Annotated in this window: 53 protein-coding genes and 2 riboswitches (2 of these 55 only partly in view); of the genes, 39 read left to right on the top strand and 14 right to left on the bottom strand. The window is 36.6% G+C overall.

Annotation, left to right across the window (positions count from 1 at the left end; translation table 11 throughout):
• Positions 1–1155 carry the 3' portion of a restriction endonuclease subunit S gene (locus AC3WSO_RS20220; protein WP_492533233.1) on the top strand. 45 nt of this gene lie to the left of the window's left edge, so the window shows 1155 of its 1200 coding nt (coding positions 46–1200); its start codon lies beyond the left edge, outside the window; it ends in the stop codon at positions 1153–1155.
• A 715-nt stretch (positions 1156–1870) separates the two neighbouring features.
• Here the strand turns inward: AC3WSO_RS20220 and AC3WSO_RS20215 are convergent.
• Positions 1871–3154, bottom strand: a complete 1284-nt coding sequence (locus AC3WSO_RS20215) for a Na+/H+ antiporter NhaC family protein (RefSeq protein WP_492533231.1) — start codon at positions 3152–3154, stop codon at positions 1871–1873.
• A gap of 106 nt (positions 3155–3260) precedes the next feature.
• A riboswitch (SAM riboswitch) is annotated at positions 3261–3368 on the bottom strand.
• Between the two features lie 231 nt (positions 3369–3599).
• Between AC3WSO_RS20215 and AC3WSO_RS20210 the strand changes: the two genes are divergently transcribed.
• Positions 3600–5246 (top strand): DUF2075 domain-containing protein, encoded by a 1647-nt coding sequence (locus AC3WSO_RS20210; RefSeq protein WP_492533230.1) that lies wholly within the window; start codon positions 3600–3602, stop codon positions 5244–5246.
• A gap of 186 nt (positions 5247–5432) precedes the next feature.
• Here the strand turns inward: AC3WSO_RS20210 and AC3WSO_RS20205 are convergent, their stop codons facing one another.
• Positions 5433–5873 carry a cell wall hydrolase gene (locus tag AC3WSO_RS20205; protein WP_492533228.1) on the bottom strand — a complete coding sequence of 147 codons (441 nt, stop codon included), beginning with the start codon at positions 5871–5873 and terminating at the stop codon, positions 5433–5435.
• A gap of 327 nt (positions 5874–6200) precedes the next feature.
• Positions 6201–6752, bottom strand: a complete 552-nt coding sequence (locus AC3WSO_RS20200) for an ECF transporter S component (RefSeq protein ID WP_492533226.1) — start codon at positions 6750–6752, stop codon at positions 6201–6203.
• Positions 6753–6942: 190 nt separating this feature from the next.
• On the opposite strand from AC3WSO_RS20200, the gene AC3WSO_RS20195 reads away from it, so the two are divergent.
• Together AC3WSO_RS20195 and AC3WSO_RS20190 are read left to right on the top strand one after the other, a co-directional pair.
• Positions 6943–7791 carry a pyridoxamine kinase gene (locus AC3WSO_RS20195; RefSeq protein WP_492533224.1) on the top strand — a complete coding sequence of 283 codons (849 nt, stop codon included), beginning with the start codon at positions 6943–6945 and terminating at the stop codon, positions 7789–7791.
• A 367-nt stretch (positions 7792–8158) separates the two neighbouring features.
• Positions 8159–8452, top strand: a complete 294-nt coding sequence (locus AC3WSO_RS20190; RefSeq protein WP_492533223.1) for a hypothetical protein — start codon at positions 8159–8161, stop codon at positions 8450–8452.
• A 206-nt stretch (positions 8453–8658) separates the two neighbouring features.
• On the opposite strand, the gene AC3WSO_RS20185 is transcribed toward AC3WSO_RS20190, so the two are convergent.
• Together AC3WSO_RS20185 and AC3WSO_RS20180 are read right to left on the bottom strand one after the other, a co-directional pair.
• Positions 8659–8994, bottom strand: coding sequence for a CHY zinc finger protein (locus AC3WSO_RS20185; RefSeq protein ID WP_492533222.1), 336 nt, complete (start codon positions 8992–8994; stop codon positions 8659–8661).
• Positions 8995–9035: 41 nt separating this feature from the next.
• Positions 9036–9608, bottom strand: a complete 573-nt coding sequence (locus AC3WSO_RS20180) for a DinB family protein (protein ID WP_492533221.1) — start codon at positions 9606–9608, stop codon at positions 9036–9038.
• A gap of 114 nt (positions 9609–9722) precedes the next feature.
• On the opposite strand from AC3WSO_RS20180, the gene AC3WSO_RS20175 reads away from it, so the two are divergent.
• Positions 9723–10220: a GNAT family N-acetyltransferase gene (locus tag AC3WSO_RS20175; protein ID WP_492533220.1), complete on the top strand. Its 498-nt coding sequence runs from the start codon at positions 9723–9725 to the stop codon at positions 10218–10220.
• A 49-nt stretch (positions 10221–10269) separates the two neighbouring features.
• On the opposite strand, the gene AC3WSO_RS20170 is transcribed toward AC3WSO_RS20175, so the two are convergent.
• The 3 genes from AC3WSO_RS20170 to AC3WSO_RS20160 all read right to left on the bottom strand — a co-directional run bounded on the left by AC3WSO_RS20170 (position 10270) and on the right by AC3WSO_RS20160 (position 11038).
• The gene (locus AC3WSO_RS20170) at positions 10270–10488 is read right to left on the bottom strand and encodes a hypothetical protein (protein WP_492533218.1); all 219 of its coding nucleotides are present in this window, start codon (positions 10486–10488) and stop codon (positions 10270–10272) included.
• Between the two features lie 192 nt (positions 10489–10680).
• Complete coding sequence (locus AC3WSO_RS20165; RefSeq protein ID WP_492534430.1) at positions 10681–10815, bottom strand: S8 family serine peptidase; 135 nt, start codon at positions 10813–10815, stop codon at positions 10681–10683.
• Between the two features lie 49 nt (positions 10816–10864).
• The gene (locus tag AC3WSO_RS20160; protein WP_016993736.1) at positions 10865–11038 is read right to left on the bottom strand and encodes a YvrJ family protein; all 174 of its coding nucleotides are present in this window, start codon (positions 11036–11038) and stop codon (positions 10865–10867) included.
• 284 nt (positions 11039–11322) lie between these two features.
• Here AC3WSO_RS20160 and AC3WSO_RS20155 point away from each other — a divergent pair, with 284 nt between their 5' ends.
• The 3 genes from AC3WSO_RS20155 to AC3WSO_RS20145 all read left to right on the top strand — a co-directional run bounded on the left by AC3WSO_RS20155 (position 11323) and on the right by AC3WSO_RS20145 (position 12444).
• Positions 11323–11511: a thioredoxin domain-containing protein gene (locus AC3WSO_RS20155; RefSeq protein ID WP_492533217.1), complete on the top strand. Its 189-nt coding sequence runs from the start codon at positions 11323–11325 to the stop codon at positions 11509–11511.
• A 144-nt stretch (positions 11512–11655) separates the two neighbouring features.
• Positions 11656–12240: a sigma-70 family RNA polymerase sigma factor gene (locus AC3WSO_RS20150; protein ID WP_492533216.1), complete on the top strand. Its 585-nt coding sequence runs from the start codon at positions 11656–11658 to the stop codon at positions 12238–12240.
• Between the two features lie 3 nt (positions 12241–12243).
• On the top strand, positions 12244–12444 hold the full coding sequence (locus tag AC3WSO_RS20145) for a hypothetical protein (protein ID WP_492533214.1): 201 nt from the start codon (positions 12244–12246) through the stop codon (positions 12442–12444).
• 107 nt (positions 12445–12551) lie between these two features.
• Here the strand turns inward: AC3WSO_RS20145 and AC3WSO_RS20140 are convergent, their stop codons facing one another.
• Positions 12552–13451: a 3-hydroxyacyl-CoA dehydrogenase gene (locus AC3WSO_RS20140; protein ID WP_492533213.1), complete on the bottom strand. Its 900-nt coding sequence runs from the start codon at positions 13449–13451 to the stop codon at positions 12552–12554.
• A gap of 546 nt (positions 13452–13997) precedes the next feature.
• On the opposite strand from AC3WSO_RS20140, the gene AC3WSO_RS20135 reads away from it, so the two are divergent.
• Positions 13998–15026 (top strand): S-layer homology domain-containing protein, encoded by a 1029-nt coding sequence (locus AC3WSO_RS20135; RefSeq protein WP_492533211.1) that lies wholly within the window; start codon positions 13998–14000, stop codon positions 15024–15026.
• Between the two features lie 40 nt (positions 15027–15066).
• On the opposite strand, the gene AC3WSO_RS20130 is transcribed toward AC3WSO_RS20135, so the two are convergent.
• The gene (locus tag AC3WSO_RS20130; RefSeq protein ID WP_492534429.1) at positions 15067–15753 is read right to left on the bottom strand and encodes a ZIP family metal transporter; all 687 of its coding nucleotides are present in this window, start codon (positions 15751–15753) and stop codon (positions 15067–15069) included.
• Between the two features lie 324 nt (positions 15754–16077).
• Here AC3WSO_RS20130 and AC3WSO_RS20125 point away from each other — a divergent pair, with 324 nt between their 5' ends.
• Positions 16078–17766: an FAD-dependent oxidoreductase gene (locus tag AC3WSO_RS20125; RefSeq protein ID WP_492533210.1), complete on the top strand. Its 1689-nt coding sequence runs from the start codon at positions 16078–16080 to the stop codon at positions 17764–17766.
• A gap of 275 nt (positions 17767–18041) precedes the next feature.
• The gene (locus AC3WSO_RS20120) at positions 18042–19745 is read left to right on the top strand and encodes a GNAT family N-acetyltransferase (protein WP_492533208.1); all 1704 of its coding nucleotides are present in this window, start codon (positions 18042–18044) and stop codon (positions 19743–19745) included.
• A gap of 45 nt (positions 19746–19790) precedes the next feature.
• On the opposite strand, the gene AC3WSO_RS20115 is transcribed toward AC3WSO_RS20120, so the two are convergent.
• Complete coding sequence (locus AC3WSO_RS20115) at positions 19791–20468, bottom strand: NUMOD4 domain-containing protein (RefSeq protein ID WP_492533207.1); 678 nt, start codon at positions 20466–20468, stop codon at positions 19791–19793.
• A gap of 388 nt (positions 20469–20856) precedes the next feature.
• Between AC3WSO_RS20115 and AC3WSO_RS20110 the strand changes: the two genes are divergently transcribed.
• The 8 genes from AC3WSO_RS20110 (at position 20857) to AC3WSO_RS20075 (ending at position 29453) form a co-directional block, all read left to right on the top strand.
• Positions 20857–21300 carry an SACOL1771 family peroxiredoxin gene (locus AC3WSO_RS20110; protein ID WP_492533206.1) on the top strand — a complete coding sequence of 148 codons (444 nt, stop codon included), beginning with the start codon at positions 20857–20859 and terminating at the stop codon, positions 21298–21300.
• A gap of 455 nt (positions 21301–21755) precedes the next feature.
• Positions 21756–22391 (top strand): sugar transferase, encoded by a 636-nt coding sequence (locus AC3WSO_RS20105; protein WP_492533204.1) that lies wholly within the window; start codon positions 21756–21758, stop codon positions 22389–22391.
• A gap of 47 nt (positions 22392–22438) precedes the next feature.
• Positions 22439–23533, top strand: coding sequence for a glycosyltransferase family 4 protein (locus AC3WSO_RS20100; RefSeq protein ID WP_492533203.1), 1095 nt, complete (start codon positions 22439–22441; stop codon positions 23531–23533).
• A 1-nt stretch (position 23534) separates the two neighbouring features.
• Positions 23535–25208, top strand: coding sequence for a GNAT family N-acetyltransferase (locus AC3WSO_RS20095; RefSeq protein ID WP_492533201.1), 1674 nt, complete (start codon positions 23535–23537; stop codon positions 25206–25208).
• Positions 25189–25935, top strand: coding sequence for a GNAT family N-acetyltransferase (locus tag AC3WSO_RS20090; RefSeq protein WP_492533200.1), 747 nt, complete (start codon positions 25189–25191; stop codon positions 25933–25935). Before AC3WSO_RS20095 ends, AC3WSO_RS20090 begins: the two co-directional genes overlap by 20 nt.
• Complete coding sequence (locus AC3WSO_RS20085; RefSeq protein ID WP_492533198.1) at positions 25923–26948, top strand: polysaccharide deacetylase family protein; 1026 nt, start codon at positions 25923–25925, stop codon at positions 26946–26948. The genes AC3WSO_RS20090 and AC3WSO_RS20085 overlap by 13 nt, the downstream gene beginning before the upstream one ends.
• 495 nt (positions 26949–27443) lie before the next feature.
• A complete protein-coding gene (locus tag AC3WSO_RS20080; RefSeq protein ID WP_492533197.1) occupies positions 27444–28433 on the top strand; it encodes an agmatinase family protein in 990 nt (329 codons plus the stop codon).
• A gap of 132 nt (positions 28434–28565) precedes the next feature.
• Positions 28566–29453 (top strand): 5'-3' exonuclease, encoded by an 888-nt coding sequence (locus AC3WSO_RS20075; protein WP_492533195.1) that lies wholly within the window; start codon positions 28566–28568, stop codon positions 29451–29453.
• Positions 29454–29513: 60 nt separating this feature from the next.
• Here AC3WSO_RS20075 and AC3WSO_RS20070 read toward each other — a convergent pair whose 3' ends face one another.
• The 3 genes from AC3WSO_RS20070 to AC3WSO_RS20060 form a co-directional block, all read right to left on the bottom strand.
• Positions 29514–29639 (bottom strand): hypothetical protein, encoded by a 126-nt coding sequence (locus AC3WSO_RS20070; protein ID WP_492533193.1) that lies wholly within the window; start codon positions 29637–29639, stop codon positions 29514–29516.
• 239 nt (positions 29640–29878) lie between these two features.
• On the bottom strand, positions 29879–30382 hold the full coding sequence (locus tag AC3WSO_RS20065; protein ID WP_492533192.1) for a C39 family peptidase: 504 nt from the start codon (positions 30380–30382) through the stop codon (positions 29879–29881).
• A gap of 150 nt (positions 30383–30532) precedes the next feature.
• On the bottom strand, positions 30533–30862 hold the full coding sequence (locus AC3WSO_RS20060) for a thioredoxin family protein (protein WP_492533190.1): 330 nt from the start codon (positions 30860–30862) through the stop codon (positions 30533–30535).
• 398 nt (positions 30863–31260) lie between these two features.
• Between AC3WSO_RS20060 and AC3WSO_RS20055 the strand changes: the two genes are divergently transcribed.
• The 20 genes from AC3WSO_RS20055 to AC3WSO_RS19960 form a co-directional block, all read left to right on the top strand.
• Positions 31261–33645 carry a 3-hydroxyacyl-CoA dehydrogenase/enoyl-CoA hydratase family protein gene (locus AC3WSO_RS20055; protein ID WP_492533189.1) on the top strand — a complete coding sequence of 795 codons (2385 nt, stop codon included), beginning with the start codon at positions 31261–31263 and terminating at the stop codon, positions 33643–33645.
• A gap of 53 nt (positions 33646–33698) precedes the next feature.
• On the top strand, positions 33699–34871 hold the full coding sequence (locus tag AC3WSO_RS20050) for an acetyl-CoA C-acetyltransferase (protein ID WP_197143298.1): 1173 nt from the start codon (positions 33699–33701) through the stop codon (positions 34869–34871).
• A gap of 120 nt (positions 34872–34991) precedes the next feature.
• On the top strand, positions 34992–36776 hold the full coding sequence (locus tag AC3WSO_RS20045; RefSeq protein ID WP_492533187.1) for an acyl-CoA dehydrogenase FadE: 1785 nt from the start codon (positions 34992–34994) through the stop codon (positions 36774–36776).
• A gap of 751 nt (positions 36777–37527) precedes the next feature.
• On the top strand, positions 37528–37884 hold the full coding sequence (locus AC3WSO_RS20040) for an arsenate reductase family protein (RefSeq protein ID WP_492533186.1): 357 nt from the start codon (positions 37528–37530) through the stop codon (positions 37882–37884).
• Positions 37885–38045: 161 nt separating this feature from the next.
• Positions 38046–38426, top strand: a complete 381-nt coding sequence (gene gcvH, locus AC3WSO_RS20035; protein ID WP_079561463.1) for a glycine cleavage system protein GcvH — start codon at positions 38046–38048, stop codon at positions 38424–38426.
• Between the two features lie 199 nt (positions 38427–38625).
• The gene (locus AC3WSO_RS20030; RefSeq protein WP_079561464.1) at positions 38626–38967 is read left to right on the top strand and encodes a toprim domain-containing protein; all 342 of its coding nucleotides are present in this window, start codon (positions 38626–38628) and stop codon (positions 38965–38967) included.
• Between the two features lie 16 nt (positions 38968–38983).
• Positions 38984–39286, top strand: a complete 303-nt coding sequence (locus tag AC3WSO_RS20025; RefSeq protein ID WP_492533184.1) for a thioredoxin family protein — start codon at positions 38984–38986, stop codon at positions 39284–39286.
• A gap of 62 nt (positions 39287–39348) precedes the next feature.
• Positions 39349–39453: riboswitch (SAM riboswitch) on the top strand.
• 482 nt (positions 39454–39935) lie between these two features.
• Positions 39936–40964 carry a methionine ABC transporter ATP-binding protein gene (locus AC3WSO_RS20020; RefSeq protein ID WP_492533183.1) on the top strand — a complete coding sequence of 343 codons (1029 nt, stop codon included), beginning with the start codon at positions 39936–39938 and terminating at the stop codon, positions 40962–40964.
• The gene (locus AC3WSO_RS20015) at positions 40954–41622 is read left to right on the top strand and encodes a methionine ABC transporter permease (protein ID WP_197143304.1); all 669 of its coding nucleotides are present in this window, start codon (positions 40954–40956) and stop codon (positions 41620–41622) included. The genes AC3WSO_RS20020 and AC3WSO_RS20015 overlap by 11 nt, the downstream gene beginning before the upstream one ends.
• A 107-nt stretch (positions 41623–41729) precedes the next feature.
• Complete coding sequence (locus tag AC3WSO_RS20010; RefSeq protein ID WP_492533181.1) at positions 41730–42584, top strand: MetQ/NlpA family ABC transporter substrate-binding protein; 855 nt, start codon at positions 41730–41732, stop codon at positions 42582–42584.
• A 287-nt stretch (positions 42585–42871) separates the two neighbouring features.
• Entirely contained in the window at positions 42872–43756 is an 885-nt protein-coding gene (locus AC3WSO_RS20005) for a response regulator (RefSeq protein ID WP_492533180.1), read from the top strand.
• Positions 43753–44799: a HEAT repeat domain-containing protein gene (locus AC3WSO_RS20000; RefSeq protein WP_492533178.1), complete on the top strand. Its 1047-nt coding sequence runs from the start codon at positions 43753–43755 to the stop codon at positions 44797–44799. The genes AC3WSO_RS20005 and AC3WSO_RS20000 overlap by 4 nt, the downstream gene beginning before the upstream one ends.
• The gene (locus AC3WSO_RS19995) at positions 44796–46220 is read left to right on the top strand and encodes a glycosyltransferase family 2 protein (protein WP_492533177.1); all 1425 of its coding nucleotides are present in this window, start codon (positions 44796–44798) and stop codon (positions 46218–46220) included. Before AC3WSO_RS20000 ends, AC3WSO_RS19995 begins: the two co-directional genes overlap by 4 nt.
• Positions 46217–49396, top strand: coding sequence for a hypothetical protein (locus AC3WSO_RS19990; RefSeq protein WP_492533176.1), 3180 nt, complete (start codon positions 46217–46219; stop codon positions 49394–49396). The genes AC3WSO_RS19995 and AC3WSO_RS19990 overlap by 4 nt, the downstream gene beginning before the upstream one ends.
• 179 nt (positions 49397–49575) lie before the next feature.
• On the top strand, positions 49576–50739 hold the full coding sequence (locus AC3WSO_RS19985) for a dicarboxylate/amino acid:cation symporter (protein ID WP_492533174.1): 1164 nt from the start codon (positions 49576–49578) through the stop codon (positions 50737–50739).
• A 427-nt stretch (positions 50740–51166) separates the two neighbouring features.
• Positions 51167–52018 (top strand): amidase, encoded by an 852-nt coding sequence (locus AC3WSO_RS19980; RefSeq protein WP_492533173.1) that lies wholly within the window; start codon positions 51167–51169, stop codon positions 52016–52018.
• A 386-nt stretch (positions 52019–52404) separates the two neighbouring features.
• Positions 52405–53295, top strand: a complete 891-nt coding sequence (locus AC3WSO_RS19975; protein WP_492533171.1) for a response regulator — start codon at positions 52405–52407, stop codon at positions 53293–53295.
• 2 nt (positions 53296–53297) lie between these two features.
• Positions 53298–54341: a HEAT repeat domain-containing protein gene (locus AC3WSO_RS19970; RefSeq protein ID WP_492533170.1), complete on the top strand. Its 1044-nt coding sequence runs from the start codon at positions 53298–53300 to the stop codon at positions 54339–54341.
• Entirely contained in the window at positions 54338–55762 is a 1425-nt protein-coding gene (locus AC3WSO_RS19965; RefSeq protein WP_492533168.1) for a glycosyltransferase family 2 protein, read from the top strand. Before AC3WSO_RS19970 ends, AC3WSO_RS19965 begins: the two co-directional genes overlap by 4 nt.
• A protein-coding gene (locus AC3WSO_RS19960; protein ID WP_492533167.1) for a hypothetical protein crosses the window boundary here: on the top strand, positions 55759–57671 show its 5' portion. Its footprint extends 1279 nt past the window's final position; the window shows 1913 of its 3192 coding nt (coding positions 1–1913); the start codon lies at positions 55759–55761; its stop codon lies off the right edge, out of view. Before AC3WSO_RS19965 ends, AC3WSO_RS19960 begins: the two co-directional genes overlap by 4 nt.

Genomic DNA, 57671 nt, shown 5'->3' with positions numbered 1-57671 from the left:
AATACCCAAGGAATTCTTTTTTCTGAAATCATGGATTTGGAGGGGACTGTTCCTTACGTAACTGCTTCAAAGTTTAACAATGGCGTAAAAGCCCACATCGAACATGATAAACGTAAGATAAATAAGGGCAAGTGTATTTTTATTGGGGGGAAAACTTTTACTGTATCCTATCAAGAATCTGATTTTTTCTCTAATGATAGTCATAATTTAGCTTTATATTTAAAAGAAAGACAGTATATGACTCGAAATATATATTTGTTTTTAGTGAGCATAATTAAGGCAGGTTTAAGGCATAAATATAGTTGGGGAGATAGTGTAAGTAGTACTAAAATAAAAAAAGATTCACTCCAGCTTCCAGTAATTGGTGACAGCGATGAAATCAATTGGGGTTATATGGAGAGTTATATAGAGTCTATTATTCCGAAATATGTTGAAAAGATAAAGGAAGAAAGCCAAGAAAAGAAGACTGTGATTTTAGAAAAAAAACGTGGGATTTTGGATTTACTTGGTTTACAGGAAAAGGATATTTTAATTTCACTGGAAGAGGAGTCACTAATTTCTCAAGTTAAAGAGTATGGAACCTTTAAAGTTTCAGAATTCTTCGAGGTTGAACGTGGGGTAAATGTTAAGCCTGAAAACCGTTCAGTTGAGAAGAATGATATTTATAGTTTGCCAGTCTCCACAGCGACTCTGAAAAATAATGGAATTGGTTATTTTACATCCCCTATTGAAAGAAAAGTTTATGAAAATGAATTAGTAACTGCCGATATGGGTTATGCAGGCTATTTGTTATATCAGAAAGATATGTTTACAGCGGGGCTTCATTCATTAGTCATTAAGAAGAAAGAAAATTTTTCGAAAAATGTTCTACTATATTTCCAGATGGCTATTCAAAAAAATGCACTTTTAAATGTGAAATTTACTAGAGGGGAACAATGGACTTCAATAAGCGGTGACATTATAGAAAGTTTAGATGTTAAGATTCCTATCGACACAACAGGGAAACCTGATTTCCATTTTATCGAGTCATATATTAGTGTGATGTATAAAAAATCTTTCCAAAGATATTCAGAACAGTTAATATCAATTGAAAAAAGTACTAAAAAGCATATTTCCGATATTGAAAAAATCATTGAGAACTTACCCAATACTTAACTTTCTTAAGTTGATCAAATAAAACGTAAATTCAAGTCAATATAATCGATATTCATTAATTTGAATGTCGGTTTTTCTTTTTTATTGCTTTAATAAATTGACAAAAAGGAAAAGGGAGTAATTTGCTGGTTAGCGCTTCATTCAAACCTTTGATCCGAATTAAATACTAAAAAGAGAGAAGGATAAATAATGGTAGGAGTTATGTTAGTAATTTAAAAATTAGCACTCAATCTAATTCACCTTCCACCCTAGTAAGGGGTGTTCGAGAAAATTTTATATCTCTTGTATTTTATTAGTTGAGGGGTCTGTTACAAAAATGTTATTTTGGATTGATTTAGATAAACTTATGTATTTAGAGGGAGAATGAGATTTATATTATAATATGTTAAACATCAAAAATGCCCCCGCAACGTATTTTTTATCAAACGTAGTCAAAAGCGTAGTCAAAAAATTCAATTGCCCCCGCAGCTATTGATATATCAGTACTTTGAGACGGTTGGTTCGACTCCCGCCGTCTCCATACATAGAGTGGTCTTGAAAACCCAGTCATAACAGCGGCTTTAAGTATAGATGAATAATGAGAGTGAAGGAATGGATAAATTCCTTTCGTTTTCTGTTTTAAACGAATAGCCCCAATTAAAAAATCCAATCGTTTTGAGAATCTTTTTGTCAAAACGATTGGATTATTTCAATGTAAGTTCAATGTTGATTAAGTTCAGGCTTTCTTTTTTGCCGGGTATCCAATTAAAATAGCGATAATCCCACAAATTCCTATCAAAATCGGGTAGAAAGAATACTGCAGCATGCTCACTGGCGATATTCCCGCAACGCTTGCGGCTGCTAGGAATTGGGCTCCGTATGGCAGAAGACCTTGGGCCGTACAGGAGAAAATATCTAATATACTTGCGGACTTTCTTGGCTCAATCCCATACTGGTCAGCAATATTTTTTGCAAGGGGACCAGCAATTAAAATAGCAATTGTATTATTGGCCGTAGATAAATTAGTTAGGCCCACAAGACCTGCAATCCCAAATTCAGCACCTTTTTTTGATTTAATTCTTCGTGTCGCAAGGTGAAGTAGGAAGTCAATTCCTCCGTTAAGCTTAATAATTTCCACCATTCCAGCGATTAAGATTGCAAGAAATGCCATTTCATACATGCCTGACATTCCTTCGCCAATCTTTTGGAAAAGGTCCATTAACTGATAGCTGCCATCCGCTAAGCCAACACCCCCGGCCAGAACAATCCCGAATGCAAGAACAAGGAAAACATTCATTCCAATTAGCGCAAAAATAATAACCAAAACATAGGGAACAATTTTTACCCAACTATAGCTTAAATGCTCTACTTGTGCGGTAGTATCACCCATTGTGATAACCCCTAAAATAATGCTCGTTACTATAGCTGCCGGCAACACAATCCAAAAATTCACTTTAAATTTATCTTTCATTTGTGCGCCCTGTGAACGAACTGCAGTAATAGTTGTATCTGAAATAAAGGATAAATTATCGCCAAACATCGAACCTCCAACAATCGCCGCCATTACTAAAGCCATAGAAAAGTCGGTATGCTCGCTTATCCCAACTCCAATTGGCGCCAGAGCAACAATTGTTCCTACCGAAGTCCCCATTGATAGGGAGATAAAGCAGGCTATGATGAACAAGCCTACGACAAGCAGGTTTTGTGGAATGACTGACAAAGCAAAGTTAACAGTGGAGTCTACTGCCCCCATGCCTTTTGCTACCTCTGAAAAGGCTCCAGCCAATAGAAAAATAACAACCATCAGCATGACATTTAAATTACCAGCGCCTTTACAAAAAATATCAACCTTATTCGAAAACGATTCTTTTCGATTCATTGCCAGAGCCACAGCGCCCGAAATGGCAATGGCTACAATGACAGGGAAGGCATAAAAATCACCTGTAATAACCCCTGAACCAATAAATAAAACTAAAAAAACAACAAATGGGATTAGCGCCCATGGATTTTCTTTCTTCATTGTTCTACCTCCAAAAATTAAAAAATGGATACGTCTTTGTCCATTTTTCTCTAAAAAAAGACCTCTTCTTGAAAACAAGAAGAGGTCTTATATCTATAAAACACTCCTCTTATCTATCAAGCCATTGCTTGCTGGATTTGGCACAGTAACTTAAATACAAAGTTCCGCTGCCGAGATTTCATAGGGCCAGTCCCTCCATCTCTCTTGATAAGAAGAAAAACATATTATTTTTTGCACAATAATGAAATAGTATAATAAAACATCTATATTTGCAACATTTTTTAATTAAACTTTATTTCAAAGTAACAGGAAATACAGTCCGCACTGAAATAGGGCTATTCAATCATAATACTAATACGCAGATTCTGATTTAACAGCAAAACAAACTAGTTTCAATAATATGCTAAAATAAGTTTATCTATATCGTAAGTAAGGTGGCATTAAGGTGAATACAGTTGAAATTAATACATGGCCATTTAATGAAAAAAGCTTAAAAAGTATCAATAACACAGAGAGCTATTTAAATTATCCAGTCATTTATCTTTTAAAGGATCAAAAAGAGGCTTATATTGGGGAAACAGTAGCGTTCAAAAATCGAATGCGTGCACATTTAAAAACAAAGGAACGTCAGAAATTAGATGAGATGCATTTAATCTATCATGAGGAGTTTAATCGTTCTGCTACGTTTCATTTAGAGACGAAGCTTATTAATTATTTTCTAGGAGACCAAAAATATAAGCTACAAAATAAGAGCCAAACGGTAAATAATATTTCACATAATTACTACAATAAAAAGTTTTATGACCGTGATATTTTTAAAGGAATTTGGGAACGTCTAGTAGATCAAGGGATTGTTAATAATGAACAGCATGTAATTGAAAACCGTGATGTTTTTAAGCTTTCACCTTTTAAGGAGTTGTCAGTAGAACAATTAGAGTTAAAGGAAAAAGTTATTGAAATTTGCGAGCAAAACATTTCTCGTTCAGAAGAAGATAAATCATTTTTATTCTTGATTCAAGGTGAAGCGGGGACAGGTAAAAGTGTGGTGTTAAGTTCTATATTTAATTCTATACAGGAACTGTCTTCAGATGTTACATCACATTTATGTGGTTCAGAAAATTATTTGGTTGTTAATCATGATGAAATGCTCAAAACATATAAAACTATAGCTTCTAAATTAAAATTTTTAAAAGCTAAAAATTTTGATAGACCTACACCTTTAATTAATCGTCTAAAAAAATCAGGCGAAAAGGCTGACATTATTTTAGTGGATGAAGGACATTTATTGTTAACTAGGCCAGACACATATAATAATTTTACAGACAATAATCAGCTTGAAGAGCTTATGAAGTTGGCGAAAATCGTTGTAGTTGTTTATGATGAAAGCCAAGTATTGAAACTTAAAAGCTTTTGGAAGGAAGCTACTTTGGAAGCTTTATTGCATCAAAGTGATTATGAGAAATACGAACTAAAAAATCAATTCCGTATGAGAGCAAACGAAGAGGTAATTGAATGGATTGACCATTTTAAAAATAAAAAGATTTCTCCTATTCCTAACGATAAAGAGTATGAGCTGACGATATTTGATTCTTTACAAAAAATGCATAAAGCGATTATTGAAAAGAATAATGATGGTGGTTTGAGTCGAGTTGTTTCAACATTTGATTATTTACATAAGAAAGACGGCGGTATTTATTATATAACGGAAGATAAGGGCAATTATAAAATTCCATGGAACATAACAGATGGGAAATACACCTGGGCAGAAAAGGGCTCCACTATAGAAGAAGCAGGCTCCATTTATACAATTCAGGGCTTCGATTTAAACTATGTGGGTGTAATCCTAGGACCATCTATAACATACGACAAGCAATCCGATTGTTTAGTTATAAAACCTGAGAATTACAAAGATGTAGGTGCATTTGCAGGAATTGAAGGTATAGAAAATGTTAAACAAGCAAAAGAAAAGATTATTCTAAATTCCATGAATGTGCTTATGAAACGGGGAATTGAAGGATTATATATTTATGCTAGTGATGAAGTACTAAGAGAAAAATTATTAGAACTTCAATCTGAAAGCATGAAAAAGTAATCATATATTTTACTAAGACAAATTTAAGTAGCTCAATAGGTATGGTAGAGGAACCATACGCTATTGAGCTTTATATAATCAGTTACTATTTTCTAGTTATTAGCCTATCACACAAAATCCCACGGAAAAGGTGTAGCCTTTTCCGTGGGATTTCTTTTTTGATGAAAAAAATATTAAAATGACTCCCTATCCCCGATAAACACTCTCACATGTATCCGGCGCTGGTTCATAGAAGCAATGATTTTTAAATTGACCAGTAAAAGGTTGACCGTACCAGGTTGGAGGACATGGTGCGTATGGATTGAAGTACCAAAGTGCGAATTTCGCTGGATGTTCTCTCCAATAATCCAGTGTCAGTTTGGCTAATCTTTTTTCATTAGGTCGTGCTCTTTGGTAAAACATATTCCCTTTTTGAACCGCTTCAAAAGAATAATTTCCTCCTTGTACCTGATAAATAACATCATTAATGGTTCTTAAATCTTTAAAGTCTGGACATTCTGCTACAAGACGATTCACAATGACATTGCCAACATATAGCATTCCTTGATTTCCTTCGCCTTCCGCTTCCGCTCTCATCATCCTTGCCACCAAGCCAATGTCAGAATCTATATATTTTACTCTTGGCATTTTTTCACCTCCACCATATAGTATGAAAATAAGCCTTCATTATTGTCATTTGAAAATCTAAATGGTACGACAACCAAAAAACACACCATCTGTGCTGTTGATAAAACGGCAAGATGGCGTGTTTACTTTGTAGTAATCAATTATGCCTTGGCATAATTGCGTCCGGAATCGGCTTTGTGCTAGCACAAAGAACTCTTTTCCGATTTCCGTGACATCCCGCCGGAGGCTTTGGGCCAACATGATGTTGGTCACTCAGTCGTTGCCACAGGACGTGGTGTTTTTAGACTGAGTTCCTATATTGCAGCGAATGACCTCCGATGAAAGAAGTTAAAAATTCTTTTTAAAGTACGGTGTTTTTTTCATCACGATACATACTGGAATCGCGATAATTAAACCGACAACGTTTTGGATGATGTCTCCTGGAATGGATGCCATCGGGGCAACCCAGCTTTTGAACATAATCGCTTGCCCGATATAGTAAACTCCAATCATAACGGGCATAGCAACAACTGCTGCTAAAATGTTTAGTCGGATATCGTCGCCTTTATGTCCATTAGACCAAGCGATTTTCCCAACGATGGCGCCTTGTAGTGCGCGGGAGATAATTGTAGTTGGCGCCCAAATTAACCAACCACCTACGATATCGAATAATCCCATTCCGATTGCTCCGGCAAGTGCTCCTTTTTTAGGACCGAATAAAATCGACGTAATTAAGAGCATGGATGTCCCTAAGTGAATAAGGCCACCTTGCCCAAATGGTAGCTTAATATTAATAAACATTGTAGCGACGAAAACAAGTGCTGCTAAAATGGACGTAATCACCAAATCAAATGTTTTTGTGCGTGGTTTTGTATAGGATCGACTTTGTATTGTTTGCATTTGCATGTCCTCACTAGGATGAATTTTTTGATAATTTTAATTTAGCAAAGGGCTGACTATCGTAAAAGTGCCAATTTGATAAAAATATTAAAGGTCAGTTTGAATTTTTATAAATATGCACATTTTCGCATCTTTCTAATTGTGATACGATGGAGAGAGTACAAGCAGGATTAGTTAGGTGGGGAGTATGATGAAAAAAGTCGCTGTAATTCAAGATATGTCATCCTTTGGGAAGTGTTCGTTAACGGCCGCGATGCCTGTGCTGTCAGTGATGGGTGTTCAGGCGGTGCCACTACCAACTGCGATTTTAACTGCTCAAACAGGGTATCCGAGTTTTTACTGCGAGGATTTAACGTCAAAGATGGATTACTTTGTGGATGAGTGGAGCAAGCTTGGCGCGACCTTTGATGGCATTCACACAGGCTTTGTGACAGGGAAGGAGCAAATCGATAATATTTTTCGATTTTTAAATGTGTTCCACGCAAGTGAAACGAAGCTGCTTGTCGATCCGGTCATGGGCGATTTGGGCGAGGTGTATAAAATGTATACGGGCGAGTTGCTTGATCGTATGAAAGCGCTAGCGAAGTGTGCAGACATTATTACGCCTAATGTTACAGAATGTTGCTTGCTTACGGGATTGTCATACGAGAAGTTACAAAGTTATCAAGCTGATGCAGATTATCTTCAGACGTTAGAGGAAGCGGGCAAGCAGCTACAGCAGACGACAGGGGCAAATGTCATTATTACCGGTTTGAATCCGCCGCCAGCAGATACGAACAAGCGCTATGTAGGCAATATGTATGTCGATGCAGAACGTTCATTTTCTAGCATCCGGGAATACAACGGTGAGAGCTATTCAGGCACAGGTGACTTGTTTGCATCAGTCATTATGGGTGGCATGATGCGCGGTCAGGATTTAGTTGAATCGATGAAGCTTGCTGAGACGTTTTTAGCCGCTTCAATTGAAGCTACGTCAAAGGAGCAAATTCCACGCGAAGCAGGCGTGAATTTCGAAAAATTTTTACGAATGCTCCTTTAGATATCTTTTTAATACGTTAATTGGTGGTACAGCTATACTTCACGTCTTCTACTTAACGGGGGATGGATTTTTTGTGAAAAGGAAATAATTCAATTATGCCTCCGCATAATTGCGTCCGGAATCGACTTTGTGCTTAGGCCTGCACGAGGGCCGACACGATGTCGGACATTTCGGTAATGCCACAGGACGTGGCGTTTTTACCGATGCAGGTCAGTTAGCCGTTATCGTGGATGCGATGATCTTAGGCTAACATCCTCTAAGAACTCCATTCTGATTCCGTGACATCCGCCGGAGGCTTTAACTTCTTTCAGCGGGTGTCCAAACACCTGCTGAAAGAAGTTAAAATCATGAATTGGGGAGGTGTATAATGAATTCAATTAGATATTACGTAGTGCAAGTAAATGATCTCTATTACCAGGGCGAAATAGACCTTCAATCATTCACAGATGATGAAGAACAGGCCTTTGCGTTTACGGATATTGTGGCAGCAAACGAACTGGCTCATGAGATAAATGGAATCGTCCTGACAAGAGACGTCAGTTATAAGGAGCTAGAAGATCTTTCAGCACAATATCTGATTGAGTACGAAGCATTGCCAAAAGAAGAGCGTGACTCTATAGAATCATTTTGTAGGGAGCTCAGTATAGGAATGTTTGAATAAAAGTCGAATCGAATCTTTTCGGTTCTTTTTTTATGTAGTTTTCGACTGGACCTCAGCATGCTATCTCTCTAAATCTAGAAAATGGTAAACAGCCCGTAGCCATGATTGATGGTTACGGGCATTCTTCCTCAAAGATAAAAGAAGAAACTAACTTTTTAAAAGGCTTTGCTAAACGCTTTATTTAGACATGTTGAACATACATATTTTTAAAAACTACATGAAGAATTATGATCCGTCCCAAAGTATATATGAAAATGCTTACTACAATTTGGATTAAAAAGAGTATGACAATGTTTACAGTTTGTGCTATTCATATATTCATGAATCGTTAATTCCTTTTTGCAGACGCCACAAAATATTGCCTTTTCATCAAAATCCTCTTTATTCCAAGGCTGAATGTTATGATTTGAATTTTCCTCATGACATTTATAGCAAGGGTAATACTCTCCACAACATTTGAATTTTATTGAAATAGTATCTTGCTTATTAGAATAGTGTTTACATCTTCCTTGATCATCAATAACATTTCCAAGAATAATCATAGTTTTAACCTCTTTTCTTAAATGAACTGGACATAATTTTCTTAAGTTAACACTTCGCTGGACACAATCAATCTACTATATTGCTCCGCCATCATTTTAAAATGATGCTTTTCGTGGATGGCAAGTAGCTGGATTGATTGAATAAGATTAGGGTAGTGGGCTATTGGGTCTGGAAAGACAATATGCCCGGCAATATCCTCCTCTATATTATTTATTAATTTTTGCATTGCGCTCGTTTCATTTATTAGTAATTGCTCTATCTCATCACTGTCCAGCGTAAAACGTATTTTAGAGGGAGGCACTAATATTCCTGGAGCACTCATGCCTCGTCCTTTTTTGCTTTTATACTCGTCGTAAATATCATGTATTTCAGTGGCGAATGGCTTGTTTCTCCGCATTTTCGCGTAAGGGGTAAGTAGTAATGAAAATTTTGTTACTGTTTTCAACATTTTTAGGATGAGATAAAGGTGATAGAAATGTTCACCGATCGACCATTTATCTTCTTTCTCGCGATGCCATAGTTGCTTCTGCGAGAGTGACTGAATACAAGGTAGGTAGTGAGTTCGCTGCTCTTGTAATGTATGAAAATGATGCGCCATATTGTTCGATTTCATCTTTGGAATCTCCTTTATGCTGTTATTCCTATTTTAGGAAACTTTATGATGAAAGTACATGAAACATTATTTATAATTGTCATAAAAATAAGAAATATCGGAGGAGGGGGATGGATGAATAGTAGACGTTTAACAGCTACAGATGCTAAGGCCTATCGGAAATTACGATTAGAGGGATTACAAAATAATCCAGAGGCATTTGGTTCTAGCTTTGAGGAGGAGAAGGATTCTCCAATCGAGCTGATTGCCAGCAGATTAAAATCACAAAGTTCTTATACGATAGGGGTATTTGAGCAAGAAGAATTAGTGGGCGTTGCGACGTTAGTTCAGGAAAGTATGCTTAAGCTAAAGCATAAAGCAGGTATCTATGCTGTTTATGTTGCTCCCGAAAAGCGTGGACTTGGCATTGGCAAGCAATTAATGGTCGAAGTAATTAACAAGGCAAAAGAGTTAGGGGAGGTTGAGCAGCTTAATCTAACGGTTGTGTCAACGAATACTTCAGCGAAGAGACTGTATTCCTCTTTAGGGTTTGAGGTTTTTGGAACGGAGAAGAAGGCATTAAAAATAGATCAGCAATATTTTGATGAGGATTATATGGTTTTGTTTCTTTAATGAAAAACTCCAATAGCTTTTTACCAAGCTATTTGGAGTTTTATATTCTTTATGATAAGCCCCTAATGTTGCCCGTTAGATTTTTCATTAGCTTCAAACTTAGTACTATATTAATTATCGATAATGGAAATGCTAACCAAAACCCTAAATGACCTAATCGTTCAATTTGTATGGGTGATTGATTGTAAAAATAATAATAGGTGATACTTAGAACGAGTAAAATTGACAGCACGATATTGGTCGATGCAATTTTATTGTTGCTAAACATAATTGCCTCCAATCGATCCTCTTATTGATGTATAGTATGCTTAAAAAAATATTGTGATAAAGAATTTCAGCTTCTGGTATTGATTACATTCAAGGGTGCTAACACTGTTTATTTCAATTGAATACCATTTCCAACCTGATTGTTTGAGAAGTTTCCCAATTGGAGACCATGCGACAATAAGTAATCATACGCTTACATAGGAATTAAATGTGGCTCAGAACGATTTATCATCTTTATAATAAGAGCAGCGGTACCAGCAACAAAAGGCGCTGCCATAGAGGGTCCGGTCAACTCTACATAACCACTGTTTAAATGTGTAGATAAAATATTTTCCCCAGGTAGTAACAGGCCATTAATTTTTCAATTTTTATGTGGATCACCCTCCTTTTTTGTAATTAAGAGATTTAATAACTTCAGATAACTCCATGATGACCGCTTCTAATTTATCTATTTTCCTTTCAAAGCGAATGAATAGATAGACTGTAATGGCAATAGGGAATCCAAAATTTCCTATTAGGCTAATCCAAATTGGCACATTTTCTGGTGTCATAATGTAAATCACCCTCCCTCTTACTCCAAATTAGTAATATAAGGTGACCCTCGGATTCGAACCGAGGATCAAGGTTTTGCAGACCCTTGCCTATATCACCAAAATTGAACCTGTACTATGAAAAGAGGATCTTTCAGTAATAAAAACAACCTTTCAGTAAAAACATATTATTTCGCCTTGGTTTCAATTCTTATGTTTTAGTTCTCTTATAGAAAAAGGAAGTCTCTAAGATGAAGTATGATATAACGGTATATTCAAGCGATGGATGTTAATATTGTGTTAGGTTGAAGGAATCGTTAGAGGAAAATAATATTACTTATATTAATAAGGATATTAATGAAGAGCATGTATTAAAGGAGTTTAAGGAATTTAATAGTAGCGCTATCCCATTTACTTTATTAGTAGCTGATAATAAAGTAGAGAGAATAATTGGTTATCAGCCAGAAAAAATAAAAGCTATATTAGATAGTTGAATGAGTTGGATACAATCACCTTTTTTGTATAAAAGGTGGTTTTTTTTATTCTTTTTAAGAACATTTGTTCTTGTTTTGGTTTATAATATAGATACAACATTCACTTTAAATAGAAAGAAGGCAGATATATTGGAGGGATATTAAATGGAGAAACAAAAAATAGAGGAATTCTTCTATAGAAATAATGAGCAGGTTAACAATCCAATCATAAAAAGCTTTTTGTCGGATTCCAATAATCTTTATTTGGTGCAAAAGGCGATCTTATATCCAACCGATCATAATAAGAAACTTGTCGATGAATCTTTCCAATCGCACTATATAAATGTTAGGAAGATCAAATATGTCAGCAATTTAATTTATTTCTTTAGCTTAGATTTTGATAAAAAAAGGAGAAGGCTGCAAAATCGTGCTTTATTAATTTTAGATAAAGGCTTATCAGAAGAAGGTGGCACGGCCGCGAAAGAGCTAATAGAAGATGTAAGCGTTGGAACCAAACTGGATCATATAGTTGATGGAGGATTATTAGACAATATTGAAGATGAACAGCTATTAAAGTCTTTGCAAAAATTAACGGTTAAACAGCTTCAAATATTAGAGATGATTTATGTTAAAGAGCTTTCTATAAAAGAAATAGCTCATACATTACAAACTACACCTCAGAATATATCAAACCTTCATCGGAAGGCTTTAAATAAACTGAAAACTACACTCAACAAAAAGGGGGAATAATAAATGGTGATATTTGAAAATAGATACAATGAAGAGACGCTAACGATTATAGAGAATTTTATACCGAAAATAAAACAATGTTTACACAATACAGACTTTCAGGAAAGAGAAGACTTGGAACAAGAAATTAAATTGAAAATTATAGAAAAGCTTGCAACAGTAGAATTTCAGGAAGCACCTAGTTTTTGGGATTTTTTCTCGTGAACTTTATACTCGGTTGTTTCGAGTGGCGACCCGGCAACCTAAATTCCGACACCTTGAAAAAAACGATGCACATAGCAAAGATACTATGTACATCGTATATTAATGGATTAGCCTTTTAGGAAATCAGGCTTTTCGAAGTTTGGGTTTGGATATTTATAGAAGCCCTCGCCTGATGCTCGGCCTAGTTTGCCTTTTTCGATATACTTTGTTTTTAAAAGGTTCGCTAATTTATTCAAGCTTTCATCATTAGTAGCAGCGGCTTTCGCTTCTACAATGTTGTACGCAGTATTAATACCGATAATGTCAAGGATCGCGAATGGACCTAGTGGTGCTCCTGTTGCAATCATCCATGTTTTGTCGATTGTTTCTGGGTCTGCTATTTCTTTAACTAATAGTGATTCAGCAGCATCTAAAAATGGAACTAGTAATGAATTCAAAATATAGCCTGGTTGTTCTTTATATAACGGTAGTGGAACCATGCCGATTGCAAGCGCAAATTTTACGACTTCATCGAATACGTTCATATCAGTGCCTGGGTGTTTCATAATTTCGGCTGTGTTGTTTTTCCAAATTGTATTTGCAAAGTGAAGCGCTAAAAATTTCTCTGGGCGACCAGTTGCTTCTGCAAATTGGCTTGGTAATAAAGTTGAAGAGTTTGTTGCGAAAATTGTTTTAGCAGGGGCAACTTTACCAAGATTTGTGTAAAACTCTGTTTTGATTTTGATAACTTCTGGAATCGCTTCAATAACAAGATCAGCATTTGCAACGGCTTCCGATAAATCACTTTTAAATGATAAGCGTGCATAAGCAGCATCTACTTCTTCTTGAGTTGCTCCTAGATCTTTTTGGTATAACGGTTTTAATTTTGTAATACGATCTTGTGCATTTTTTAATGCTTCATCATTAATATCGTATACTGTTACATTAAATCCTTTAAAAGCTGTTTGATAAGCAATTTGACTACCTAGAACACCGCTACCTGCAACCATAATATTTTGGTAATTCATCCTAAATTCCTCCTTTGTTATTTTTTTCCTTATTACAACTCCATACTACTCCTTTCAATTTTGAAAAATCAAATAATTGCCTCAGTTAGTATAATGATAAAAAGAATGCTACACTGAATTAATTTTCCCGAAAGTATAAAAAAATGCAGCTCAAGAGAGTTGCATTTTTTCATTTACCTTTTAAATTACAACTAAATGGGACTGAATTTGTAGTAAGCATTTCGAATAGTGTATCTGATGTATGATGCAGGACTTTGTACCTGTGTAATAAAAAATATAGTTGGTACTTTTCTCCGTAAATCAAATAAAAATCTAAACTATATTTATTATAAGATATTTATTGTAAATGAGAGATAATGATACTTTTCGTTGGGTTTATTGAAAAAACTACCTATTTTATTTTCTGAGTTTACAGGAAGTATTAGTATTTTTTTATGGTTTGACAAATAGGACTTTCTTATAATTTTGAATAACTTACATATTTTTATAGATTTTCTAACGGTTGTTTTAGTAAACTGAATTTATGAATTGAAAGGGGTAAGAATAATGAAAAAGACACTTTTAGCTGGCGCACTTAGTATTGCATGTTTTACAGGAGGGTTTGGGTTACAAGCAAATGCACAAGAAAATGTAGATATTGCTAGTATTATCCATCCGAAACAGGCAGTCGCAGCGACTAATCAAGTAAAGGTAATGACCTACCAAGATGTTTACAAAACGTTTTTACTTGCTAAGTTAGCATATGAAGATAAAGATATGACATTAGTAACAACAAAAGATAGTCTTACAGTAAAGCTATCCTTACAAGCACTAATGCAATCTTCTGAAATGAGTGCACAGGAACAAAAAGAATTTAAAGAGCTTTTCGGTGATTCTGTTCAAATGAAATTTATTCCATCTGGAAATTCATTCAAAGCAGAAGTTTTTTCTGAAGGAAAATGGCAAGCTTTAGGTAATGAAGATATGAATGATTTTATAGCATCAATTAGCGAAGAAAATTTAGACTTAAAACCAGGTGGTTATTTTACTGATACTATCGGGCATTGGGCTGAGAGCTACATCCAATTACTTTTCCAAGCTGACATTATTAAAGGTACATCTGCTACAACATTTAATCCAAATGGCCAAGTAACACGCGGACAGTTAACTTCTATGATTTTCCGTGCTTCTGGATTAGATGTGAATGAAGATTATGAAGGTCCTGCTACATATAAGGATTTAGCTAAATTCCCAGGCGCAAAAGAAGTAGCGATTTTAGAGGAGTATGGCTTAATCGGTATTTTTGATGGTGTTAATTTTGAACCATATAAACCTGTTACACGTGAGGAAATGGCATATGTAACAGCAAGATACTTAGAATCAATGGAAGTTGATGTAAGTAAAGTAAGCAAAAACAATCCATTTACAGACAAAAACCAAATGCGCAAGGAAACGGTTGAATCAATAGGATTATTAAAGCAATTAGGTATTATTGATGGAGCAAACGGTCAATTTAATCCAAAAGGTAATCTTACACGTGCACAATTCTCGAAAATCTTAACACTAACATTAATGTTAGTTGGTGAAGAAGAGTAATTAAAAAGAAGCAATCCACAATATTAGGTGGATTGCTTTTTTATTCTACCATTATATGAAATAAGTGACTTAATAAATAGCCTAATAAAATAAATGCTACAAAGGATTTTCGTGTGACTGACCGAAAATGGTGCAAAATAAATTCCGAAATACTTGCGGTTGCGATTAATCCAATCGATATGCCCATTAGAACTCCTTGTGCCTTATTAGATAACACCCAATATTGGCCTATCTGTATAAAAATACTAAAGAAAATCGAAAATGCGATAAAATAGATAAGAAGCCTCCATAGCCTTTCTCCTTGTGAAAGTAATGCTGTTGAAAGTGCAAAGCCTTCGGGAAGATGATGTAGAATAATAGAAGCTGTAATTGTAATACTTAATGCGGCGTTTCCTAATAACTGTCCGACAGTAAGACTCATCGGAATAGTGTGGATAATTATAGCGATTGCAAGTAACGATACAGAGGGATTTTGTGTATGAGAATTGTGAAATATACTATTAAGTATTTGAAATATTAAATAGCCTATCAAAATGCCGAGTAAAAGGCCAAATGATTTGTATAGTTGAAAAGAAGAAGGAATGACGTCTAGAACAAGTAAGCCAACTAAAAATCCTCCACATAATAATGATAATCCATGGGTTGTATGTTTGAATAGCTTAGAGAATACCCAAGCAAGGGCTCCTCCGATGCTAGCACTAAAAAATAGAAATCCACCAAGTATCATTGCACCCAACTGCAAAACTCCCCACTCTCTATATACTTTAAGCCGTTTTAAAAAATATATGCTAAGTAGAACTGAATATGATAATCGTACGTTTCTAGAAAAAGGTCCTTTGTATTCATTATTAAAAAGGAAAAGGTTATTTTATCGATAAATCTATTTTTAGGGGTTTTATGATCGAAACCTGCGTCATTGAATCCGAATAGACATTCATCACAAATTATAGCAAGATTAAATTGACTGAATATTGGTTGAATTCTATACTTTTAAGTAGTAATACCTGATTCATTGATTTAGTAACTACTAATGAAGGTGAGGAATGTAAGTATGAAATGGGATGCGAGTTATGACGTGGTAGTTGTAGGCTCAGGAGCAGCAGGGTTAACAGCAGGTCTGACAGCAAAGCTACGGGGCATGAAATCATTAGTCATTGAAAAGACAGAGCGTTATGGTGGGGCATCTGCCTTGTCAGGTGGAGCACTATGGATTCCAAATAATCATGTGATTAAGGGTGAAGGTGTTCCTGATACACATAAACTAGCGCGTTTATACTTAGATTCAACTATAGGTGATCGTGTACCAGAGGCTTTAAAGGAAGCTTATATTACACGAGGACCAGAAATGTTAAGGTATTTCAATAATCATACTCGGCATATGCGTTTCCAATATGCGAAAGGTTATTCGGATTATTATCCTGAAAAACCAGGTGGCTTCCCTCAAGGACGGTCGATTGAGCCACTTATTTTTGATTTGAAGAAAATGGGGGCATTAGCAGATACGATGCGCCGCTCTTCATTGTCCACTAAAGGCTTTACGATGAATAGCTCTGAATTTCATAAGGTAAATATGATTAGACGCACGACAAAAGGGAAAACAACTGCGTTAAAACTAGGTTTACGATTAGTGAAATCGAAAGTAACAGGAAGTCTGCCTGTTGCATTAGGGGAAGCGCTCATTGCTCGGTTACGAATGTCACTTGCAGAAGCGAATGGAGAACTGTGGATCTCGACTGCATTTAAAGATTTTATCGTTGAAAATAATCGAGTGATTGGAATCGTAGTTGTACGTGATGGGCAGGAGATGCGGATTGAGGCGAAGCAAGGGGTAGTCCTTTCTTCAGGTGGTTTTTCTCATAATCAAGCATATCGTGAAAAATATTTGCCGGCACCAACAAACATAAAATGGACTTCTACGCCAGAGGGACAAACGGGCGATATTATTGAGCCAAGTGTGAAAATAGGGGCGACACTAGATTTAATGGATAAAGTATGGGGTGCCCCTTCCGTTATTGATCCACAAGGACAACCTTTCTTCCTTGTCGCAGATCGCGGAGTTCCTAATATGATGGTTGTGGATGGTGTTGGGAAACGATATTTGAATGAAGCGGCACCTTATCATGAATTTGTAGATAATATGCATATTCATCATCAAAAAACAAACCAGGCTATTCCTTCTTGGATAGTCATCGATGCAACAGCAAAGAGCCGTTATATTTTCACAGGATTATTCCCAGGGCAAGCTTTCCCAAAAAGTTGGTTTGATAATGGTATAGTGAAAAGTGCACAAACAATCGAAGAGCTTGCAGAGCAAATGAATGTTCCAGTGAAGAATTTAGTGGAAACAGTAGAGCGTTTCAATACCTTTGCTCGTAATGGTCGAGATGAAGATTTTCTTCGAGGAGATAGTGCTTATGATAATTATTATGGAGATCCTACTTTGAAGAATCCGAACCTAGCAGAGCTTACTAATGCTCCATTCTATGCACTTGCTTTATATCCAGGAGATATTGGGACTAAAGGTGGCTTAGTGGTGGATGAGCATGCGCGCGTTATAAAGGCAGATGGTACGGCAATTGAAGGGTTATATGCATCAGGAAATTGCTCAGCCTCTATAATGGGAGAAACCTATCCAGGGCCAGGTGCGACATTAGGCCCTTGTATGACATTAAGCTATATTGCAACAAGCCATATGGCAAAAGCCGCTAATAAGGAACAATTGACCTTGTTAAAAGTTTAACATTGTCATAATGCCTAAGTTCAGTATTTTACTGGATTTAGGTTTTTCGTGTGATCTTCATTCAATTGATTATTGAATAAAGGGTTCTATAAGTTAATAGATACGAATATAGATTCAATTAAGTGTTAAATTTGTTCATTACCAAAAATAGGGATGACATTTATCGAAATGTATGTCAACTATAAGTTTTGGTGTAGAGACTGAGCGACACTACGTAGGAATGGAGATTCCCACTTTATGGAGATGAACTGTAAAAAACTTAGAAGGGAGAGATTATGCACGTGCTATCTTATAGACTCGTAACAACGATAGAAGAGTTAGAGTTCTATAAAAGTACTTGGTCACAAATACTTGAACGTGAAAAAAATAATAATCCATTCATTGAATTTGAATGGGTTTCGACATGGTGGACGACGTTAGGTGTTCATGACAACGTAGAGATTTACATAGTCGAACATAAAGGTATGGCGATAGCCTTTTTCCCGTTTGTTCGTTGTCAACGATTAGGTGGTATACAGTATTATGTTTTTTTAGGACAAGGGTTTGCATCTTATATGGACATCATTGCAGAGAAGCAATGGAAGGAACCCGCAATAAAGTACTTACTAAAGGAACTTTCTCAGAAAGATGGTCGGTTTATAATAGCGTTAAATGGCTTGTTAGAAAGTGAACATACATCTCAAATATTAGAAAAATATGCAATAGAGCATCAAGTACCTCATACTATTTTTCGTACGGTAACGTCTTATATTGATTTTCAATCTATAAAGCTTGAGGATTTTCTTCATAAGCATAGAAAAAAGTTTAAATCGATTCAACGACGTGAAAAAAAGTTAAAGGCGCTTGGTCAAGTATCTTTTCAAGAGGTACATCCTGAAGGACTAGCTGACATGTTTGACTTGTTTGCAAGAAGATGGCGGAAGAAAATCGATACAAGTGGGTTTACAGAAGCTAAAACACGACTCTTTTTTGAGCGTTTGGCAAAGGAGAAAAGTAACGCGTTCAGAGTAGAGGTAGATAGTCTCCAGTTTGGGGGATATTGGATTGGCTTTACTATCGATATTTGCTGTAGAGATCGAAATTTTTGCCAAGCTATGGGACATGAACCTGATTTTAATATGTTCGGACCTGGTCGTATAATCGAGAGGGAAAACATGCTCAAAGCACACGCTAAGAGCTATCGTTTATATGATTTAGGCAGTGGTTATGAGCCATACAAGTTTGAGTGGTATACAGATGTTGATTTTTCAAGAAAATTTGTAATGAGTACAAACGGCAAAAGAGAGCGTATTTTACGATTGATGATGGTCTTACGAGACAAATTGAAAGGTCAATTAAAAAATAATCACCAGCTTGTGAAATTGAAGCGAAATCGATTAGGGGAGCTGTGCTATTTTTTAAAAAACGCCCGTCTAAAGGATTGGTTCCGATCTTTCGAAAAGGGGATTAATGGCATGATTGCTATTCATATGTTTGATATTTATGTTGCTAACAATGGCCAATGTCAAACTACATCCAGTTTTAATGAAGTGTTTATTCAGGATGTGATGGCATGGGAGGGGCGTGCTAATTATGTATCAAACTATCATAAAGGCTATCGGATCTTTAAAAATAGCGCGGATGAAATAGCTTATGTAAGACATGATCAACTATTTCGTGAAGAAGCGACAGGATTTACACTCAAGCTTCCATCAAATGTTTCCTACATTAAAGAAAAAAATCAACAGCTGTTCGATGTTGTTGCCAATGTGCAGAAGGAAGGAATAGCCGTCTGTACATCCGTTCATTGGTATGAAAGAAAAAGACGTAAAGAGCTAGCGCAATTAGGCTTTCGAAGGATAGAGAGAATAAAAATAATTCAATTATTTAAAAAGAAAAAGGTATACCGCCAAGAAAACAATTGGTTTAAATATCTTCAATTACAAGGGCAAAATTTTGACCATATATGGCAATTAGCAATCTTGCCTTTATTAATCTAAAAAAATCCCTAGCGTCAATGCAACGACGCTAGGGATTTTTTATGATTAAAAGTGTATGCCTGGTTTATCAGATAGCTTGCAGCCTGTACCATATTTCGCTTTTAGAGCACCTTTAAAATTAGTTTGCTCAAGTTCAGGGTATGCTTGTTTCCAAAGTTCAAACACATTGTGACTTGAAGCAGTACCTTCTTTTGTTAGTCGAACAATATGGAAACCATATTCATCGTTGCATCGAGCTAATGGACGATTTACGCGCATATTAATGATTCGACCGCTCGCTGTAACTTCATATAAGCCCTCGTAACCTGAAATGGCGCGTTTTTCTTCATTAATCTCAGCTGCTTGTTCTACTTTTTCTTTTTTTGCTTCTTTGACTTCAATTTTTTCTACAGGCTTAGAAGCTTCTTTAACTTCTTCTTTTTCTACAGACGCTACTTCTTTAACTTCCTCTTTCTCCACAGTCGTAGCCTCTTCGTTATTTTGAGGTGCAAGCTGTTCCATTATGACAAAATCCTTGTTAGAAGCTTTGTCGCTCATTGTAGCCATTATGTTCATAATAGAGCCTACATAACGCACGGGTTTATCTTTACCTTCTTCAAATACGAAAATATTATAATCGGTTTTATTCATTTTTTTCATAATAATATTTCCTGTTTTAGTAGTAAAACCGATAAACTTGTTCTTTTTAAGTGCTTGTATTGCTTGTTGCTTTGTTAAAATCATTTTTTAAAATCTCCTAAAGAATTGTTTTTTCTATTCTACCATAAAATCAGCTTCTCTGTTTTTCTTAAATATTTGATGATTTATTATTGCATTAATAATTCAAAGAAAAGTGATTATCGACAAAGCGTGGGGGTGATTTCCGTTCCGGCTGGGCGCTTTGTTGCTGTCGCTTCGCTTTCGCACAGTTAAAACATTTGTTGCTAACGCTTCGCTTTCGCACAGAGCAGAGCTTCCTGGGGGCGTACGATGAGCCGCTGGGGGCAACCTTGCAAACTGATTCGATTGGTAATAGAATTGGTCGGGTAATCAAGAAAACTGATCCGAGCGTGGAGAACTGCTCGTGTAACCGCTCTAATCATACCCACATAACCAGAAGGAGGATTTTATTATGGTTCAACATTTATTTAATATGAATTTAAAATGGTCGGAGGGTAGAAATGGGACAGGTACGATTGTTGCGGACAATCTCCATGCGAAAATTTCTATTCCTCGAGAAATGAATGGACCAGGGGTTGGGACAAATCCTGATGAAATGCTGCTTGGAGCAGCAGCGACATGCTATTTAATTACACTGGCTGCATTACTTGAAAATGCGAAGGTTGCTCTGGTGGATTTGTCTATGCAAGCTGAAGGTTATGTAGATGTCACGAATGGTGTTTTTACTTATGAGAGAATCGTTCATAAGCCGAAAATTGTTGTACAAAATTTAACGGAGCGAGAACAAAAGAGAATTAATCGATTAGCTGAGAAGGCAGAACAAACATGTATGATTAGTAAGGCATTAAAAGGCAATGTTGACATTGTCTGTGATGTACAAATTATACAGGGGTAACATTTGAACATAGCCATTCAAGGCAGAATATATAATAATTTAGGAGTTTTTCAAAATAATTTTGGAAAACTCCTTTTTTGACTCATTCCCAAAAGTTAGGGACGAATTTGTGTTTGGATATACTGTAAGCTGATTGAAGTGGCGACTCCTCGGGGATCAGCGATAGAGGAACGAAGGCTAAAACCATCACATCCTGTGATAACGCCTTTGTGACCAATATCGTGTTGGTCCGAGACTCTGCAGCGCAGCGGGTGTTTTCTGTGCGAAAGCGAAGCGACAGCAACAACAAAAGCGGCTCATCGGACGGACCCCCAGTAGGAACGGAAATCAGCCCACGTTATGGCGATAAGCCTCTTTTTTATTTTATTATGAAAATGCTTTATCAAAAGTAGTTCTATAAATGTCCCAAATGAATATATAAAGTTAAGTGCTAAAAAAATGCAAAGGATGATGTATTGCACGGGCAGTTAGCTCAGACTAAGACATTTTATAGTAAAACCGGAAAAAGAATTTTTGATATTGTGGGGGCACTCCTATTACTTTTCATAACCACCCCTCTTCTGTTAGTAGTTTTCCTCATTCTACTCATTAGTACAGGACGCCCTGTTTTTTTTAAACAAATCCGTACTGGACAGGAACATCAGCGCTTTGTTATTTGGAAGCTGCGGACAATGACCTTACAGGCAGTTCCAGTAAAAATGCCAAGATTGTGTGCTGACGGAATTCCAGATGATTTTTATTTTAAAACAGAACAGGATGCACGCATCACAAAGGTTGGGGCTGTTCTTCGGAAGTTAAGTATTGATGAAATTCCTCAGCTTATTAATGTCATAAAAGGAGATATGAGTATTGTTGGGCCACGGCCAGAAGTTCCAACCATTACAAATGCTTATAACACTTTACAGGCACGACGTTTAGACGTGAAGCCTGGTTTAACAGGGCTTGCTCAAATTAAAGGCCGTTCTAATATTTCTCACGGACAAAAAATTTCATATGACCTAGAATACGTTGTTAAATATTCGTTTCGGATGGATATAAAAATTATTATCAAAACACTTTTCGTAGTTTTAGCGAGAACAGGTGCTTATTAAATAGTAAGGAGTGTTAGGTACTGAAGATCGTTCAGCTTATTACACGGATGGATAAGATTGGCGGAGCACAAAAGCATGTGGAGGCTCTTGCTATAAAATTGAAGCAAGATGCTCACGAGGTAACGATTGTAACGGGCCATTATGACCCATTATTGTGGCGTTTTCAAGAAGAAAAAATTGATGTTATTAGTATTCCAGCTATGCAGCGGGAGATTCATTTAAAAAAGGATTTACAAACCTTTTGGCAATTAAGAACCGCATTTAAAAAAATAAAGCCAGATATTATTGCAGCCCATTCATCGAAGGCAGGAGCAATTGGACGTGTAGTAGGTAGGCTTTTACGTATTCCTACTGTGTTTACAGCCCATAGCTGGAGTTTTACCGAAGGCGTACCACATAAAAAAAAGATGCTGTATCATCGAATGGAAAAATCAGTTCAGCCGTTAACAGCTAAAATTATTACGGTATCTGAATACGACCGCAAGTTAGCGTTAAGTAAAAAAATTGCTCCTGCTCATAAAATGCTGACAATTCATAATGGCATTGACCAAATAGAGAAGCAAGTAGCACCTAATAGAGAGAAGCAGGAGCATCCATTAATTGTGATGGTTGCTCGTTTTGAAGTGCCAAAAAGACAGGATTTATTGCTAGAGGCTTTAGCGGAGCTTTCTGATATACCTTGGCGCCTTCAATTAATAGGTGATGGCTCATTACGTCCTAATTTAGAACAATTTATTGCTACTAAAGGTTTAACGGATCGTGTCTCATTTTTGGGCAATCAATTAAATGTCACCTCTTTGCTAGAGGAAAGTCATTTATTTGTTTTGCTATCAGATTGGGAGGGCTTGCCGATTTCAATTATTGAAGCGATGCGAGCAGGACTTCCGATTATTGCCACGAATGTAGGTGGCGTCAATGAGTTAGTTTCTGATAATGAGAATGGATTTTTAATTAACCGAGATGATAAAGACCTGTTAAAGAATAGGCTTAAACAACTGTTGATGGATAAGAACAGTCGTCAAAAAATGGGGGACGCGAGTGAGCGTAGATTTTTAAGGGATTTTACGTTTCTACCAATGTATCAGAAAACTCTATTTGTCTACGAACAAGCTGTATCAAAGTCCGTTAAGAAAGGTGATTAATTTGCAATTAATTCGCATTCGAACAGATGATGAGCTTCTATGGTACAAGAATATTTGGGATGGAATTTTAGAAGCGGAGGGCAATGATAATCCATTTATAGAATTTGCTTGGTTTTATAACTGGTGGCAAATTGTTGGGCGTAGAGAGCGCGTTGAACTCTATGCTGTTGAAGAGAATGGTATGATCATTGCCTTTTTCCCCTTTATGGTCCGACTTCGATGGGGAGTACGAATTTATGCCTTTACTGGAGAAAATATTGCAAATTACTCCGGTGTTGTAGCGGAAAAAGAATGGCTGTTTCCTGCTACGACCTTTGTATTTGATCAGCTCATTGAAAAGTATAAACATCTACTATTTTCGTTTCATGGATTATTGGAAAGCAAAGACTCTACAAAGGTTATCGAGCAATATTTTGTTGAAAGGCAGTTACGCCCGAGTATTTTTCGTGTAGTAACACCGTATCTCGCCTTTCGCGATATAGATTTTCATACTTATTTTAATCAACGTAGAAAAATGCACGGTGTGGATAGAAGAGAACGGAAGCTACGGAAATTAGGCTCATTAACGAGAAAAATACCTTCACAGGACGAGCTTTGGCAAATGTTTAAATTATTTAATCGACGATGGGCAAAAAAAATAGACACAAGTGATTTTACGAAGGGCAAGAAAAAGGATTTCTTCGAACAGTTAACGCTTCTTCAAGGGGAAGCGTTGCAAGCCAAGGTAGACGCACTTGTTTTTGAAGACCAATGGATTGCCTTTACCTATGGAATTTGCTGTCGAGGACGTTATGTCACTTATGCACTTGCGCATGAGCCGACATTTAATATATTTGGGCCGGGTAGATTAGTGAATCAGGAAACGATCAAGCGGATCTATTCTGAAAACTATCACTTGTTCGATATGAGTATTGGCTATGAGCCGTATAAGTTCGATTGGCGCTCTAATATAGATTTTACAAGACGTATGCTCGTAAGTAGTGGAACGAAACGAGCAAAGCTATTGGCGGGTCGTTTTACGCTGAAGGAACGACTAAAGGAAATATTAAAAGGCAATCATCGTATTGTTGAATGGAAACGCAATACTCTAGGTCAATTACGTTACTTAGTAAAGTATGGAAAAGTGAAAGGTTGGCTAGAATATGGACAACTATTCGTAGAAAAATTTATTCGTTTTAAGCAAGTGGATTTGTATGAATTATCTCCATCAGATAGCGTGACACCGCATCGGCCTGTAGGTGATTTGTTTGAGGAGTTGTCGATTCAGGAGGCGATGCAACTCGATGATGAGGAGATTATTTCTTTATTTTATAAGGGATACACTATTTATAAAGATTCTTTTGCAGCGACGAATAAGCCTGCGTTTGCGTTACATGCGGTGAACTGGCGTGTAGATGAATTGCAAATTGTTGAAGCATTGCCGAAGCAGACATATTTTTTAACCTATAATGTTTATAAAAATATCGATATTATCACAGCCTTTTTCCAAAAAATGAAACCTGCACAAACACTTTGGGTTACTGCAAGCTTTTGGCACTGGCGAAAGCGTAAACGATTATTGCAGCTAGGCTATAAACGTATTTCTCGAATGAAACATTTTAAATGTGCTCGTTTTGAGCGAAATCATGTAGAAAAATACAAAGAGAGTGGGGGCGATGTTCATTCTGTCCATTAAAAGTAAGCGATGGAATATCGCAATGCAGCATTTTTATTTTGTAGAAAAGCCAGCCAGTGTTAGAAAGTCAATGAAGGTCGTTGGCTATACAAATTCACTTGTACCGAGCCGTAAGCTTGTTAAAAGTGAAACGGTTCATATTCACCTTACAGATAGTGAGTTATCATTGTATCTTGCTCTTTCTGAAAGTAATCGAAAAATACTTCGTCGTGCACAAAAAGAGTCCTATCAAGTTTTTATTTATAAAGAACCATCAGATGAAAATTTACGAGCCTTTCAACAGTTTTATAATAATTTTGCGAAAAGGAAAAAACTCGAGCTCATAAGTAAGTCTCAAATGGAAGCTATTACGCTCTTAAAAGATCAAGGAGCGCTATGGTTGTCTGAGATTCGAAGTATTTGTGGACAAACACTATGCTTTAGACTCGATATTGTATTCGGTAAAAAAGCAATGTCCTATTATGTAGCGACTTGTCATTCGCAATCGGTTCCAGATCATTTAAAAAGACCAGTTCGTTTTGCAAATCGTTTCTTACTATGGCACAATTTATTGCATTTAAAGGAGCAGGGCTTTAGTTTATATGATATGGGGAAGTTAACGGATGACCAAAATGTTCGTGCATTTAAGCAAGGCTTCGGTGGACAAGTCGTCGATGTCTACTCTGGCTACATTACTCAATCAAAAATACGTGCACTGTTATTGGGCGTGCAAAAATGGAGGAAGTAGTAATTGAAGTGAATCATGGAGGACTTGTTATATCATTGGATTTTGAGCTAAATTGGGGTGTCCACGATGTATTTAAGTACGGCCAATACAATAAAAATTTATATGGTGTGCGTGAGGCACTGCCTAAAATACTAGAGTTATTTGAACAATATGGCATTCATGCGACTTGGGCCACGGTTGGTCTATTGTTTGCAGATTCAAAAGCAGAAATGGCTCACTACTTAAGGGGGATCCCTGTAAAATATAAAAACAGGTATTATGCAGCACATACACAATTTGCAAAAGTAGGAGAAGATGAGCAGGATGATCTCTTACATTTCGGCAAATCCTTAATTGAGAAAATTAAACATACACCACATCAAGAAATAGGAAGTCATACATTTTCACATTTTTACTGTTTAGAAAGTGGACAAACTGAAGCAGATTTTCGTGCAGATTTACACGCAACTGCAATGATTTCTGAAGAATATATCGCACCGATGAAATCGATTGTTTTTCCACGAAATCAAGTGAATGAAGCATATTTCCCAGCATGCCAGGAAGTAGGGTTTATATGCTATCGCGGAAATGAAAAACATCCGTTATACGATCCTCAAAAATTCACAAAAAAAGGTCGACTATTAGGGGCGAAAAAATGGCTGGATAGCTATGTGAATATAACAGGAAATCATCTAGTAACACTAGAAGAGATGCAAAAGGATTCCTTTATTAACATTCGTTCAAGTGCATTTTTAAGACCTTATTGTAGCCCATTACGATTTTTTGAAGGCTTCAAGGTTAAACGTATTAAAGAGGGGATGCATGCAGCTGCAATGTCTCAAGCTTTTTATCATTTATGGTGGCACCCTCATAATTTTGGCAAGAACATAGAGAAAAATTTAGCAATACTTGAGGAACTTTTACAGTACTATCAGGAATTGCGTCATCAATATAACTTTCAAAGCTATACGATGCACGAGGTCGCAGAGCTTTGCCAATCTATATCCCGTAAAAGCCCGATCGGTGAAGACTAATAATCAGTGAGGTGAAAAACCCTCACTGTATAGAAAAAGGAGCAAACTAGAAAATTGCCTAGTTTGCTTCTTTCTATGTTCTAGGGGTAAATGGTGTGGGGAATTTTTAAAAATTAAGAGGAAAAATCCTGAACTTTGACGAAATTGTATGTACTAATGGTACTATTAATGTTAAAGGTAATTTTTAGGTATTTTTAAGAAGACAATAAATTAATACAGGGCAATTGACTTTAATTTTGCTCATGCCTAAAAGATGGGGATGACATTTTGTAAAAACATATGTCCTGTGGATAGGTTGATTTTCGTTACGGCTGCTCCACTCCTTGGGGATCATCGAACACCCCTAAGAAGCTCTGTTCTGTGCGAAAGCGAAGCGTCAGCAACAACAAATGTTTTATCTGTGCGAAAGCGAAGCGTCAGCAACAAAGCGCCTAGTCGGAACGGAAATCAATCCCACACTAAGATATAGAAAAATGCATGAAGGTGGTCGAAAAAATGTTTATTCAACCAGAATGGCAGTATAAGCAAGAAAATGGTTCAGCTATGCATCAATGGATTAAACAAAAAGAAAATCCGGTTCCAAGTGATGTAGATATTATTTTGTACGGAGCTTTATTATCGTATAGTAGTAAACCATCCGAAAAAGCACTATATCCAACAGCATTTCGAAAGGCTTGGCCAAGCTTTCAATCTTATAATTTAGATGAGCAAGTAGATTTGCGCTCATTGGCAGTTGTTGATGTAGGCGATGTGGCTATCCACGAGACGGATAGAATGCTTTCAGAGTCAGCTATTGAAGCTGCTGCTGAAAGCTTAAGTACCGCATATTCTAAAAGTTTCACCTGTCTTATAGGTGGGGATCATGCGATTACAGCTTGCTCTTTAAGAGGAATAAAGAATGCTTTTCCAAAGGATCGCATAGGGATTATTCAAATTGATACGCATTTGGATGCCCGGAATCAGGAGGAAATTGGTTTAGCTATGGATTCTCCCATGCAGAAGCTTATTGCAGCAGGGATTGTAGAGGGAAAACATATTTATAATGTCGGACTACACGGCTTTTTTAATTCCCCAGAAATGATTCACTATGCGAAAGAACAAGGAATACATATGATTACGTTAAAGCAAATGCGTCGTGATGGCATTCAATTAACCATTCGCGAAATGCTCCGTCAGCTTATGTATGAGGTAGATCGCATTTATGTATCTGTCGATTTGGATGTACTCGATATTACATTCGCACCAGATGTACCTGCAGCAACACCAGGTGGATTAACGGCCTATGAATTATTCGATATCCTAAAGCTTATTGGAGAAAATGAAGGAGTCCGCCATATTGACTTTGTTTATGCAAATCCAAAAGAGAGTGACCTACGCCCAGAAACCGTAAAGATGGGCGTAACAGCATTTTTACAATGGTTAACAGGTATTCGACTGGATTACCGCAATCGAATTTCAAAAAGAGGCAACACCCTAATTAGATAGTTGGAAAATAAGACGTAGAATGATGGCTTGTATATATTTACAATGAAGTTTGATGATAGTTTGCTATAATAGAACAATGCTTAATAATGAATTACTACAATTATTGTATTGTTATAGAGAGGACTATTTATCATGACAATAAAACCAAAATTATTAATTGTTGATGGCATGGCGCTATTATTCCGTTCATTCTTTGCATCGGCTGCGATGGGGCATTATATTCGCCTGGCGGATGGGACACCTTCTAATGGTGCCCAAGGATTTGTACGTCATGTGTTAACGGCACAATCTATTATGAAGCCGACCCATCTTGCTGTTTGTTGGGATATGGGTGCACATACATTCCGCAATGAATTATTTGATGGCTATAAGGCTAATCGACCATCACCACCAGAGGAAATGCTACCGCAATTTGATATGGCTAAAAATTTATCGCAACAAATTGGCTGGCAAAACTTCGGTGTGAAAGGGATGGAGGCAGATGATTTAATTGGCTCAATGATTACAAAATTTCAGGATGAGGCTGACATTACGGTAATTAGTGGAGACAAGGACTTACTGCAGCTTCTAAGACCATCAACGGAAATTGCTTTTACGAAAAAAGGCTACACAGAGTATGATGTTTATACACATACTCGCTTTCAAGAGGAATATGGCATCGAACCTACTCAATTTGCACAGGTCAAGGCTTTTATGGGGGATACGAGTGACGGTTACCCAGGCGTTAAGGGAATTGGACCTAAGCAGGCACTTACGTTAATTCAAACGTATGGTACTATTGAAAATGTTCTTACATCATTAGATGAATTAAAGCCTGGTCAACGTACGAAAATTAAAGAGAATTTAGACATGCTAAAATTGTCACACGAACTTGCAACGATTCAAACGAACGTACCAATCGAGGCAGAATTAGCGAGCTTAGTATTACCGAACTACGAGCCCCAAACGTTCAAAGAAATAGAACAACGTGGCTATACATTAATCGCTAAGCAGGCACGCTCGCTGTATTCACTTATTTAACTTCTTTTTGCGGACGTCACTGAAATCGAAAAGGAGTTCTTAAGGGATGTTAGCCTAAAATCATCGCATCCATGCGATAACGGCTAACTGACCTGCATCAGTAAAAACGCCACGTCCTGTGGCATTACCGAAATGACCGACATCGTGTCGGCCCTTGTGTTGTTGCTGTCGCTTCGCCTTTCGCACAGACAAAACCCTTTGCTGACGCTACGTTAGCACTGCGCTTTCGCACAAAAAACATCTGCAGTCCTAAGCACAAAGCCGATTCCGGACGCAATTATGCCGAGGTATAATTGATTAATAAACATCATGGTAATCAACGCAGAGTATAGAAATATGCTCTGCTTTTTTATATTTTTTGAGTAAATAAGCCTTAAATTACTAATGAAAAAGGGCGTGTTTAAACATTGTATGCACGCTCTCACTTAATTTGGTGTGATTTTTACGAAGCTCAAAACTTTTTCATTATTTTTAAAAGGAGCCGTTCGAATTTTACTTTCACGATTAGTACCACCATTATCATGGAACATTAACAATAGCTCATCATTTCGTATTTCATAGCCAATGAGAGGTACCCAATGATACGCGAAGGCAGCCTTTTTATCGCACCAATGTAGGCTAAAATAGCGGTCAAAGCGTATGGCGACAGGTCTCCCTGCATCGATTTCCTGCATAGCCTCCTTTAAAGTACAATCACGAATATCCCATGTCGGACGGAGCCGACGAAGATTGCGAATTAGGCGCCACTTAAATAACCCGATTTTCGTACCACCGAGAAGTTTATAAAGCTCATTTACCGAAGGAGCTTGATCTTCCAAGTAGTTTAAGATTACGTGTACCGTTGTAGGTCCACAAGCGGAATTACGATAGTTGGGTGAAATGGCTGCATCATATTGTGACTTTCCAAGTAGCGACAATTGTTGGCGCATCATAATCTCCTTTCTAAAAAAGAGCTGCATTTCAAAAAGAAATGCAGCTCTTCCATTGCAGATAGAATTCTGTAACTTGCGGCTGATGCTTCACTTTCGCCACAGCACAGTAGTTCTTCTATATTAACCTTGCTATTTTAGCCTAGTTAATTATTTCTGTGCAGATAAAAACTCAGTTACTTGCTGAGGTGTTTTAGCATTAGCACTATGTAAGTGTGCTAATTTTTCACCGTTTTGGAAAATTAGTAGGCTTGGAATACCCATTACATCATATTTGTCCGCAATTTCTGGAAGTTCATCACGGTTAAGTTCATACCAGTCAAATTGGTTGTACTCTTCGATAATTGGATCGATGAACATATTCATGCGTGTGCAATCTGGGCACCATCCAGCGTAAAATTTTACTAGCACTTTTTGATCGCCAGAGATCAGTTCATTAAATTGGTCAGCAGTTGTAATTGTTTTCATTTGTTGTTTCACTCTCCTCGCTTTCCATTCTACACATTTTTAACGCAACCTGAAAGTTTTCTGTTTGGAATATTTGCTATCTGCTTATTGTTCTGTTTTCGCTCGTAAAAAACGAAAAAAGTTGTATATTGCAAAAATAATTGGTGAAAAAAGATTGCTAAATGAAACAAAATATTCTACACTGAAAACAGAAAAAGTAGTTTTATCTTCATTCGACGGAAAAAATCACCTCGAAAACTAAAATGGTAGTTGAACGAAGATAAGCCTTAGTTGTATGTCATAGATTAAATTTGAATAGAGCTAGACTGATTCAAATTCTGGACAAAAATACACGAAGGTAAACTTTGATATTTTTTTGGTCAAAAAATGAATGGCTATTCATTCAATGGGAGAATAAGGGGGAATTGCTTGTGACTTACAACATTAAAAAAGCAGCTGTTCTAGGTTCTGGGGTAATGGGCTCTGGAATTGCAGCACATTTAGCAAACATCGGTATTCCAACATTATTATTAGACATTGCGCCGAAGGAACTAACAAAAGAGGAAGAAGCGAAGGGTCTTTCCTTAGAGCATCCTGCTGTAAGAAATCGTATTGTCAACGGAGCTCTGCAAAAGTTATTAAAGCAAAAGCCAGCACCACTTACTTCTAAGAAAAATTTATCACTACTAACGGTTGGTAACTTTGAGGACGATTTAGAAAAATTAAAAGATGTAGATTGGGTTATTGAAGTTGTCGTTGAAAATTTAGCGATTAAACAAAGCCTATATGAAAAAGTTGATGCTGTACGTAAGCCAGGCACAATTATTAGTTCAAACACATCTGGCATAAGTATCGATGCAATGGCAGAAGGGCGTTCAGAAGATTTTAAAAAGCATTTCCTAGGAACTCACTTCTTCAATCCGCCGCGTTATTTAAAATTACTTGAAGTCATCCCAGCAAACACAACAGCGCCAGAGGTTGTCAGCTTTATGAAAACATTTGGCGAAGATGTGCTTGGAAAAGGTGTCGTACTTGCAAAAGATACACCGAACTTCATTGCCAATCGTATCGGAACGTACGGTTTACTAATTACTTTACAAGAAATGATGAAGGGTAGCTATTCAGTTGGCGAGGTGGATTCTGTAACAGGTCCATTAATCGGTCGTCCAAAATCAGCAACTTTCCGAACGTTGGATGTTGTTGGTTTAGATACATTTATTCATGTAGCGAAAAACGTCTATGATCAAACAACTGGTGAAGAGCAGCAAGTATTTGCAGTACCAGATTTCCTACAGAAAATGGTCACAAACGGCTGGCTCGGAGCAAAATCAGGTCAAGGGTTCTTCTTAAAGCAAGGCAAAGAAATACTTGAAATTGATCCAAACACTTTAGAGTATAGTCCAGTTAAAAAGTTAAAAACTCCTTCTATCGAAATGGCAAAACAAACTCGTGGATTAGCAAATAAAGTGAAAGCATTAACTTATGCTAAGGATCGTACCGGAGAGTTATTATGGGGTATCTTCGCCCCGACGCTCATTTACTCTGCACAGCTACACGGTGAAATTGCTGATGATATTGTTGCCATTGACAATGCTATGAAATGGGGCTTCGGCTGGCAGCAAGGGCCATTTGAAATATGGGATGCAATTGGCGTCAAAGAGTCTGTAGCTAAAATGGAGGAAGAAGGTCGTGAGGTACCGGCATTCGTCAAAGATATGTTAGCAAGCGGATTTGAAACTTTCTATTCGGAAATTGACGGCGACCTAGCGTATTATAATGGCTCTGAATATGTAAATGTGCCAGTGAATGAAAAGGAAATTAACTTAAAACGCTATAAGAAAAAGCATGGTGTTATTAAATCAAATACAGGTGCTAGTTTAATAGATATAGGTGATGGAATTGCATTACTTGAATTTCATTCCCAATCAAATGCAATTGGCTTAGACATTATCCAAATGATTAACTTTGCAATCGATGAAGTAGAAGCGAACTATAAAGGCTTAGTCATCGGTAACCAAGGGAAAAACTTCTGTGTTGGTGCAAATCTGGGAATGATTTTAGTAGAAGCACAGGATGATAATATTTTTGAACTAGATTTCGTTATTAAAGCATTCCAAGATGCGATGCAAAAGATTAAATACTCTCGCAAGCCTGTTGTAGCAGCGCCTTTTGCTATGACGCTAGGTGGCGGAGCAGAGGTTTGCTTACCAGCTGCACATATTCAAGCAACAATGGAAACATATATGGGCCTAGTCGAAGTTGGTGTAGGATTAATCCCTGGTGGAGGCGGTAATAAAGCACTTTATCAAAAATTCCTCAAAGGGTTACCAAATGGTGTTGAAGTAGACTATCAACATATTGCTAATAAAGTATTTGAATCGATTGCGATGGCAAAAGTTTCGACATCTGGTGAGGAAGCACGTGAAAATAACTTCTTAAACTTTGCTGATGGGATTTCTGTTAACCCAGATCACCAACTATATGATGCAAAACAAGCTGCACTAGCGCTTTATGAGGCAGGCTATTTACCACCTGTTCCTACGAAAGTTCCTGTAGTCGGTGCATCAGGATACGGTACGCTACTAATCGGTGCGCAAGGAATGCTTGAATCAGGCTATATTAGTGAACATGATTTAAAAATCGCTAAAAAATTAGCGTATGTCATTGCTGGTGGTAAAGTTCCATATGGCACATTAGTAGATGAACAATACCTATTAAACCTTGAGCGTGAGGCGTTCCTAAGCTTAGTGGCAGATCCGTTATCTCAACAAAGAATGCAGCACATGCTTTTAAAGGGAAAACCACTGCGTAACTAACTTTAAGACTGAATTCACTATACTTGCACATGAAACAAAGGGGGATTAATACGATGCGTGAAGCCGTTATTGTAGCAGGAGCACGAACTCCGATTGGAAAAGCGAAGAAGGGTTCTTTAGCAACAGTTAGACCAGATGATTTTGGAGCGGTTGTTGTCAAAGAAACATTAAAAAGAGCGGGCTATGAAGGTCCGATTGACGATTTAATTTTAGGATGTGCAATGCCGGAAGCCGAGCAGGGCATGAACGTAGCACGTAGTATTGGAGCTCTCGCTGGATTACCAGATACAACACCAGCGCTGACAATTAATAGATTCTGTTCGTCAGGTTTACAAGCAATTGCTTTTGCAGCCGAACGTATTATGCTAGGTCATTCGAAAGCAATTCTAGCTGGTGGCGTCGAGTCTATGAGTATGGTGCCGATGGTAGGTAATACACCTCGCTTAAATCCAACATTAGCGGAAACTGCTCCACAATATTATATGGGGATGGGGCATACAGCTGAGGAAGTGGCACGTCAATACAATGTTAGTAGAGAAGATCAGGATGCTTTTGCTGTTCGTTCACATGAGCTTGCAGAAAAGGCGATTAAAGAAGGTAAATTCAATGATGAAATCGTACCAATTGAAGTGGAGCAACATTATGTAGATGACAACAATAAACTACAGGTGAAAAAATTCACGTTTAGCATGGATGAAGGTGTACGTCCGGGTACATCTGTAGAAGGTTTAGCGAAGCTTCGTCCAGCCTTCCATGTTAAAGGTAGTGTTACAGCTGGTAATGCTTCTCAAACTTCAGATGGTGCAGCAGCGGTACTTGTGATGGACCGTGAGGAAGCAGAAAAACAAGGGCTTACTCCGATGGCGAAGTTTTTAGGCTTTGCAGTTGGAGGCGTACCTCCTGAGGTTATGGGTATTGGACCAATCGTGGCAGTACCTAAAGCGCTTGAAATTGCAGGCTTATCAATAGATGACATTGATTTATGGGAAATTAACGAAGCATTTGCGTCACAATCCCTACAAGTCGTACGTCATTTAGGCATCGACCAAAACAAAGTAAACGTTAATGGTGGAGCAATTGCCCTAGGTCACCCACTTGGTGCAACGGGAGCTATTTTAACATTAAAGCTCATTCATGAATTGAAGCGACAAGGTAAGAAATATGGTGTCGTAACAATGTGTATCGGCGGCGGTATGGGTGCCGCGGGAGTATTTGAACTTCTATAATTTTTGCTAGATTAGCTTGGAGTGCAGCGTTTTCGGTTGCCTCCGAATGTAGTACTTCAAGCTTTTCTATATATTCGAGATAAAAACTATTAAAAATAGATATATAGGGAGGAATTTAGAATGACAGAAAAAACAACGGATTTCATTAAAGGCGGCGGATTTATTATTGAAGATGTGGAATTAAATCGTGTGTTTACACCAGAAGATTTCACAGATGAGCATAAAATGATTGCTAAAACTACTGAAGAGTATGTAGCAAATGAAGTATTACCGGTCGTTGAAAATTTAGAAAACCATGAATTTGAGCATTCGGTTCGTCTACTAAAAAGTGCAGGTGAGCTCGGCTTACTAAGCGCGGATGTACCTGAAGAATATGAAGGGTTAGGATTAGACAAAGTTTCTTCTGCATTAATCGCAGAAAAAATGTCAGTTGCTGGCGGCTTCTCTATTACACATGGTGCACACGTAGGTATTGGTTCTTTACCAATCGTCCTGTTCGGAAATGAAGATCAAAAGAAGACGTATTTACCAAAGCTTGCGTCAGGTGAATTAATCGCTGCTTACGCATTGACAGAGCCAGGTTCAGGTTCTGATGCATTAGGTGCAAAAACGACTGCGAAGTTAAACGATGCAGGAACACACTATATTTTAAATGGTGAAAAGCAATGGATTACAAATGCAGGCTTTGCAGATGTATTTGTTGTCTATGCAAAAATCGATGGCGATAAATTCTCAGCATTTATCGTAGAACGTGGTTTCAATGGCGTTTCAGTTGGCGCAGAAGAGAAAAAAATGGGAATCAAATCTTCATCAACACGTACTTTAATCCTTGAAGATGCAGAAGTACCTGTAGAAAATCTTTTAGGTGAAGTAGGACGCGGACACGTTATTGCTTTTAATATTTTAAACATCGGTCGCTATAAATTAGGAGTTGGAACAATCGGTGGCTCGAAGCGTGCATTAGAGCTTGCTATTCAATATACAAATCAACGTCAGCAGTTTAAAACGAAGCTGTCTGATTTCAACTTAACAAAAGAAAAATTATCGACAATGGCATCACAATTGTATGCGTCCGAGTCATTAAACTATCGTACAGTAGGCTTATTTGAGGACCGCTTAAGTCAACTAAGCCCAGATGAGCAAAAGCAAGGGAAAGTGATTGCTAGTGCAATTGCTGAATATGCTATTGAATGTTCTATTGCTAAAGTATTTGGTTCTGAGACTTTAGATTACATTGCGGATGAAGCGGTTCAATTACACGGTGGTTACGGCTTTATGGCTGAATACGAAGTAGAGCGCATTTATCGTGATTCTCGTATTAATCGTATTTTTGAAGGTACAAATGAAATTAACCGCATGATTGTACCAGGTACATTTATGAAAAAGGCAATAAAAGGTGAATTGCCGTTACTACAAGTTGCTCAAAATTTACAACAAGAGCTACTTATGCTAATGCCTGAGGATGTAGGCACAGAGCCGCTAGCACAGGAAAAATATCTTGTGAAAAATGCGAAGAAAATTGCTGTATTAGCATCTGGCTTAGCAGCACAACGCTACGGCGCGAAGCTTGATCAGGAGCAAGAAGTATTAGTGAAGATTGCAAATATCGCAAACCAACTATTTGCTATGGAATCTGCAGTATTGCGTACAGAAAAAGCGATTGCTCGTGACGGTGCTGAAAAAGCTCATCAAAAATTACTGTACACTCAAATCTTCTGCCAAGAAGCATTTGCAGAAATTGAAAAAGAAGCAAAAGATACGATTCTTGCTTCAGCAGACGGCGACGCTGCACGCATGACATTGTCTGCACTACGTAAATTAACTCGCAACAACCCATACAACTTAATCGCGAAGAAACGTGAAGCTTCTGTTAAATTAATTGAAGCAGAAAAATATGTAGTTTAATGTAGCAGACTAACCTAGCTATCCGCATAGATGAGATAGCTAGGTTTTTTGTTGGAAATAAAGTATAGCGCTTGCAAAACGAGGGGGGATTTCCGTTCCAGGCTACTCGCTTTCTGTGGGCGAGCGTCGAGCCGCTTCCTTCGCTAAAGGAACGAAGGCTAAATGCGTCACGTCCTGTGACAATGCCTCCGTGACCAACATCATGTTGGCCTCAGGGTCTCGACTGTCTCGCTTTCCCACGGGAGTCGAGTAGCCTTTCACTCCAATCAACAATACCGAAGAACTTTAATAAATTTTATGTAAGTCAAAAGAGGGCTCTATGACTACTCATCATAATCAATCAGAATAGTGAAGGCGATTGTACATCTGTTCCTGTCACTTCGCTTTCGCGCAGGATACATTTGTTGCTATCGTTACGTTGGCACTCCACTTTCGTACAGAAAAATCCTTTTGCTAAAGTTTGATTTTATTACTCTAAATTAGAGAAACATGTAATACACGCTATATGAATAGGTTGATTGGAGTGGAGGCTGGGCGACTCCTTGGGAATCAGTGTCACAGATGAGACCCTGCAGCGCAGCGAAGCGGCTCATCGGACGCCCCCAGGAAAGCGTCCAGCCGGAACGGAAATCATCCATACACTTTAATACGATGAGTTTCTTTGGTTCGAAACGGTTATGATGGTATACTACAGAAAATGAGGGATACACTGAAAATGTAGTTCCTAAAATGATAGTAGAGGAGCCTTTAAATGACGATTCAATTTATTCAATATCCGAAATGTACTACTTGTAAAAAAGCACAAAAATGGCTAAATGACAATGGAGTTTCATATGAAGATGTACACATTGTCGAACAACCGCCAACAAAGGACGAACTATTAAACTTATGGCAAGTAAGTGGACTACCTTTAAAGAAATTTTTTAATACTTCTGGTATGAAATATCGCGAGCTTGGCTTGAAAGATAAGCTTGCTGAAATGACTGAAGAGGAGCAACTTGAACTGCTTGCTTCAGATGGTATGTTAATTAAACGTCCAATTGTAACTGATGGAAAAAAAGTTACGTTAGGGTTTAAAGAATCAGATTTTGAGCAAGCTTGGAAATAACGCTTTTAAATTGTTTTATGTAACGAAAGCGAAGCGTCAAATCAGAAGTCTTCACCTCTATAGGTGTTGAGATGAACAAGGCATAATTGATTCTTGTTTTTATGGAAGAAGTATGGCACACTGAAAGTGAATATATTACATATTTATGGAGGGGTTTTTGCATGAACACACCTAAAGACTTACGTTACTCTGAAGAGCACGAATGGGTTAAAGTAGAAGATGGAAAAGTACGTATCGGTATTTCTCATTTCGCACAATCTGAACTTGGAGATATCGTTTTCGTTGAACTTCCACAAGTTGGCGACGAAATCAAAACAGATGATCCATTTGGTAGCGTAGAATCTGTAAAAACAGTTTCTGAATTATATGCACCAATCTCAGGTACAGTAGTTGAAGTAAATGCAGATTTAGAAGATAGCCCAGAATTCGTTAATGAATCACCATATGAAAAAGCATGGATGATCGTTGTAGAGCCTGCTGATGCATCAGAAGTTGAAAAGCTTATGACAGCTGAGCAATACGATGAAATGATTGCAGAATAAGACAAGCTTATAAGACAAGCCTGTAATAGAAAAACGTCGGAAACTACCGACGTTTTTTATTATCTTCATCCATTCTGCCATCATAGTGGATGAGGGTGAATGAAAGTATATTCCCTTAACAATAAGTGTCTAACAGTATCAATGACAAGATTTATTGATATAATAATGATAAGGGATATGTCTAAACGGGGGTGGCGTTATGTTCGAGGGGAAATGCTTAATTGTCGAAGGCCGTTCGGATAAGCTTCAAATTGAACCTATTTTAAATGAACATGTTAAAATACTTTGCACGAATGGTACAATTGGTGTGCATCAATTAGAAGAGTTACTTGATCCATATGAAGGCTGTGAGCTTTATACATTTTTTGATGCAGATACATCGGGTGATAAGCTACGAGCATTAATGGACAGACATTATCCAGAGGCTGAGCATTTACGTACAATGCCAACATATAAGGAAGTAGAGACAACTCCGAGAAAGGTGTTAGCGGCGATCTTGCTTCGTGCACATTTCTCAATCCATAATGAATATATTTTGTAAGGTTGCGTGAAAAAAGATGGAAGAATGGTCAAAAGAGCAGTGGGACGTGGCTATCCAGTCTGGTGAAAAGGCTGCTTTTTATTTATATACACCAATGTGTGGAACGTGTGTAGTTGCATCGAAAATGATGTCGGTTGTTGAGCAATTGCTGCCACAGCTACAGGTTGGTAAAGCGAATATTAATTTTATTGAGCAAATCGCTTATCATAATAAAATCGAAAGTGTACCGTGTTTACTTGTATGTGAAGGCGGAAAAGTGACGGAAAAGGTTTATGCCTTTCAATCCGTACCGTATTTATACGAATTGTTAAAAAAATAAATTGACGGAACTTTACTCACGTGGTAAAGTACGAATATACTAAAAAATATAAATATATCGAACTCTTATAAAGAGCGGCGGAGGGAAGTGCCCTATGAAGCCCGGCAACCATCACAAAGTGAAAAGGTGCCAAATCACCCAAAGATTTTATCTTTGAAAGATGAGAGAACGGTTCAGCGTATAAGTTACGTGACCCCTTCTACTTGTCTATAGTTGAAGGGGTTTTTTTACTTCTTTCAGCGGATGTCCGAACACCCGCTGAAATAGAGGAGCTCAGTCTAAGAACGCCACATCCTGTGGCAACGACTGAGTGACCAACGTCATGTTGTTGCTGACGCTTCGCTTTCGCACAGTAAACATTTGTTGGCCTAAAGCCTACGGCGGATGTCATGGAATCGAAAAGGATTTCTTAGGGGATGTTAGCCTAAAACCATCGCATCCATGGGTAACAGCTAACTGACCTGTATCGGTAAAAACGCCACGTCCTGTGGCATTACCGAAATGACCGACATCGTGTCGGCCCCCGTGTTGCTGCCGCTGCGTTAGCACTACGCTTTCGCACAAAAAACATCTGCAGGCCTAAGCACAAAGCCGATTCCAGACACAATTATGCCGTGGCACAATTGATATAAGAAAAGGAGAATTCGCTATGATTCAGCTTCAAAATATTACGAAGAAATACAAAACCTCGAATGGCGAATTAACAGCAGTTAAAGACGTCAACCTTTCTATTGAAAAAGGTGAAATTTATGGCATTATCGGCTATAGTGGCGCTGGTAAAAGTACAATGATTCGCTTGTTAAACGGTTTAGAAAAGCCTACATCAGGAACGGTAACGGTTAACAATCAGGAATTTTCATCCATAAAGGGGCAAAAGCTTAGAAATGCTAGACAAAAGGTCAGTATGATTTTCCAACATTTCAATTTACTTTGGTCTCGAACTGTTGCTGAAAACATTGCTTTCCCACTAGAAATCGCAGGTGTTCCAAAGGCAAAACGTGAGGCACGTGTGAAAGAATTGATCACACTAGTTGGTTTAGACGGACGTGCTAAAGCGTATCCATCACAACTATCAGGGGGACAAAAGCAACGTGTAGGCATTGCTCGTGCACTTGCTAATAATCCAGAAGTATTGTTATGTGATGAGGCAACATCCGCACTCGATCCGGAGACAACAGATGCTATCCTAGATTTACTGGTCGATATTAATGAACGACTAGGTTTAACAATCGTATTAATTACACATGAAATGCACGTAATTCGTAAAATTTGCCACCGTGTAGCGGTTATGGAAGCTGGAGAAATTGTAGAACGTGGTGAAGTATTACAAGTATTCCAAGCGCCACAAGCTGACATTACAAAAAAATTCGTTTCTCAAATTACAAATACGAAGGAAACACAGGAAACTGTGGCACAAATTAAAGCAAATTACCCTAATGGACAACTTGTAAAGCTAATCTTTGTAGGAGAAAAAACAGAGCAGCCTGTCATCTCACATCTTGTGAAAAAGTGTGATGTAGAAGTAAGTATAGTGCATGGTAATATTTCGCAAACGAAAAATGGCGCGTACGGTACACTTATTGTACAAATTGAAGGCACAGAGTCGAATGTTGCAGCTGCACTTAGCTACTTGCATACAGTCGAAGTACAAACGGAGGTGATTGCCAATGCTAACTAGTCTCTTTCCGAATGTTGACTGGGAAAAAATGTGGGAAGCTACGTATGAAACGTTGTACATGACAACAATCTCTACAGTGATCACATTTATACTTGGATTAGTAATTGGGATCTTATTGTTTTTATCAAGTCCAAACCAACTATGGGCCAATAAACTGGTGAACTTTTTAACAGGCTCAATCGTTAATATTTTCCGTTCGATTCCATTTATCGTTTTGATTATTTTATTAATTCCGTTTACAAAATTTTTACTCGGCACAATTCGTGGCGCAGATGCGGCTTTACCGGCACTAATTATCGGAGCTGCACCATTTTATGCGCGTATGGTATTAATTTCATTACGTGAAATCGATAAAGGCGTTATTGAAGCGGCTCGTTCAATGGGTGCTAAAACGTCAACGATTATTTGGAAAGTATTAATTCCCGAATCGTTACCGGCGCTTATTTCTGGTCTTACTGTAACGGCTGTAGCACTTGTGGGCTATACTGCGATGGCAGGTATTATCGGTGCAGGTGGTCTAGGGAACTTAGCATTCTTAGATGGTTTCCAACGCAATCGCCAAGATGTAACTTTAATGGCGACTATATTAATCTTAATAGTAGTATTTATTATTCAATGGATTGGCGACTTAATTACAGCCAAAACAGATAAACGCTAAAAAGGCGCTAATGACAAAAAAGCGTATCTCGCTACGAACATCAAAAAGGTTCTTTCGGTTTTATACCGCTAACATATTTTAAATTAGTTAAAAGGGAGTGCAATAAAATGAAGAAATTATTAGCAGGATTATTTTTATCAGTATTAGTATTAGCCTTAGCTGCTTGTGGTGCTGGTAAAAAAGATGATACTAAAAACACATCATCTGGTGAAAAATCAGACAGTAATGAAAATGTAACATTAACAATAGGTGCTTCTAATACGCCTCATGCGGTTATTTTAGAAAAAGCAAAACCAGCTTTAGCTAAAGAAGGTATCGATCTTGAAATAGAAACTTATCAAGATTATGTATTACCAAACCAACATTTAGAATCAGGTGAACTTGATGCAAACTATTTCCAACACCTACCTTTCTTAGAGCTTAGCATGAAAGAAAATGGCTATGACTTTGAAAATGCTGGTGCCATTCACATTGAACCAATCGGAATTTACTCTAAAAAATATAAATCTCTTGAGGATCTACCAAAAGGTGCAACAATTTTACTTTCTAGCTCAGTTTCAGACCACGGTCGTATGCTTTCATTGTTAGAAGCTAAGGGCTTAATTAAATTAAAAGATGGTGTTGATAAAACAGCAGCAGAAATAAAAGATATCGCAGAAAACCCTAAAAACTTCAAATTTGATGCAAATACAGCTCCAGAAATGCTTGTACAAATGTATGAAAATAATGAAGGCGATGCAGTTTTAATTAACTCGAACTTTGCAATCGATAACGGCATTAATCCATTGAAAGATGCGATTTCTCTTGAAGATAAAGAATCTCCTTATGTAAATATTGTAGCTGTACGTGCTGGTGATGAAACAAAACCAGAAATTAAAAAATTGATAGAAGTATTAAAATCTAAAGAAATCCAAGACTTCATTATTGAAGAATGGAAAGGTTCAGTTGTACCAGTTAAATAATTGTTAAAAAGGGTATGTAAGTATAAAACTTACATACCCTTTTTTCTTATTATAATATGGCATTCTTTTGTCAGAAAAATATAACTTTTTGTCCAAAGAGGTATTATTCTGTAGTTTATAGCAAAAATATAATATTATTTTAAAAGTAATTGATTTACCAAAAATTTTATATAGAAATTGCTTAGTCATATTTATTACTATAGTTGTTGTGTTTATAAATCAAAAGAATGATAGAAAAATAATGAAGAAGTATAAAATGCTTCTTCCATCAACTGGAGTGAACACAAATGAATCAATTAATCGTTGCGGAAGATATCATGCAGGAGCATGAGGTGAAGGGTTATTTTGAAATTTTGCGTGAGAGTGTTATTCGTTCACGTTTAACAATGACTGCAGTCTTTTTTAAAGTAGCGAATTTCCCACAAGGAACTGATATAGAACTTAATCAAGTGAATCATCAAATTTCTGCTTTTCTAAAATCTAAAATACGAAAAACAGATTTACTTTTCCAACTAGCAGATGGTATGCATTGGGGAATCTTTTTTCTGCAAAGTAGTGAAGTAGAGGTAAAAGCTTTTTTAAAACGGATTTTCGCAATTCTAACGCAAGAAAGGGAATATCAAAAAATAGCGTTAAAAGCTTCCATTACTGAAATAAGAAATAATAATGTTGATTTTGACACATTGTTAGAGAAAAATAAGCACAAACTAGCTGATGAAGAACAGCCGACTTGCTCAGTAGAACAGGTTACAGATTATCGTGTACAACCAAGGGAGCAAGTAAAGGTTAGCATTATTGAACAAAATGAAATCTTTAGAAAAGTGCTAGAAACGACTCTCGAAAATTTAGACATTCCTCATTATACGTTTGACGTGTCGACCTATGAAGATGGCTATGATTTTTTACAGTCCGATCACTATAAATCTGGCCATATGCATTTAGTTGTGATGAACGATATTTTACCACGTAAAAATGGCTTAGAAATTTTGCACATTTTGCGAGAAATGCCGAATGAGAAAAAGTTCATCATTTATATGATGTCAGAACGAAACTCAGAGGGTGCAACACTGAATGCTTATGAAGGTGGCGTCGATGAATATATCGTCAAACCATTTAATTTACGTTTGTTAGAAGCGAAAATTAAAAAGACTTTTGCGAGGTTTTGGCTATGATCAAGCTGTCGATTCCTTTTCTTTTAACGGTCAGCGGTGTTTTATTAATAGTTCTATTTTTATTTACGATCTATATACTTGTTCAGCGCAAGCGGGAGATTCGTTTTGCAGAAGTGCGTGATACTTTTTTACAAAACTCTTCACAGCAATGGTACAACTATTTAATCAATGATGAAATTTTCTCTATAGTGCTTGTACCTAGAGGGAGAGCGCAAGTAGCAGCTATAGAAATAATCTTTTCATCTTATTTGAAAAATATAAGCAATGAAAAAGTTCAACACAAAATAAAAGAGTTTTCTAATCTCTATTTAAAAAAGTTTTATGAAAAGGATTTGTCCAGTAAACGATGGAGCATTAGAATGAATGCTTTATATCATATTGCTGATTTACAGATAGAGGACTTATTAGAGACATGTCTTCAATTCGAAAAAACCAAAATTTCGGAGGAGGAATATTTTCAACTGTTAAAAATTTACTCTATCTTCCAACCAAAATTGTTTATCGAAAAAATTAAAGAATCGAACATTCATTATTCTGAAAGCGAGTATAGAAGAGTATTTGTTTTGTTAGAGGATGACGTATTTATTCGATTATTTGAAGACTTTAATAGTTGGACAACAAATATCCAATTTGCTGCAATTGATACTGCAGCTGTCAAAAGAAATATGCAATACATTGATCAGTTAAAACAACTATTAACGCATGAAGTTCCAGAAATACAAATCAGAGCATTAAAAGGTCTTTATGAAATTGGTGTAATTGATGAAATCGATCCTTATGTCTCATTTGTGACATCAGATATGTGGGAAATAAGATTAATGGTTGCGAAAATATTTAAGCATGTACCACTAAACTATAGCTATGCTTATTTAGAACAGCTTCTTCAAGATGAAAATTGGTGGGTTCGCTCACAGGCTGCTAAAACAATTGCAGAAAATAGAGATGGAATTGCAAAATTACAGCAATTTATGGAGTCCTCAAATGACCCATATGCAATTGACATGGCTCGTGAAACAATCGTTAGAAAGCGAGGGAACAAATGAAAGTATTTTTAGATTTTTGTATGTGGTTCTTTGGTGGATTTATTCTATTTTATATGTTGTTTGTTATTGTTTCGTATTGCGCCATGTTTGTTATTGCCATGCTAGTTATGCGAAAACGCTATAAATTAGACCCCTCAGAGTATGATGATGCGCATACAGATGCCTTTTACTCAAAACCAGTATCCTTATTAGTCCCTGCTTACAATGAAGAGATTGGCGTTGTAGACACAGTCTATTCATTGTTGAATTTACGATATCCACAAACTGAAATTATCATTATTAACGACGGGTCAACTGACTCTACACTACAAACCGTAATCGAGCATCTCCGAATGAAGCCCGTTGATAAAATTGTTCGTACACATATCCCTACAAAACAAGTTAAACAAATTTATGAATCTGAAATCTATAAAAATTGTATTTTAGTAGATAAAGAAAATGGTGGTAAGGCAGATGCATTAAATGTTGGTATTAATGTATCTCAATATCCATATTTCTGCTCTATTGATGGTGATTCAATCTTAGATGAAAAATCATTGCTTCGTGTGATGAAGCCGATTGTTTTATCTGATGGTGAAGTGATTGCGGCAGGAGGAAATATCCGAATTGCCAATGGCGCAAAAATGCAGCTTGGTTCCGTTACTGAAACACACTTATCAAATAATTACTTAGTGATCATGCAAATAATAGAATATGCGCGGGCCTTTTTAATGGGGCGAATAGCTTTAAGTAAATACAATCTTGTGCTTATTATTTCGGGAGCATTTAGTGTGTTTTCGAAGGAATGGGCTGTGCAAGCGGGCGGTTATTCAACGAATATTATTGGAGAAGACATGGAGCTTGTCGTGAATATTCACCGTTTGATAAGAAAGAAAAAAGAAAAGAAACGTATAGAATTTGTTCCAGATCCTGTGTGCTGGACTGAAGCACCTCAGTCATTAGGGGTTTTGCGAAACCAGCGTAGACGTTGGCATCAAGGATTATTTGAAAGCCTATGGAAGCATAAGACGATGACGTTGAATCCTAAATATGGCTTAATAGGCTTGCTTTCATTTCCATACTTTTGGCTAGTAGAATGCCTAGGTCCACTAGTTGAGCTAGGTGGTTACATTTATATCGTAGTGGCATTTTTCTTAGGGAAAATCTATTATGAAATAGCCATAATCCTGTTACTGCTTTTCGTTATTTATGGGGTGATTTTTTCAATAGCTTCTATATTATTCGAAGCATGGATTTTGAATACTTATCCGAAACCGAGAGAGCTACTACGCATGATACTTTTAGCTTTTACTGAAATTTTCTGGTATCGACCACTCACTCTTTTTTGGCGCTGTGAGGGATTGATCCGGTTTGTACTAAGAAGAAGCGATTGGGGTAATATGAAGCGTGTCGGCATTGGTGAAAAGGAGAAAAATGTATGAAGCGTATATATATAGGGATTATAGTCGTTCTAATTCTCATTATTACACCTATAGCATGGTGGTATTTCAGCGATGAAAAATCGCTCAACGTTGCGATTCTAGATAAAACGGTTCCGAACGAAACTTATCGAGAGCATTTAGGTGTGAACTGGTTTTTAAACCATTATAAATACACAATCGATGAGCATTCGTATGATGTACAAAAAAATTACTATGGTACGCTTCCAAATGATAAAACGAAGAACGTGTCAGAAAAAAAGTTTCCGACTGACTATAGTAATTATGATGTTATTTATTTGGCTGATACGTACGGGGTTTATAAGGATGATTTAAATGAAAAAAAACGCTTAGGTAAACGATCAGAAAAAATTGTAGGCGGCTTGGAAATGGGTGAATGGCAGTCTATAGTAGATCGTTTAGCAACAAATAAGAAAAGTATGTTAATTGCTGAATACAATACATTTGCATCACCGACGTCAGCAGAAGTTAGAAAAGAGTTACAAGATTATTTAGGAATTTCATGGTCTGGATGGATTGGGCGATATTTTGATGAGCTTGATTATCATAAAAATACAGAAATTCCACAATGGGTCATAGATGAACAAGGCGATAATTGGCCATACAAAGGCGGAGGCTTTCTTCTATTTAATGAAATTACAGAAAAGCTCATTGTGCTAGAGTTGGACAAGCATGTAAACACAGAAGGTATTCAGGTGCAATTTACTGAAGAAGGGAAAAAGTTCTTCAACACCTCTGCTCGTGCAGAATATGGCTATTGGTTTGATATTATCACACCTAAATATGCAGAGGATGCTCTCGCTAATTATGAATGGGACTTAACAAAAGAAGGGGAAAAACTTTTAGAGGACAACGATATTCCACAGCAATTTGCGGCAATCGTTTCACAGGATAAACGCTACACGACAAGCTATTATTTTGCTGGAGACTTTAACGATATGTCCCGTGTGCCAACCCTTTACAAAATAAAAGGATTACCGACCATTTATAAATATGCGGAGAAGTATGCAGATAGTTCGTTTTATTGGTCAATCTATATACCAGTCATGCATAAAATTTTTGAAACGTTTGAGCAAAAAGAAGTTCAAGAAAACGTTAATCATGGCAAATTAAATTATAACGCACGTATTAAGGGCGAATCATTTGAAGTTTTACGAGATGGAAAATGGGAGCCGATAGTCTTTAAGGGCGTTAATATCGGTATGGGTAAACCAGGAGCATTTCCTGGCGAGGCTGCTATTACGGAAGAAGAGTACTATCGATGGTTCCGACAAATTGCTGAGATGAATGCCAATACGATTCGAGTATATACATTACACCCGCCAGGTTTTTATCGGGCACTTGCAAAATACAATGAAGAAAATCCAGATAAACCACTGTATGTATTGCATGGTGTATGGATTAGCGAAGAAGGTTTGGTTGATTCATTAGATGCCTATGATGAAGCTACTTTAAAGGATTTTCAACTTGAAATGAAACGAATGGTGGACGTTATCCACGGTAATACTTATGTGAAGCCAGTAGCAGGACATGCCTCAGGATTATATGATGTGGACGTTTCAAAATATATAATAGGCTGGGTGCTAGGAATCGAATGGTATCCGCGTATGGTTGTTGGTACGAACGAGAAACACGCTAATATAGGCGAATACAATGGGACGTATTTTGAAACGAAAAATGCTGCACCATTTGAACATTGGTTAGCCGAGCAAATGGATCTTATTACTGTTTACGAAAAGGATAAATATAATTGGATCCGTCCAATGAGTTTCACAAACTGGGTAACAACCGACTTATTAGACCATCCATCTGAGCCTTCTGAGGATGAGGATTTGGTAGGCGTAAATCCAAATGTCATCTATACGAAAGGTGAGATGCAGGCACCGGGTCAATTTGCTTCCTATCATGTGTATCCTTATTACCCTGACTTCTTTAACTACGATCAAAAATATTTAAATTATAAAGATTTCCGGGGCAATAAAAATAGTTATGCAGGATATTTAAAAGAACTACATGAAGCACATAATATGCCTGTTCTTGTCGCGGAATTTGGAATACCTGCAGCTCGTGGTATGACACATGAAAATGTTTATGGCTGGAATCAGGGCCATATGTCCGAACAACAACAAGGTGAAACGCTACAACATTTATATGAAGATATTATGCATGAAGGCTTGCTCGGAGGCCTAGTCTTTACATGGCAGGACGAGTGGTTTAAGCGGACGTGGAATACGATGGATTATGATGATCCAAACCGTCGACCGTTTTGGTCTAATGCACAAACAAATGAACAGCAATTTGGCGTACTAAGCTTTGATCGATTTAAAGTAAAAGTAGACGGCGATACTAAGGAATGGAAAGGTACACAAATGTACAATACCTCACCTTCTGACTCAACAGATTTTGCTGTCGATTATGATGAAAGATACTTGTATCTCAAATTAAAAAGTGATGTTTTAGAACAAGCATCACCTCGTATTTTACTTGATGTAGTACCAAATCAAGGGAATACTTCAGCTACATCAATAAAAGATATGACGTTTTCAAATGGCGTAGATTTTATTGTGGAATTAAATAAAAGTGGAGACTCTCGAGTGGTCATAGATGAATACTATGATTTCTATGATTATTTTTACGGTCATAATATAAATCTGATTCCACCTCGTATGGCAGTTCCGACAAAAAATAGTGGTAAGTTTGCACCGATTTATTATGTGTTAAATAAAGAGTTGTACTTACCAGAGCAAAATATTACTACTGATTTCAGTCATTATGAAACAGGGAAGCTGCTTCAAGGGAATGCCAATCCAAAATCAAAAGATTATAATTCGTTAGTAGACTATACATGGACGGATGATCATGTGATTGAGCTACGAATTCCTTGGCTACTGATCCAAACTAGAGATCCAAGCCAACGTGAGTTTATGGGAGATCTATATAAAGATGGAGAGACAGCTTCTACTAAGGTAGATAATATTTATATTGGTGCGGTCTTTGTAGATAAAGAGGGCAAAGTTGTAAAATCTTTACCAGAGACAAATGACCAAGTCTTACCGAAACTCTCAGCTTATACTTGGGAACCATGGCAAACGCCTAAGTTTGAAGAGCGTTTAAAACAATCATATTATATTTTACAAAAATTATTTAAAGCGTATTAAGTAGAAGCTTAGGATAGGTGAGTATTTACCTATTCTAAGTTTTTATTGTTCGGTAGAAAATAAAGAAAAGTTTTGCAATTCCGTCTATTCTTCGAACTGTATATTCTTACGATTGTTTATGTTAAATTACTACTAATACATTCGAGAAAGACAGTTGTTTTTTTAAGGAGGACATTATAGTGAAGTTAAAATTTGGTCTATTGGCAAAAATTATTGTCGCTATCTTTTTAGCGGTAATATTTGGAGGTTTTATGCCGGAGTCATTTGTACGTATATTTGCAACATTTAATGGCTTATTCGGTAATTTCTTAAATTTCGTTGTACCACTTATTATTATTGCATTTATTGCTCCGGGCATTGCTCAGCTTGGGAAAGGCTCAGGAAAATTATTAGGTTTGGCAACATTCTTTGCCTATTTCTCAACAATCATTGCAGGCATATTCGCCTTTTTAGTAGCGCGAAATGTGTTGCCCAACTTCATATCAAATGGTGCTATGGAAAGTATGAAAAACCCAGAGGAATTTTTAGCACAGGCATTCTTTAAAGTTGAAATGCCCCCATTAATGGGCGTGATGTCAGCATTAATTTTTGCATTTATCGTAGGGATTGGTATGACTGCCATCAAAGGCGATGTGATGAAACGTGGTTTTGAAGAGTTTAACGTAATCATTGAAAAGTTAATTTCATTTGTTATTATTCCACTTTTACCATTCCATATTTTTGGGATCTTCTTGAACATGACATATGGAGGTCAAGTAGCAAAAATATTATCAGTCTTCGCAATTGTCTTCGGACTAATAATTGCGATGCATTGGGTAATATTGCTAGTGCAATACACTACTGCGGGAACTTTAAATAAGAAAAATCCGCTTAAGTTACTTCGAACAATGCTACCTGCGTATTTTACAGCATTAGGCACACAATCTTCAGCTGCAGCTATTCCGGTTACATTGCGACAATCACAAAAAACAGGGGCTTCAGAAAAAGTAACGAATTTTACAATCCCACTGTTTGCAACTATTCATTTATCAGGTAGTACGATTACAATCGTAACTTGTTCTTTAGGTGTTATGATGATGAACGGTATGGATATAGGCTTTGCGCAATATATCGGCTTTATATTTATGCTAGGTATTACAATGGTTGCTGCACCCGGTGTCCCAGGAGGAGGAGTCATGGCGGCAATAGGTTTACTGCAAACAATGCTCGGCTTCGATGAAACAATGGTTGCACTAATGATCGCACTGTACATAGCACAAGATAGCTTTGGTACAGCTACAAATGTAACGGGAGATGGAGCATTATCTATGATTGTCGATCGTTTCAACAAAGAGACTAATTAATAAAAACTGAGTGGCGAAAAGAACCGCTAAAGCGACAGAAAGAACCCCGGACTGACAGTTAGAATTCACAAAGTCGTGGATAGATTGATAGAATTGCTTAAGTGACGAAAAGAATCAACTAACCTTCGCCATTTAGGAACTTTTCATAAGGAAATATTTACGAATAAGCAATATGATCTCATTTGTGGTCATATTGCTTTTTTGATGCGCCCGGCATGCGTCTATAGAAAAATACTGATAGATTGATCAGTCTTTAAGAATAAATTCCTATTCTATGAGGAGCATAAATAAGAAGACACATATCCTTCTTTTTGTTTATTTCTATTTGTAGAGATTTTCGATATGGTATAACTAATTTGAACGAATGGGGCTGTGTGAAATTATTAATAGTCGAAAGTTTAAGTTTTTAATCATATGTATATTAGTTATGTCACTAAATAGTGCAACTATAAAGGCAGATAGTATTACAGAAGATGAACGTTCTACATGGATTTGGAATACGTGGATGCTTGTAGATAACGAAACCAACGTATTACAATTTTTGCAAAGTAAACGAATAAACAAAGTTTATTTACAAGTTGATTATGATATATCTAGAAGTGTGTATCAAAGCTTTATAGAAAAGGCCTCAGCAAAAAACATCCAAATATACGCACTTGCTGGGGAAGTCAATTGGATTACAGAGAATGGCGTTGAGTATCAAAACCAACTTATGAATTGGCTAGAGCTTTTTCAACGTGAAGCGACAGAGTCACAACGTTTTTTAGGAATACATTTAGATATTGAGCCATATGATACAAATATTTGGTCTACAAAACGAACAGCTGCGATTCAAACCTACCAACAGTTAGTTATTCATGCGAAAAAGAAAGCACAGTCATTAAAATTACCACTAGAATTAGATATACCTTTTTGGTATGACGAAATCTCATATGAGACTAAATATGGTAAAGGTATTTTATCTGAGTGGGTAATTAACTATTCAGATGGTGTGACTATAATGGCTTACCGAGATAATTCAAAGGACATTATACAAATCGTAAAAAATGAAATTGAATATGCTAACCGAATGGATAAAAAAGTTGTTGTAGGTGTTGAAACTTTGAAGTCAGAAGAGGGTAACTTAGTTAGCTTCTCAGAAGAAGGAGAAGCTTATATGGACCGACAATTGAACAAAGTTCAAAAACATTTTTCAAAAAAAAGAGCTTCAAAGGCACTGCGATCCACCATCTTGAAAGTTGGATGGAAATGCGACCATAAATTTGCCGAATTCCATTAACCAGGATAAAAGTGTCTTGTAATGGCGAGGGAATCTACCTTCATTTGTAAAGAATTTAATAATAGAAGAGAATCTGCAAAGTTTCCTTGGCTCATTTGAGGAAAGCGGCAGATTTTTTTATCCGAATGTAATTTCTCGAATCTTTCATTTGTTTAGAATTTGTTCAGTTTGAACTGTTATATTCTTATAAGCGGTTTCTCTTATGAATTAGAGGTTTAAAAAATCGTCAATTTTTTGTGGAATATGTTCCTTTTGATATAAACAGTAAAGGAATCAGTGTGCAGACTAAATATAGAAGGAAATTAGATGAAATAAAACTTATTACTTAGGATAGTTCCACAGTGCAATAAAAAATCATATAGAAAACATGTAAGAGGAGCGTAGTAATGAACACTTTATCTAAAACGGTACAAAAAGTAAATATTTTGAAGGTTATTAATATTATACCTCTTTTTGATGTGTTAAAGGCAAATATTATTCGGTCACATATGGAATTGACAGTTATATTTTTAAAGGCAACTGTATCTGATTCCTATCAAAATAACTTGATTGAAGCTGTAGAAGAACAAATTGCTCATTTTCTTGTATCCAAGGTTCGGAATACCGATATGCTTTTTAGGTTAGAGGGAAGTTTACGATGGGGAATTTTGTTGCCACAAAATGGTGAGGAAGAAGGGAAAGCATTTTTAAATCGAATTTTTCAACTTGTAAAAAATGAGAACTTCCCTTCAGATTCAGCTTTTACATTACAGGGAATTATTGTAGAGGTTAAAAATGATCAAGTAATGTTTGACGATTTAATAGCTAAACAGTTTGAAGTTCTTAGTCAACTATCAGAACCTTGGGAAATTGAAGTAGTGACGAGTTATAATTCGCAACCAATTGAAAGAGTGAAAGTAAGTATTTTAGAGGAAAACGTTATTTTTGGTGAAGTATTAGAATTAACAGTTCAGAAAATGATAGTAGATCACTTTCAATTAGAAACAAAAGTTTTTTCAGATGGACATGAATTTTTACAGTCAGATTGGTATTTATCTGGACATACGCATATCGTCATTATGAATGATATTTTGCCACGTGAAAATGGTCTTAATGTCTTGCACACATTAAGGAAAATGGCTAATCAAAAGAAATTTATTATTTATATGATGACCAATAGAAAGTCTCTGCGAGATATGATCTACGCATATGAAAGTGGCGTTGATCAGTATTTAATTAAGCCATTTGATTTAAATTTATTTCAAGCACAATTAAAGCGAACATTTGCGAGGTTATGATTATGATTGAATTATCTATTCAATTATTACTTTCTATTATCGCTATTCTCTTCCTATTTTGTGGTGTAGCTATGATGTATTTAATCTATCAAAGAAGGAACGAAGAGAGAAAAAAGTATGAGATGGAAAAGTATATACAAAAAACAAAAATACTTTGGCAGGAGTACATTTTAGAGGACGGCCGATTTACTGATACGCTAATTCCGAAAAGTAAAATTCAAATTTTAGCGGTAGAACATATATTTTTATCGTATTTAAGAAATATATCTAATCCAATTATCCAACAAAAAATCTATTCTTTTGCACAGATGAATTTAAAGGAATATTACAAAAATGAGCTAAAATCCAGAAATTGGAGTAAGAAAATGAATGCAATGTACCGTATTGCTGATTTCCATATAAAAGAGCTTATCAGTGCTTGCGAAGTATCAATTAATTACAAACGTTCTATAGAGTTATTTCAGCTGTTAAAAATATATTCTATTCTTGAAAAAGAAAAATTTATACAAGAAATATTGCTATGTAATTATTCTTTTTCAGAAAGTGGATATAAAAAGTTGTTTTCATATTTAGAAGTAGAAATGCTCCAACGACTTATGGAAAAGATAGAAATTTTACAACAAGCAGCACAATATGCATTAATTGATACAATTGCAGCAAAAGGAAGTATGGATGTTATAGATGGGCTTGAAGAATTATTAGCAAATGAGGATACTGAAATTCGAATTCGTACTCTTAAAGGACTTGAAAGAATTGGGGTTATTCGAGATTTAGAGATGTATATTCCATTTGTCGATTCGACAATATGGGAAGAAAGATTAATGGTCGCAAAATTATTTAAGTATGCACCTTTAACATATACTGCCGAGCATTTAGAAAAATTGTTACAGGATAGTAATTGGTGGGTACGATCAAAAGCAGCAAGCACGATAATTGAAGATCCAAGAGGTTATCAGAGATTAAAAGAATTCATTGCAACAACAAATGACCAATATGCAATTGATATGGCTAATGAAGTATTAGAAAAAAGGATGCGTGCAGTATGATTATACTTGACTATTTAATGTGGTTTTTTGGTGGGGTAATCATAATTTATATGCTACTAGTTATAGTAACGTATGGGCTTATGTTTGTGTTTGCCCTTTTAAAGCTACGAAAAGAATATAGGCTTGATCAAACTGAAATGGATGATACGTATATTGATGCGTTCTATTCTAAGCCAGTGTCTGTAATCATACCCGCTTATAATGAAGAAGTAGGTATTGTGGATAGTATTCATTCTCTACTTAGTCTACACTATCCTGAATTTGAAATAATCATTGTCAATGATGGTTCTACTGATTGTACTCAAGAACTAGTTATTGAGCATTTTCAAATGAGAAAAATTGAAAAAATAATAAAGATGGAAATCCCAACAGATTCCATTATTCAAATCTATCAATCACAAATTCATCCAAATTGTTTTTTGGTAGAGAAAGTGAATGGTGGAAAGGCAGATGCTTTGAATGTAGGCATTAATGTTGCAAGCTATCCTTATTTTTGCTCTGTTGATGGAGATTCAATTCTGGAGAGTACATCTTTATTACGTTTAATGAAACCCATTGCCTTATCTGATGGTGAGGTAATTGCAGCGGGTGGGAATGTTCAAATTGCCAATGGAATGAATATGCACCTTGGTTCCATATTAGAAACAAACTTGTCTAAAAATTATTTAGTTACTATGCAAATTATTGAATACTTTAGAGCTTTTTTAATAGGACGAATTACGCTAAGTAAATTTAACTTAGTTTTAATTATTTCAGGTGCATTTAGTGTATTTTCGAAAAAATGGGTAGTAGAAGCAGGTGGCTATACTAAAAGTATGATCGGTGAAGATATGGAGCTCGTAGTAAAACTACATCGATATATCCGTAAAAAGAAAGAAAATAAACGTATTGAATTTGTAGAGAACCCTGTTTGTTGGACAGAGGCACCGGAAACGATGGCCGTTTTAAGGAGACAAAGAAGAAGATGGCATCAAGGATTATTAGAAAGTTTATGGAATCATAAAACAATGACTTTTAATCCGAAATATGGCGGTATTGGGTTATTATCCTTTCCGTATTTTTGGCTCATTGAAGGCTTAGGGCCAATTGTTGAACTTGGTGGCTATATTTATATTGTTTTTGCTTTTTTCTTAGGTGATATCTACTATGAGATAGCTATTTTACTACTTTTATCATTTGTACTTTATGGTGTTGTATTTTCAATTATGGCTGTGTTATTTGAAGCATGGAGCAAAAATAAAACGTTCAAGGTTGCTGATTTAATACGTATGATGTTACTAAGTTTTACAGAAATTTTCTGGTATCGTCCTATTACACTCATTTGGCGCTGTGAGGGTCTTTTGAACTTTTTAGTAAGAAGACGAGAGTGGGGCAAAATGGATCGTAAAGGTATTTCAAGCAAGGAGCAAGAATCGATATGAAGCGTATTTATTTGGGAATTATAGTAGTGTTATTACTTATAGTGATACCAATAGCCCTTTGGTTTATGTCGCCCAATAAACAACTGAATGTTGCGATCATTGATAAGACAGTGAAGGATGAATCATATCGAGAGCATTTAGGGATAAGTTGGCTATTAAATTATTTGAAGTATGAACATAAAGAAGGTCAATATGATGAATCAAAGGATTACTTTGGGACAATTCCTGATAAACAAAATAACAGTGTGTCTACTTCTCAAATGCCAAAGGATTACAAAGATTATGATGTAATCTATTTAGCAGATACGTATGGTGTCTATGAAGATGATCTTAACCCGAAACAAGAAAGATTGGGGGCACGCACAAAGAAAATTGTTGGTGGATTAGAGTCGCAAGAATGGGATGCTATGATGAAACGTTTAACTAGTGACGAAAAAAGTTTATTCATTGCAGAATTTAACTCTATTGCATCACCAACGTCTCCTGAGGTGCGAGAGCAAGTGCTAGATTATTTGAAAATAGATTGGTCCGGTTGGATTGGTCGCTATTTCGAAGAATTAGACTATAAAAAAAATAATGAAATTCCACAATGGGTTGTTGATAAATTTAAGGATAATTGGAAATATGAAGGTGGGGGCTTCATATTAGTGAATGACTTTACAGATGAGGTTTTTGTTTTAGAGTTAAATAAACATATTGATAAAGAAGGTATTTTTCTTAACTTCACTAAAATAGGACAGGAGTCCTTAGGTGTTTCATCGAACCCACGATATGACTACTGGTTTGATGTTGTTACCGCAAAAAATGAGCAAGATGTTTTAGCGAATTATGAGTGGAGCTTAACTGAGGAAGGTGAAAAATTATTAAATGAACATGATGTCCCTCTTTCATTCGCAGCAGTTGTTTCCGGTGAACATAAAAATACTACAAAATATTATTTTGCAGGCGATTTTAATGATATTAATAAAGTACCATATTTCTATAAGATGAAAGGGCTGGCATCAGTCTATAAAGTTTTACAAAATTTTTCGGATGATGCTTTTTATTGGTCAGCATATGTGCCGATGATGAAATCTATTTTGGAAGAATTCGAGAAAAAAGAAGTTGAGCAGAAAACTGAAAGTTCAGCAATAAATAATTTAGGTTATAATGCACGTATTAATGATCAAACATTTGAAATTTTTAAAAATGGAAAGTGGGAAGCTATCACCCTCAAAGGCGTTAATATGGGGATGGGGAAACCAGGTTATTTCCCTGGAGAGGCGGCCATTACGGAGGATGAATACTATCATTGGTTCCAGCAGATTGGTAAAATGAATGCCAATACAATCCGAGTCTATACGTTACATCCACCTGGCTTTTATAGAGCTTTAAAAAGATATAATGAAAAAGCAAAAAATCCTTTATATGTACTACATGGAGTGTGGATTGAAGAAGAAGGTTTAGAGAAAACTTTAGATGCTTATGATCCTGCAACACTTGAGAATTTCCGAGCAGAAATGAAAACCCTTGTGGATGTTATTCACGGTAATAAATATGTAGAGCACGTAGTAGGGCATGCATCTGGTTATTATGATACGGATGTTTCTCAGTATATAATTGGTTGGGTTATAGGTATCGAATGGTACCCTCTTATGGTAAACGGAACAAATGAAAAGCATGCTACTATTGGACAGTATAATGGTGTTTATTTCGAAACAAAAGATGCTTCCCCATTTGAACATTGGGTTGCAGAACAAATGGATTATATTACACAATATGAACAAAATAATTATGGCTGGATGCACCCTATGAGCTTTACAAACTGGGTTACAACAGATTTATTAGATCATCCATCTGAGCCGAATAAAGATGAAGATATTGCAAGTGTTAATCCGAATGTTATTTATACAAAAGGGTTAGCGAAACA

The sequence above is a fragment of the Lysinibacillus sp. EB106-09-02-XG168 genome, from assembly GCF_058791475.1.
Note: the sequence above shows the minus strand (reverse complement) of the source record. Positions and strands in the feature narration are given on the sequence as shown.

Bases quoted from the DNA above. Each gene is read 5' to 3' on its own strand.
- AC3WSO_RS20185 (WP_492533222.1), bottom strand. From the start codon at position 8,994: ATGATTATTCTTGGAAATGTTATTGATGATCAAGGAAGATGTAAACAC.
- AC3WSO_RS20045 (WP_492533187.1), top strand. From the start codon at position 34,992: ATGACAGAAAAAACAACGGATTTCATTAAAGGCGGCGGATTTATTATT.
- AC3WSO_RS19970 (WP_492533170.1), top strand. From the start codon at position 53,298: ATGATTGAATTATCTATTCAATTATTACTTTCTATTATCGCTATTCTC.
- AC3WSO_RS19995 (WP_492533177.1), top strand. From the start codon at position 44,796: ATGAAAGTATTTTTAGATTTTTGTATGTGGTTCTTTGGTGGATTTATT.
- AC3WSO_RS20170 (WP_492533218.1), bottom strand. From the start codon at position 10,488: ATGTTTAGCAACAATAAAATTGCATCGACCAATATCGTGCTGTCAATT.
- AC3WSO_RS20195 (WP_492533224.1), top strand. From the start codon at position 6,943: ATGAAAAAAGTCGCTGTAATTCAAGATATGTCATCCTTTGGGAAGTGT.
- AC3WSO_RS20040 (WP_492533186.1), top strand. From the start codon at position 37,528: ATGACGATTCAATTTATTCAATATCCGAAATGTACTACTTGTAAAAAA.
- AC3WSO_RS19975 (WP_492533171.1), top strand. From the start codon at position 52,405: ATGAACACTTTATCTAAAACGGTACAAAAAGTAAATATTTTGAAGGTT.
- AC3WSO_RS20050 (WP_197143298.1), top strand. From the start codon at position 33,699: ATGCGTGAAGCCGTTATTGTAGCAGGAGCACGAACTCCGATTGGAAAA.
- AC3WSO_RS20010 (WP_492533181.1), top strand. From the start codon at position 41,730: ATGAAGAAATTATTAGCAGGATTATTTTTATCAGTATTAGTATTAGCC.
- AC3WSO_RS20090 (WP_492533200.1), top strand. From the start codon at position 25,189: ATGTTCATTCTGTCCATTAAAAGTAAGCGATGGAATATCGCAATGCAG.
- gcvH (WP_079561463.1), top strand. From the start codon at position 38,046: ATGAACACACCTAAAGACTTACGTTACTCTGAAGAGCACGAATGGGTT.
- AC3WSO_RS20065 (WP_492533192.1), bottom strand. From the start codon at position 30,382: ATGCGCCAACAATTGTCGCTACTTGGAAAGTCACAATATGATGCAGCC.
- AC3WSO_RS19980 (WP_492533173.1), top strand. From the start codon at position 51,167: ATGTCACTAAATAGTGCAACTATAAAGGCAGATAGTATTACAGAAGAT.
- AC3WSO_RS20160 (WP_016993736.1), bottom strand. From the start codon at position 11,038: ATGACACCAGAAAATGTGCCAATTTGGATTAGCCTAATAGGAAATTTT.
- AC3WSO_RS19965 (WP_492533168.1), top strand. From the start codon at position 54,338: ATGATTATACTTGACTATTTAATGTGGTTTTTTGGTGGGGTAATCATA.
- AC3WSO_RS20125 (WP_492533210.1), top strand. From the start codon at position 16,078: ATGAAATGGGATGCGAGTTATGACGTGGTAGTTGTAGGCTCAGGAGCA.
- AC3WSO_RS20030 (WP_079561464.1), top strand. From the start codon at position 38,626: ATGTTCGAGGGGAAATGCTTAATTGTCGAAGGCCGTTCGGATAAGCTT.
- AC3WSO_RS19990 (WP_492533176.1), top strand. From the start codon at position 46,217: ATGAAGCGTATATATATAGGGATTATAGTCGTTCTAATTCTCATTATT.
- AC3WSO_RS20150 (WP_492533216.1), top strand. From the start codon at position 11,656: ATGGAGAAACAAAAAATAGAGGAATTCTTCTATAGAAATAATGAGCAG.
- AC3WSO_RS20205 (WP_492533228.1), bottom strand. From the start codon at position 5,873: ATGCCAAGAGTAAAATATATAGATTCTGACATTGGCTTGGTGGCAAGG.
- AC3WSO_RS20075 (WP_492533195.1), top strand. From the start codon at position 28,566: ATGACAATAAAACCAAAATTATTAATTGTTGATGGCATGGCGCTATTA.
- AC3WSO_RS20115 (WP_492533207.1), bottom strand. From the start codon at position 20,468: ATGATTTTAACAAAGCAACAAGCAATACAAGCACTTAAAAAGAACAAG.
- AC3WSO_RS20215 (WP_492533231.1), bottom strand. From the start codon at position 3,154: ATGAAGAAAGAAAATCCATGGGCGCTAATCCCATTTGTTGTTTTTTTA.
- AC3WSO_RS20015 (WP_197143304.1), top strand. From the start codon at position 40,954: ATGCTAACTAGTCTCTTTCCGAATGTTGACTGGGAAAAAATGTGGGAA.
- AC3WSO_RS20140 (WP_492533213.1), bottom strand. From the start codon at position 13,451: ATGAATTACCAAAATATTATGGTTGCAGGTAGCGGTGTTCTAGGTAGT.
- AC3WSO_RS20000 (WP_492533178.1), top strand. From the start codon at position 43,753: ATGATCAAGCTGTCGATTCCTTTTCTTTTAACGGTCAGCGGTGTTTTA.
- AC3WSO_RS20025 (WP_492533184.1), top strand. From the start codon at position 38,984: ATGGAAGAATGGTCAAAAGAGCAGTGGGACGTGGCTATCCAGTCTGGT.
- AC3WSO_RS20200 (WP_492533226.1), bottom strand. From the start codon at position 6,752: ATGCAAACAATACAAAGTCGATCCTATACAAAACCACGCACAAAAACA.
- AC3WSO_RS20120 (WP_492533208.1), top strand. From the start codon at position 18,042: ATGCACGTGCTATCTTATAGACTCGTAACAACGATAGAAGAGTTAGAG.
- AC3WSO_RS20080 (WP_492533197.1), top strand. From the start codon at position 27,444: ATGTTTATTCAACCAGAATGGCAGTATAAGCAAGAAAATGGTTCAGCT.
- AC3WSO_RS20005 (WP_492533180.1), top strand. From the start codon at position 42,872: ATGAATCAATTAATCGTTGCGGAAGATATCATGCAGGAGCATGAGGTG.
- AC3WSO_RS20135 (WP_492533211.1), top strand. From the start codon at position 13,998: ATGAAAAAGACACTTTTAGCTGGCGCACTTAGTATTGCATGTTTTACA.
- AC3WSO_RS20145 (WP_492533214.1), top strand. From the start codon at position 12,244: ATGGTGATATTTGAAAATAGATACAATGAAGAGACGCTAACGATTATA.
- AC3WSO_RS20175 (WP_492533220.1), top strand. From the start codon at position 9,723: ATGAATAGTAGACGTTTAACAGCTACAGATGCTAAGGCCTATCGGAAA.
- AC3WSO_RS20130 (WP_492534429.1), bottom strand. From the start codon at position 15,753: ATGATACTTGGTGGATTTCTATTTTTTAGTGCTAGCATCGGAGGAGCC.
- AC3WSO_RS20110 (WP_492533206.1), top strand. From the start codon at position 20,857: ATGGTTCAACATTTATTTAATATGAATTTAAAATGGTCGGAGGGTAGA.
- AC3WSO_RS20085 (WP_492533198.1), top strand. From the start codon at position 25,923: ATGGAGGAAGTAGTAATTGAAGTGAATCATGGAGGACTTGTTATATCA.
- AC3WSO_RS20020 (WP_492533183.1), top strand. From the start codon at position 39,936: ATGATTCAGCTTCAAAATATTACGAAGAAATACAAAACCTCGAATGGC.
- AC3WSO_RS20190 (WP_492533223.1), top strand. From the start codon at position 8,159: ATGAATTCAATTAGATATTACGTAGTGCAAGTAAATGATCTCTATTAC.
- AC3WSO_RS20180 (WP_492533221.1), bottom strand. From the start codon at position 9,608: ATGAAATCGAACAATATGGCGCATCATTTTCATACATTACAAGAGCAG.
- AC3WSO_RS20100 (WP_492533203.1), top strand. From the start codon at position 22,439: ATGGATAAGATTGGCGGAGCACAAAAGCATGTGGAGGCTCTTGCTATA.